General features: G+C 71.8%; 55 protein-coding genes, 1 tRNA gene and 3 pseudogenes (2 of these 59 only partly in view). 21 read left to right on the top strand and 38 right to left on the bottom strand.

The window, feature by feature from the left end:
- A protein-coding gene (locus ACZ53K_RS16340) for a glutamate decarboxylase (RefSeq protein ID WP_468836429.1) crosses the window boundary here: on the top strand, positions 1-114 show its end. The gene continues 1,299 nt to the left of window position 1, outside the view; the window shows 114 of its 1,413 coding nt (coding positions 1,300-1,413); its start codon lies off the left edge, out of view; it ends in the stop codon at positions 112-114.
- Positions 115-222: 108 nt separating this feature from the next.
- Complete coding sequence (locus ACZ53K_RS16335) at positions 223-846, top strand: Uma2 family endonuclease (RefSeq protein WP_468836426.1); 624 nt, start codon at positions 223-225, stop codon at positions 844-846.
- Here ACZ53K_RS16335 and ACZ53K_RS16330 read toward each other — a convergent pair whose 3' ends face one another.
- The gene (locus ACZ53K_RS16330; RefSeq protein WP_468836423.1) at positions 847-1,488 is read right to left on the bottom strand and encodes a PadR family transcriptional regulator; all 642 of its coding nucleotides are present in this window, start codon (positions 1,486-1,488) and stop codon (positions 847-849) included.
- A gap of 95 nt (positions 1,489-1,583) precedes the next feature.
- On the opposite strand from ACZ53K_RS16330, the gene ACZ53K_RS16325 reads away from it, so the two are divergent.
- Positions 1,584-2,351, top strand: coding sequence for a bleomycin resistance protein (locus ACZ53K_RS16325; protein WP_468836421.1), 768 nt, complete (start codon positions 1,584-1,586; stop codon positions 2,349-2,351).
- A gap of 70 nt (positions 2,352-2,421) precedes the next feature.
- Here ACZ53K_RS16325 and ACZ53K_RS16320 read toward each other — a convergent pair whose 3' ends face one another.
- The 3 genes from ACZ53K_RS16320 to ACZ53K_RS16310 all read right to left on the bottom strand — a co-directional run bounded on the left by ACZ53K_RS16320 (position 2,422) and on the right by ACZ53K_RS16310 (position 5,503).
- The gene (locus ACZ53K_RS16320; RefSeq protein ID WP_468836418.1) at positions 2,422-2,967 is read right to left on the bottom strand and encodes a DinB family protein; all 546 of its coding nucleotides are present in this window, start codon (positions 2,965-2,967) and stop codon (positions 2,422-2,424) included.
- A gap of 124 nt (positions 2,968-3,091) precedes the next feature.
- Positions 3,092-4,549 (bottom strand): aldehyde dehydrogenase family protein, encoded by a 1,458-nt coding sequence (locus ACZ53K_RS16315; protein WP_468836416.1) that lies wholly within the window; start codon positions 4,547-4,549, stop codon positions 3,092-3,094.
- Positions 4,550-4,639: 90 nt separating this feature from the next.
- Positions 4,640-5,503 (bottom strand): helix-turn-helix domain-containing protein, encoded by an 864-nt coding sequence (locus ACZ53K_RS16310; RefSeq protein ID WP_468836413.1) that lies wholly within the window; start codon positions 5,501-5,503, stop codon positions 4,640-4,642.
- A 320-nt stretch (positions 5,504-5,823) separates the two neighbouring features.
- Here ACZ53K_RS16310 and ACZ53K_RS16305 point away from each other — a divergent pair, with 320 nt between their 5' ends.
- Positions 5,824-6,324, top strand: a complete 501-nt coding sequence (locus tag ACZ53K_RS16305) for an ATP-binding protein (RefSeq protein WP_468836411.1) — start codon at positions 5,824-5,826, stop codon at positions 6,322-6,324.
- 141 nt (positions 6,325-6,465) lie between these two features.
- Here ACZ53K_RS16305 and ACZ53K_RS16300 read toward each other — a convergent pair whose 3' ends face one another.
- From ACZ53K_RS16300 to rpmG, 5 genes are all read right to left on the bottom strand, one after another.
- Positions 6,466-6,705, bottom strand: a complete 240-nt coding sequence (locus ACZ53K_RS16300; protein ID WP_468836409.1) for a DUF397 domain-containing protein — start codon at positions 6,703-6,705, stop codon at positions 6,466-6,468.
- Positions 6,706-7,037: 332 nt separating this feature from the next.
- Positions 7,038-7,274: a 30S ribosomal protein S18 gene (rpsR, locus tag ACZ53K_RS16295; RefSeq protein WP_468836407.1), complete on the bottom strand. Its 237-nt coding sequence runs from the start codon at positions 7,272-7,274 to the stop codon at positions 7,038-7,040.
- 56 nt (positions 7,275-7,330) lie between these two features.
- On the bottom strand, positions 7,331-8,524 hold the full coding sequence (locus ACZ53K_RS16290) for a CobW family GTP-binding protein (RefSeq protein WP_468836404.1): 1,194 nt from the start codon (positions 8,522-8,524) through the stop codon (positions 7,331-7,333).
- On the bottom strand, positions 8,524-8,778 hold the full coding sequence (locus ACZ53K_RS16285) for a type B 50S ribosomal protein L31 (protein WP_468836401.1): 255 nt from the start codon (positions 8,776-8,778) through the stop codon (positions 8,524-8,526). Before ACZ53K_RS16285 ends, ACZ53K_RS16290 begins: the two co-directional genes overlap by 1 nt.
- Positions 8,779-8,786: 8 nt before the next feature.
- Positions 8,787-8,951: a 50S ribosomal protein L33 gene (gene rpmG / locus ACZ53K_RS16280; RefSeq protein ID WP_030679044.1), complete on the bottom strand. Its 165-nt coding sequence runs from the start codon at positions 8,949-8,951 to the stop codon at positions 8,787-8,789.
- Positions 8,952-9,001: 50 nt separating this feature from the next.
- Here rpmG and rpmB point away from each other — a divergent pair, with 50 nt between their 5' ends.
- Both rpmB and rpsN read left to right on the top strand, forming a co-directional pair.
- Positions 9,002-9,238 carry a 50S ribosomal protein L28 gene (rpmB, locus tag ACZ53K_RS16275; protein WP_125054964.1) on the top strand — a complete coding sequence of 79 codons (237 nt, stop codon included), beginning with the start codon at positions 9,002-9,004 and terminating at the stop codon, positions 9,236-9,238.
- On the top strand, positions 9,238-9,543 hold the full coding sequence (gene rpsN, locus ACZ53K_RS16270; RefSeq protein ID WP_468836399.1) for a 30S ribosomal protein S14: 306 nt from the start codon (positions 9,238-9,240) through the stop codon (positions 9,541-9,543). The genes rpmB and rpsN overlap by 1 nt, the downstream gene beginning before the upstream one ends.
- Positions 9,544-9,664: 121 nt before the next feature.
- Here the strand turns inward: rpsN and ACZ53K_RS16265 are convergent, their stop codons facing one another.
- The 3 genes from ACZ53K_RS16265 to ACZ53K_RS16255 form a co-directional block, all read right to left on the bottom strand.
- A complete protein-coding gene (locus tag ACZ53K_RS16265; protein WP_468836396.1) occupies positions 9,665-10,261 on the bottom strand; it encodes a Uma2 family endonuclease in 597 nt (198 codons plus the stop codon).
- Between the two features lie 103 nt (positions 10,262-10,364).
- Entirely contained in the window at positions 10,365-11,210 is an 846-nt protein-coding gene (locus ACZ53K_RS16260; protein ID WP_468836393.1) for a nitrilase-related carbon-nitrogen hydrolase, read from the bottom strand.
- Positions 11,211-11,423: 213 nt separating this feature from the next.
- Positions 11,424-12,191 (bottom strand): alpha/beta fold hydrolase, encoded by a 768-nt coding sequence (locus ACZ53K_RS16255; protein WP_468836391.1) that lies wholly within the window; start codon positions 12,189-12,191, stop codon positions 11,424-11,426.
- Between the two features lie 244 nt (positions 12,192-12,435).
- On the opposite strand from ACZ53K_RS16255, the gene ACZ53K_RS16250 reads away from it, so the two are divergent.
- The 3 genes from ACZ53K_RS16250 (at position 12,436) to ACZ53K_RS16240 (ending at position 16,401) form a co-directional block, all read left to right on the top strand.
- Positions 12,436-13,542, top strand: coding sequence for a winged helix DNA-binding domain-containing protein (locus ACZ53K_RS16250; protein WP_468836389.1), 1,107 nt, complete (start codon positions 12,436-12,438; stop codon positions 13,540-13,542).
- Between the two features lie 141 nt (positions 13,543-13,683).
- The gene (locus ACZ53K_RS16245) at positions 13,684-15,351 is read left to right on the top strand and encodes a bifunctional 3'-5' exonuclease/DNA polymerase (RefSeq protein ID WP_468836387.1); all 1,668 of its coding nucleotides are present in this window, start codon (positions 13,684-13,686) and stop codon (positions 15,349-15,351) included.
- A gap of 72 nt (positions 15,352-15,423) precedes the next feature.
- Positions 15,424-16,401, top strand: a complete 978-nt coding sequence (locus tag ACZ53K_RS16240; RefSeq protein ID WP_468836384.1) for an alpha/beta hydrolase — start codon at positions 15,424-15,426, stop codon at positions 16,399-16,401.
- Between the two features lie 435 nt (positions 16,402-16,836).
- Here ACZ53K_RS16240 and ACZ53K_RS16235 read toward each other — a convergent pair.
- A pseudogene (locus ACZ53K_RS16235) lies at positions 16,837-17,301 on the bottom strand (helix-turn-helix domain-containing protein); the annotation flags it as partial.
- On the opposite strand from ACZ53K_RS16235, the gene ACZ53K_RS16230 reads away from it, so the two are divergent.
- The 3 genes from ACZ53K_RS16230 to ACZ53K_RS16220 are packed head-to-tail and all read left to right on the top strand — an operon-like array spanning position 17,300 to position 18,927.
- Positions 17,300-17,542: a hypothetical protein gene (locus ACZ53K_RS16230; protein WP_468836382.1), complete on the top strand. Its 243-nt coding sequence runs from the start codon at positions 17,300-17,302 to the stop codon at positions 17,540-17,542. The pseudogene ACZ53K_RS16235 and the gene ACZ53K_RS16230 sit on opposite strands and share 2 nt — an antisense overlap.
- A 51-nt stretch (positions 17,543-17,593) precedes the next feature.
- Positions 17,594-18,475: a DeoR/GlpR family DNA-binding transcription regulator gene (locus ACZ53K_RS16225; RefSeq protein WP_468836379.1), complete on the top strand. Its 882-nt coding sequence runs from the start codon at positions 17,594-17,596 to the stop codon at positions 18,473-18,475.
- Positions 18,472-18,927 (top strand): RidA family protein, encoded by a 456-nt coding sequence (locus ACZ53K_RS16220; RefSeq protein ID WP_468836377.1) that lies wholly within the window; start codon positions 18,472-18,474, stop codon positions 18,925-18,927. The genes ACZ53K_RS16225 and ACZ53K_RS16220 overlap by 4 nt, the downstream gene beginning before the upstream one ends.
- 34 nt (positions 18,928-18,961) lie before the next feature.
- Here ACZ53K_RS16220 and ACZ53K_RS16215 read toward each other — a convergent pair whose 3' ends face one another.
- The 3 genes from ACZ53K_RS16215 to ACZ53K_RS16205 all read right to left on the bottom strand — a co-directional run bounded on the left by ACZ53K_RS16215 (position 18,962) and on the right by ACZ53K_RS16205 (position 22,004).
- Entirely contained in the window at positions 18,962-19,801 is an 840-nt protein-coding gene (locus tag ACZ53K_RS16215) for an arylamine N-acetyltransferase family protein (RefSeq protein WP_468836374.1), read from the bottom strand.
- 169 nt (positions 19,802-19,970) lie between these two features.
- Entirely contained in the window at positions 19,971-20,867 is an 897-nt protein-coding gene (locus tag ACZ53K_RS16210) for a glycerophosphodiester phosphodiesterase (RefSeq protein ID WP_468836372.1), read from the bottom strand.
- Between the two features lie 177 nt (positions 20,868-21,044).
- Complete coding sequence (locus tag ACZ53K_RS16205) at positions 21,045-22,004, bottom strand: MBL fold metallo-hydrolase (RefSeq protein WP_468836369.1); 960 nt, start codon at positions 22,002-22,004, stop codon at positions 21,045-21,047.
- A gap of 216 nt (positions 22,005-22,220) precedes the next feature.
- On the opposite strand from ACZ53K_RS16205, the gene ACZ53K_RS16200 reads away from it, so the two are divergent.
- The gene (locus ACZ53K_RS16200) at positions 22,221-22,436 is read left to right on the top strand and encodes a hypothetical protein (protein ID WP_468836367.1); all 216 of its coding nucleotides are present in this window, start codon (positions 22,221-22,223) and stop codon (positions 22,434-22,436) included.
- A complete protein-coding gene (locus ACZ53K_RS16195) occupies positions 22,433-23,902 on the top strand; it encodes an amidase (protein ID WP_468836364.1) in 1,470 nt (489 codons plus the stop codon). The genes ACZ53K_RS16200 and ACZ53K_RS16195 overlap by 4 nt, the downstream gene beginning before the upstream one ends.
- A gap of 3 nt (positions 23,903-23,905) precedes the next feature.
- Here the strand turns inward: ACZ53K_RS16195 and ACZ53K_RS16190 are convergent, their stop codons facing one another.
- Positions 23,906-24,562 (bottom strand): TetR/AcrR family transcriptional regulator, encoded by a 657-nt coding sequence (locus ACZ53K_RS16190; RefSeq protein WP_468836361.1) that lies wholly within the window; start codon positions 24,560-24,562, stop codon positions 23,906-23,908.
- 140 nt (positions 24,563-24,702) lie between these two features.
- Here ACZ53K_RS16190 and ACZ53K_RS16185 point away from each other — a divergent pair.
- From ACZ53K_RS16185 to ACZ53K_RS16170, 4 genes and pseudogenes are all read left to right on the top strand, one after another.
- Positions 24,703-24,965: pseudogene (locus ACZ53K_RS16185) on the top strand (hypothetical protein).
- Between the two features lie 179 nt (positions 24,966-25,144).
- Positions 25,145-25,429, top strand: a pseudogene (locus tag ACZ53K_RS16180) (EsaB/YukD family protein); the annotation flags it as partial.
- A gap of 668 nt (positions 25,430-26,097) precedes the next feature.
- Positions 26,098-26,541: a hypothetical protein gene (locus ACZ53K_RS16175; RefSeq protein WP_468836358.1), complete on the top strand. Its 444-nt coding sequence runs from the start codon at positions 26,098-26,100 to the stop codon at positions 26,539-26,541.
- Positions 26,522-27,175, top strand: a complete 654-nt coding sequence (locus ACZ53K_RS16170; protein ID WP_468836356.1) for a pentapeptide repeat-containing protein — start codon at positions 26,522-26,524, stop codon at positions 27,173-27,175. Before ACZ53K_RS16175 ends, ACZ53K_RS16170 begins: the two co-directional genes overlap by 20 nt.
- A 322-nt stretch (positions 27,176-27,497) precedes the next feature.
- Here the strand turns inward: ACZ53K_RS16170 and ACZ53K_RS16165 are convergent.
- The 6 genes from ACZ53K_RS16165 to topA form a co-directional block, all read right to left on the bottom strand.
- A tRNA-Thr gene (locus ACZ53K_RS16165) sits at positions 27,498-27,571 on the bottom strand.
- A 59-nt stretch (positions 27,572-27,630) separates the two neighbouring features.
- Positions 27,631-29,232: an alpha/beta hydrolase gene (locus ACZ53K_RS16160; RefSeq protein WP_468836354.1), complete on the bottom strand. Its 1,602-nt coding sequence runs from the start codon at positions 29,230-29,232 to the stop codon at positions 27,631-27,633.
- A 118-nt stretch (positions 29,233-29,350) separates the two neighbouring features.
- Positions 29,351-30,580 (bottom strand): DNA polymerase III subunit delta', encoded by a 1,230-nt coding sequence (locus tag ACZ53K_RS16155; RefSeq protein ID WP_468836351.1) that lies wholly within the window; start codon positions 30,578-30,580, stop codon positions 29,351-29,353.
- Between the two features lie 271 nt (positions 30,581-30,851).
- On the bottom strand, positions 30,852-34,088 hold the full coding sequence (gene tmk, locus ACZ53K_RS16150) for a dTMP kinase (RefSeq protein WP_468836348.1): 3,237 nt from the start codon (positions 34,086-34,088) through the stop codon (positions 30,852-30,854).
- Between the two features lie 118 nt (positions 34,089-34,206).
- A complete protein-coding gene (locus tag ACZ53K_RS16145; protein WP_468836345.1) occupies positions 34,207-34,467 on the bottom strand; it encodes a hypothetical protein in 261 nt (86 codons plus the stop codon).
- 12 nt (positions 34,468-34,479) lie between these two features.
- Entirely contained in the window at positions 34,480-37,356 is a 2,877-nt protein-coding gene (gene topA / locus ACZ53K_RS16140; protein ID WP_468836341.1) for a type I DNA topoisomerase, read from the bottom strand.
- Positions 37,357-37,900: 544 nt separating this feature from the next.
- Here topA and ACZ53K_RS16135 point away from each other — a divergent pair.
- On the top strand, positions 37,901-38,311 hold the full coding sequence (locus ACZ53K_RS16135; RefSeq protein WP_468836338.1) for a DUF2752 domain-containing protein: 411 nt from the start codon (positions 37,901-37,903) through the stop codon (positions 38,309-38,311).
- 196 nt (positions 38,312-38,507) lie between these two features.
- Here the strand turns inward: ACZ53K_RS16135 and ACZ53K_RS16130 are convergent, their stop codons facing one another.
- The 7 genes from ACZ53K_RS16130 to bldG all read right to left on the bottom strand — a co-directional run bounded on the left by ACZ53K_RS16130 (position 38,508) and on the right by bldG (position 46,547).
- The gene (locus tag ACZ53K_RS16130) at positions 38,508-38,909 is read right to left on the bottom strand and encodes a hypothetical protein (RefSeq protein WP_468836336.1); all 402 of its coding nucleotides are present in this window, start codon (positions 38,907-38,909) and stop codon (positions 38,508-38,510) included.
- A gap of 282 nt (positions 38,910-39,191) precedes the next feature.
- Positions 39,192-39,383 carry a hypothetical protein gene (locus ACZ53K_RS16125; RefSeq protein WP_468836333.1) on the bottom strand — a complete coding sequence of 64 codons (192 nt, stop codon included), beginning with the start codon at positions 39,381-39,383 and terminating at the stop codon, positions 39,192-39,194.
- Between the two features lie 109 nt (positions 39,384-39,492).
- Positions 39,493-41,043 carry a DUF7059 domain-containing protein gene (locus tag ACZ53K_RS16120; RefSeq protein ID WP_468836331.1) on the bottom strand — a complete coding sequence of 517 codons (1,551 nt, stop codon included), beginning with the start codon at positions 41,041-41,043 and terminating at the stop codon, positions 39,493-39,495.
- Between the two features lie 251 nt (positions 41,044-41,294).
- Positions 41,295-41,876: a small secreted protein gene (locus tag ACZ53K_RS16115; protein ID WP_468836328.1), complete on the bottom strand. Its 582-nt coding sequence runs from the start codon at positions 41,874-41,876 to the stop codon at positions 41,295-41,297.
- 204 nt (positions 41,877-42,080) lie between these two features.
- Positions 42,081-44,477, bottom strand: coding sequence for a sodium-translocating pyrophosphatase (locus ACZ53K_RS16110; protein ID WP_468836325.1), 2,397 nt, complete (start codon positions 44,475-44,477; stop codon positions 42,081-42,083).
- A 1,146-nt stretch (positions 44,478-45,623) separates the two neighbouring features.
- Positions 45,624-46,097 carry an ATP-binding protein gene (locus tag ACZ53K_RS16105; protein ID WP_468836323.1) on the bottom strand — a complete coding sequence of 158 codons (474 nt, stop codon included), beginning with the start codon at positions 46,095-46,097 and terminating at the stop codon, positions 45,624-45,626.
- A gap of 108 nt (positions 46,098-46,205) precedes the next feature.
- Positions 46,206-46,547, bottom strand: coding sequence for an anti-sigma factor antagonist BldG (gene bldG, locus ACZ53K_RS16100; protein ID WP_004571875.1), 342 nt, complete (start codon positions 46,545-46,547; stop codon positions 46,206-46,208).
- A 55-nt stretch (positions 46,548-46,602) separates the two neighbouring features.
- Here bldG and ACZ53K_RS16095 point away from each other — a divergent pair, with 55 nt between their 5' ends.
- Together ACZ53K_RS16095 and ACZ53K_RS16090 are read left to right on the top strand one after the other, a co-directional pair.
- Complete coding sequence (locus ACZ53K_RS16095) at positions 46,603-49,050, top strand: DEAD/DEAH box helicase (RefSeq protein ID WP_468836320.1); 2,448 nt, start codon at positions 46,603-46,605, stop codon at positions 49,048-49,050.
- 313 nt (positions 49,051-49,363) lie between these two features.
- The gene (locus ACZ53K_RS16090; RefSeq protein WP_468836318.1) at positions 49,364-49,486 is read left to right on the top strand and encodes a hypothetical protein; all 123 of its coding nucleotides are present in this window, start codon (positions 49,364-49,366) and stop codon (positions 49,484-49,486) included.
- 25 nt (positions 49,487-49,511) lie between these two features.
- Here ACZ53K_RS16090 and ACZ53K_RS16085 read toward each other — a convergent pair whose 3' ends face one another.
- The 8 genes from ACZ53K_RS16085 to ssd form a co-directional block, all read right to left on the bottom strand.
- The gene (locus tag ACZ53K_RS16085) at positions 49,512-49,871 is read right to left on the bottom strand and encodes a cupin domain-containing protein (protein ID WP_468836316.1); all 360 of its coding nucleotides are present in this window, start codon (positions 49,869-49,871) and stop codon (positions 49,512-49,514) included.
- A gap of 73 nt (positions 49,872-49,944) precedes the next feature.
- The gene (locus ACZ53K_RS16080; protein ID WP_468836314.1) at positions 49,945-50,289 is read right to left on the bottom strand and encodes an Rv3654c family TadE-like protein; all 345 of its coding nucleotides are present in this window, start codon (positions 50,287-50,289) and stop codon (positions 49,945-49,947) included.
- Between the two features lie 22 nt (positions 50,290-50,311).
- The gene (locus tag ACZ53K_RS16075; RefSeq protein WP_468836311.1) at positions 50,312-50,671 is read right to left on the bottom strand and encodes a TadE family type IV pilus minor pilin; all 360 of its coding nucleotides are present in this window, start codon (positions 50,669-50,671) and stop codon (positions 50,312-50,314) included.
- Positions 50,658-50,864: a DUF4244 domain-containing protein gene (locus ACZ53K_RS16070; RefSeq protein ID WP_468836308.1), complete on the bottom strand. Its 207-nt coding sequence runs from the start codon at positions 50,862-50,864 to the stop codon at positions 50,658-50,660. Before ACZ53K_RS16070 ends, ACZ53K_RS16075 begins: the two co-directional genes overlap by 14 nt.
- Before the next feature lie 85 nt (positions 50,865-50,949).
- A complete protein-coding gene (locus ACZ53K_RS16065; RefSeq protein WP_468836305.1) occupies positions 50,950-51,813 on the bottom strand; it encodes a type II secretion system F family protein in 864 nt (287 codons plus the stop codon).
- Positions 51,800-52,780 (bottom strand): type II secretion system F family protein, encoded by a 981-nt coding sequence (locus ACZ53K_RS16060; RefSeq protein WP_468836302.1) that lies wholly within the window; start codon positions 52,778-52,780, stop codon positions 51,800-51,802. The genes ACZ53K_RS16065 and ACZ53K_RS16060 overlap by 14 nt, the downstream gene beginning before the upstream one ends.
- On the bottom strand, positions 52,777-54,024 hold the full coding sequence (locus ACZ53K_RS16055; protein WP_468836299.1) for a TadA family conjugal transfer-associated ATPase: 1,248 nt from the start codon (positions 54,022-54,024) through the stop codon (positions 52,777-52,779). The genes ACZ53K_RS16060 and ACZ53K_RS16055 overlap by 4 nt, the downstream gene beginning before the upstream one ends.
- Positions 54,002-55,116, bottom strand: the 3' portion of a protein-coding gene (ssd, locus tag ACZ53K_RS16050) for a septum site-determining protein Ssd (protein WP_468836297.1). 49 nt of this gene lie beyond the right edge of the window; 1,115 of the gene's 1,164 nt are visible here — the last part of the coding sequence; the start codon falls outside the window, past its right edge; the stop codon is at positions 54,002-54,004. The genes ACZ53K_RS16055 and ssd overlap by 23 nt, the downstream gene beginning before the upstream one ends.

The following is a 55,116-nucleotide window of genomic DNA, read 5'->3' as shown; positions in this document are numbered from 1 at the left end:
CATGATCTGAGCGATCTGTTCGTGGCCGATCTGGAGCGGCTGTTGCCGGAACTGCGGCAGCAGGGCGGGCCTTTGGGGGGCCGGGCGGGTAAGGACACCGCGTTCCACCACTGAAGGCCCCGAAGAGCGCGCCACCCTGCGTCACTCGTGCGGGTGGCCCTACGGTCGTTCTCGGGACGCGGGCCCACGAACACGTTCACGATTCGGTGCATGGGAGCAGCAATGGCCGCAGAAGCCGAGCAGGAGCGGGGAGAGCGGGCCACCCCGGAGAACTGGATGCACCGGCCACCGAGCGGCTGGACGTATGACCAGGTGAAGGATTTGCAGCTGCCGTTCGACTGGGAACTGCTGGATGGGAATGTCGTGGTCCGAGGAATGGCCGTGTGGCGGCACAACCGCGTACGGGACAGGTTGTACTACCAGTTGGAGAGCGCCTGTCGTGAGCCATTCGCCGTCAATGTCGAACAGTGCACCGTGATCGATGTCCACAACGCCCCCAAGCCCGACGTGGTGGTCTTCGACGAGTCGGAGCTCGATATCGACACGGTGGCCCAGATCCCCGTGGAGAAAGTCGCACTGGCTGTGGAGGTCGTGTCCGACGGATCGCGCCTCGCCGACCGCTTCAGCAAGCCGGCTCTGTACGCCGAAGCCGGCATCCGCTCCTACTGGCGTATTGAGCGCGACGAGGGCGGCCTGCCCGTAGTGCACGAGTTCTGGCTGCATCACGAGACGGGGGTCTACGCTCCGAGCCCGGAGCGGCCCACCCACATCGGCAAGTTGGTGACAAGCGTTCCGTACCCCGTGGAGATCGATCTTCAGGCGCTCGTCAGGAGGCGTCCGGCCTGATCAATCCCCGTACTCCGGGTCCGGCTCCCCCGTCGCATACGGATTCACCTGCCCCTCCGCCAGCACCCCCACGAACGGCTCCCCCTCCCCCGCGAAGACGTACGCCCCGCCCTCGATCCGCTCGATCAGCCCGCGCGTCCACTCCGCGCCGCTGTCCGCCGCGTGCACCCACATGTTCATGATCTCGCCGATGTGGCCGAGCTGTTCCGGGCCGTCTTCCGGTGTGTAGTACTCGGTGACCGAGAGCCGCCATTCCTCCAGGCCCCGTACGCGCTCCTTCAGCAGGGCCACGGCCTCCTCGCGGGGCAGGTCGACGAGGAAACCGATCGCCGCGCTCAGCTCGTCGACCTTGCGGTCGTGCTGGGAGAGGGAGGCGCGCAGCAGCTTGAAATACTCCTCCGTGCCCGCGTCGGTCAGCTCGTACTCCGTACGCGGCGGGCCGCCGGCCGGGCTGGGCGCGATGTCGTGCGCGCGCATCAGTCCCTGCTTCGCCAGTTGCTTGAGCGCGTGGTAGATCGACCCCGGTTTGGCGTTGGACCACTCGTGGGCGCCCCAGTATTCGAGGTCGTTGCGCACCTGGTAACCGTGCGCCCGCCCGTGCTGACGCACGGCCCCCAGGACCAGCAGCCGGATCGCCGACATCGTCTCCTCACATCCCTCGTACTCGCGGTGTCACCAGCCTAGCCGATCATCTATTCAAGTTTGATTACTCGCGTGGCGCGCCGTACGCTCCCGGCATGGCCGAGACTGTGATTCCGATCCTCCCGTGCCCCTCCATCGACGAACTTCTCGACTTCTACAAGGCCCTCGGATTCGAGGTGACCTCGTACCAGACCACCCCGAACCCGTTCTGCGGCGTCCGTCTGCGCGGCATAGAGCTGCAGTTCTTCGGGATGAAGGCGCTGGACCCGACCGCCTCGTACAGCACCTGCTACGTCCTGACCGACGACGTGGACGCGCTCCACGCGTCCTTCCGCGCGGGCCTGAAGGGCGCGTACGGCAAAGTGCCGACCCGCGGTCTGCCGCGGATCGGGGCGGTGAAGGACATGGCGTACGGGGTGCGACAGTTCCTGATGACCGACCCCGGCGGAAACTGCATACGGATCGGGCAGCCCATCGCGGACAGCAGCTTCGAGTACCCGCCCGTACCGAAGGAGCGCTACGCGCGCGCCCTGCACCAGGCCACGCTGCTCGGCGAGTCCAAAGGGGACCACGCCGCCGCGGCCCGTGTCATCGACCGGGCCCTGAAGGGCGTTGCTGCGGCGGAAGGCCGTACGGCAGACGAAGGTACGGCGGCCAACGGTTCGGCCGAGGCCGGGCCCTCGCCGCTTCAGCTCGTGCAGCTTCTCGTACTGCGCGCCGAGATGGCCGCGCAGTTGGACGGTACGGAAGCGGCCGCCTCCTGGCTCGACCGCGCGGACGCGGTCGAACTCGGCGACGCGGACCGGGAGTCGGCCCGCGATGAGCTGCGCCGGGCGGCGGACCTGCGTGCGGAGGCGAACTGAGGGAGGGGGCCGGCCGCGGGCACGGCCGTATGCCGTACCCGGCCGCGCCCGCCGGACCCGTGGGGCCGCCTCAGCCCTGCGCCGCGCGCTCCTCGTCGACCAGGGTGAAGGCGGTCTTGCCGTCCAGGGACTCGCGGATCACGTCCGCGTGCCCGGCGTGCCGGGCGACCTCCTCGATCAGGTGCAGCACCAGCCAGCGCATCGACTGCACCGCCTTCGGCGGGTACCAGGGCGCCTCGGGCAGCGGGAAGGTGGCGTTCAGGTCCGGCAGCGACCGGACGAACTCCTCGGTCTTACGGGCCACCTCGTCCCAGAAGGCGAGGATCGACGCGACGGTCTCCTCGCCCTCCAGCTTGAAGCTCAGGTGCCAGGTGTCCATGTCACGCTGGATGGAGTGCGGCAGCTCCTGCGCGGTCTCCACCCAGCCCTGCTCGACCTCGGCGACGTGCTTGATCAGGCCGGACAGGGACAGTTCGCTGGCAGACGGCCGCTGCGCGGCCTGTTCGTCGGTGAGGCCGAGAACGGACCGGCGCAGGCCGCCGCGCTGCGCCTCCAGGAAGGCCAGGAGCGCGCCGCGCTCGTCGCCGTGGGCTTCGGCCGGAACGTGAGTGGGCATGGGGTCCGCCTTTCGCGAGGGCCGCGGCGCTGCTGCCGCGGTCCGACAAGAAGAACGTTAGGGAGCGTTGAGGACAGGTTCTGTCCTCAACTGCCCATGGCCCGGGAAAACGTCCGGCCGGGGTTCAGAACGGGAACCGCGACCGGCCGTGCTGAATGGAGATCCACTTGGTGGTGGTGAAGGACTCCACCATCGCGTCACCGTTCAGCCGCCCCAGCCCGGAGGCCTTCTCGCCGCCGAAGGGCACGATCGGCTCGTCGTGCACCGTCCCGTCATTGATGTGGATCATGCCGGTCTCGACCTGCTTGGCGAAGCGCACGCCCCGCTCGATGTCGGCGGTGTGCACCGCGCCGCTCAGCCCGTACGGCGTGGCGTTGGTGATCCGTACGGCCTCCTCGTCACCGTCGAACGGCACCAGCGCCACGACCGGCCCGAAGATCTCCTGGCTGAGCGCGACGGAGTCCTCCGGCAGCCCGGCCAGGACGGTCGGCTCGACCAGGGTGCCCCGGGTCGTGCCGTGCACCAGCGCGGTGCCGCCCTCGGCGACGGCGCGGTCCACCACCGCGGCGACGGCCTCCGCCTGCCCCTCGTTGATCAGCGGGCCGATGTGGGTGGCCGGATCGCTCGGGTCGCCGACCTTGAGCGACATGACCTTGGCGACGAACTTCTCGGTGAACTCCCGCTCCACCGCGCGGTCGACCAGCACCCGGTTGGCGGCCATGCAGACCTGCCCCTGGTGCACGAAGCGGCTGAAGACGGCGGCGTCCACCGCGTAATCGATGTCGGCGTCGGCCAGGACGACCAGCGCGCTGTTGCCGCCCAGTTCCAGGACCGTGCGCTTGAAGTGGGAGGCGGCGACGGTCGCGACGTGGCGGCCGACCTTCTCCGAACCGGTGAAGGAGATCACCTTCGGCACCGGGTGTTCGATGAGCGCGTCGCCGATCTCCGCGATGTCGGTCACCACGACGTTCAGCAGGCCCGCCGGCAGCCCGGCCTCCTCGAAGACCTTCGCGACCAGGCCGCCGCCGCAGACCGGGGTGTTCTGGTGGGGCTTGAGCACCACGGCGTTGCCGAGCGCGAGCGCGGGCGCCACCGACTTGACCGACAGCAGGAAGGGGAAGTTGAAGGGGCTGATGACGCCCACGACGCCGACCGGGAGCCGGTAGAGCCGGTTCTCCTTGCCGTCCACCGGGGACGGCAGGATGCGGCCCTCCGCGCGCAGCGACAGCTGGATCGCCTCGCGCAGGAATTCCCGTACGAGGTGCAGTTCGAAAGCGACCTTGGCCGCGGTGCCGCCGACCTCCGCGGTGATCGCGGCGCCCAGCTCCTGCTCCCGGTCGTCGATGATCCGCAGCGCGCGTTCGAAGACCAGTCGGCGGGTGTACGGGTTGGTGGCCCCCCACTCCCCCTGTGCACGTTCCGCCGCACGGTACGCCTGGTCGATCTCGTCGACCGTGGCCACGGTTATGGACGCCAGCTTCTCCCCGTCGTAGGGATTGAAATCGACGATGTCCCACGAGCCGCTTCCGGCTCGCCATGCGCCGTCGATGTACTGGTACGCCAAGTCGTCGAAGAAGGACATGCGAAATCCCAATCTGGAGGACAGGGCGCCGGTCACAGCGCCCTAGCCGGGGGGTGCTGGCTCCTGATTGGAACTCATGCTACCTACGAGTTAAGTCAGTTGGAGTAGACCACGTATCAAGTCTCTGGTCTCGGCCGGATTGGGGCTGTCCTCCTGGAGGCGGTCCATGACCCGGCCGTACTGCGCGACCTCGTCCCGCTTGTCGAGATAGAGCGCGCTGGTCAGCTGCTCCAGGTACACGACGTCGGGCAGGCCGGGCTCCGGGAAGCCGAGCGTGGTGAAGGCGCCGCTCTCCCCCGCGTGCCCGCCGAAGCTGAACGGCATCACCTGCAGCCGCACGTTCGGCCGCTCGGAGAGTTCGATCAGGTGCCGCAACTGCCCGCGCATCACTTCGCGGTCGCCGTACGGGCGGCGCAGCGCGGCCTCGTCGAGCACGCAGTGGAACTCCGGCGGGCGCTCTGCCAGCAGCAACTTCTGCCGCTCCAGGCGCAGTGCGACCCGGCGGTCGACCTCCGCCGCACTCGCACCGGGCATACCGCGGTGGACGACGGCGTGCGCGTACTCCTGCGTTTGCAGAAGCCCGTGCACGAACTGCACCTCGTAGGCGCGGATGAGGGAAGCAGCTCCCTCCAGCCCCACATATGTCTGAAACCAGCCGGGCAGGACGTCGCCGTAACTGTGCCACCAGCCCGCGACGTTGGCCTCGCGCGCCAGCACCAGCAGGGCCTCGCGCTCCTGCGGATCGTTCACGCCGTACAGCGTGAGCAGGTCCTCCACGTCCCGCGCCTTGAAGCTGACCCGGCCCAGTTCCATCCGGCTGATCTTCGACTCGGACGCGCGGATGGAGTAGCCGGCCGCCTCGCGGGTGATCCCGCGGGACTCGCGCAGCCTGCGCAGTTGTGCCCCCAGCAGGATGCGCCGCACCACGGACCCGCTCGATTCGCTTGCGGACACCTTTGTGACCCTCCCATGGCCCACCCCGTCCAACAGTGGCCCGCAGTCTGCCACGTCCGGGCTTCGTTGAGTGCTCATCCGGTTACGGATGTGGGAGGTCCGGGGTGCCGCTCCACAAGAACACGTAGGAAGAAATACGCGTGAAGTGGGGCCCCCGCCCCCAAACAGGGCGCGTGCACGTGCATCTGCCCTTGCATCTGGCGTACGCATTGGGAACCATGGGCAGCGCACACATGCACGCTCGTGAAAGATCCGCCAGACCGTCGGATCCGGCTGCCCGGCCAGGATCATGACGTCCGCGAATGCCAGGAGTGCCTCGCATGGGGACCAAGGTTTTGACCATGCTCCAGCCGTTATGGCAGGACTTCCCTCCTGTCGACCCCCTGGCCGTCTCCGGTTCCGTCTCCTACTCGCTGGCCCCCCGCTACGAATCGGTGCGCGGCGCGCGGCAGTTCACCCGCGAGACCCTGTGCCGGTGGGAACTGGACGAGATCTTCGACGGCGTCGCCCTGGTCGTCTCCGAACTGGTCACCAACGCACTGCGGCACACCGCGCCGGCCGGCGTCACCGGCCCGTGCGAGCCGGCTCACGACCCGGGCGCCCCGCCCGTCAGGCTGCACCTGATGCGCTGGTCGTCCCGGCTGGTCTGCGCGGTACGCGACTCCAGCGACGCGTCACCGGAGGCCGAGGAGGCCGGCACCGGCGCGGAGTCGGGCCGCGGCCTGTTCCTGGTCGACTCCTTCAGCGACGGCTGGGGCTGGCACCCGCTGGCCGGCGCACCGCACGGAAAGATCGTGTGGGCGCAGTTCCGGCTGCCCTGAGCGGCGGATGCTCCGGGGCCTCGGGGGCACGGGGCCCGGGGGCCACGGAGCATCCGCCGGCCTGGCCGGACGGCCGGGACCGTCCGGGCAGGCGCGCCGGTCGCGTACCGGGCCTTTCCGTACGGCTCGGTCCCGTGCGGCTCAGTCCCGCACCAGGTGGTCGAACTCGCCGTCCTTGACGCCCAGGATCATCGCCTCGACCTCGGCCGGCGTGTAGACCAGCGCCGGCCCTTCCGGGAACCGGGAGTTGCGCACGGCGATCTCCCCGCCCGGCAGCCGCGCGAACTCCACGCAGGACCCCTGCGAGTTGCTGTGCCGGCTCTTCTGCCAGGCCACACCGTGGAGATCCGTTGCGGCCATGCCGTTGTATGCGTCGGGCACAGGTGTCTCCCGGTGGATGCGGTGGTCAGCGGTGACGGATCGTGGCGCGCTGAGCGGTAGGCGGTCGGTGATGGGCTGTCAGCAGCAGTGCGCACCACGGGAACCGGTGTCAACTGCAACTGGTGGGGATCATAGCTGCGTTCATATGCCGATGCATGGTCGGATGCACGTGCACGACGGCCCGTGGCAGCCCGGTCACAGCTCGTCGATCACCATGCTCACGGGACGTATCACCGGACGCCAGAGTTCCCCCGCACAAGAGAACCGACCTTCCGCAACACCTCACGGTGCCCCGGAAGGCCGGTCCGCTCCCTCTGAGCGACGGCCCTGCCTCACTTCGACGAGTACGGCAGCAGCGCCATCTCCCGTGCGTTCTTGATCGCGCGGGCCAGCTGCCGCTGCTGCTGCGCGCTCACCCGCGTCACCCGGCGGCTGCGGATCTTGCCGCGGTCGGAGATGAACTTCCGCAGCAGGTCGGTGTCCTTGTAATCGATGTAGGTGATCCGCGCCGCGTCCAGCGGATTGGGGCGGGGCGCGGACTTCTTGCGGGGGTCGTGGCGACGGGGCATCGGGGCTCCTGATGGGGGTCGTACGGGCCGGACGCGGCCGGTGAAAGGGGCGGGGGTTACGAAACGGGGTCGAGGAGTTCGTCGAACGCGGGGGCCAGCCGCTTCCACGCGCCCGGCCCGCCCGCGTACTCCTCGTCCGTCAGCAGGCAGGACTCCAGCAGCGAGGTCAGGCCGTCGCGGTCCAGCCCCGGCGAGGTGAAGACCAGGTGCTGGGCGCGGTCGCCGTGCTCGGGGTGCCAGTCCAGGGCGGCCGCGGCGCGGCGCACCGGCGGCACCATTTCCCAGGCGGCGTCCGGCAGCGCGGCCAGCCACGGTCCGGCGTTCTCGACGCACAGGGCGCCGCCCGCCGCGTCCCAGGACAGCAGCGTGTCCGGCCGGTCCGCCAGCCAGAAGCGGCCGCGGCTGCGGGCCGCCACACAGCACAGGTCTTCCAGCGCCGCGTACAGCCGGGCGGGGTGGAAGGGCCGGGTGTGGTGCCAGACGAGCGTGCCGACACCGTCCGCGTCGGCCTCCTGCGGGAGCAGCGCGCACGCCGGGTGCTGCCGCGCCGCGGCCGCCTCCACGTCGAACCCGGCGAGCGCCACCTCGGCCAGCTCCCCCGGAGATGCGACGTCCACGAGCCGCGCCGTCGGCTGCAGCTGGGTGAGCAGCGCCAGATCGGCCGCGTCACCCTCCTCTTCACCGGGCACGACGGCGAGCACCGGCGGGTACTCCAGCTGCCGGGCCCAGGTGTCCGCGACGGTCCGCTGGTCCGAGGCCGCCGCGGCGAGTCCCGCCTCGGCCAGGTCGTCGCCGCAGCCCAGGTACGGCAGCAGCAGCGCCGGATCGACGGCGGTGATCACGCCGGTCAGCGCGAGCGCCTCGCCGCCGCAGGCCGTGACGACCTCGGCCATGGCCTTGGGCTCCACGGAGTCCCACAGTTCGACGACGGCCAGCCGGCAGGTGCGGCCGTCGGCCAGCCGCTCCAGCTCGGGGACCAGGTCCTCGCGGAGCGCGCAGCAGGCACAGTCGTTGACCAGCGGCGCCTCGCCCGTGTCGAGCACGCCCCCGGCGTCCCGGACCGTCCGGCGAACCGTTCCTTCAGCGGCGGCGGAGGCGAGGTCGTGGTGCAGCGCGACACTGCCGGGCACGGCGCGCAGCAGCCGCTCGACGGCGGTCCGGCGGGCGTCCGAGTGCAGCCCGCCGACGATCACCACGGCCAGCCGGTCCCCGGGGCCGCCGGGTGCGCCGCCCTTCGACGGGCCGCCCATCAGCGGTCCCCGCTCTTCCCGTAACGGCGCTCGAACCGCTCCACGCGGCCCGCGGTGTCCAGCACCCGCGCCGTCCCCGTGTAGAAGGGGTGGCTCGCCGAGGAGGTCTCGACGTCGATGACCGGGTAGGTGTTGCCGTCCTCCCACTCGACCGTCTTGTCGCTGGTGGCGGTCGAGCGGGTGAGGAAGGCGAAGTCGGCGGCCCGGTCACGGAAGACGACGGGCCCGTACGCGGGGTGGATTCCTGGCTTCATGACGCTGCTCAGCGCTCCTCTCGGAAGTCGACGTGGCGGCGGGCGACCGGGTCGTACTTCTTCAGCACCAGCCGGTCGGGGTCGTTACGCCGGTTCTTGCGGGTGACGTACGTGTAGCCGGTGCCGGCGGTGGACCGGAGTTTGATCACGGGTCGTAGTTCGTTGCGGGCCATGGGCGCTACTATACAGAAATGGTTTCCATTTTCATTAGGAGGTCCTGACCTTGTCCGCCCACTGCCAGCTCACCGGCCGCGGCCCCGGCTTCGGCAAATCCGTTTCGCACTCCCACCGCCGCACGTCCCGGCGCTTCGACCCCAACATCCAGCGCAAGCGCTACTGGCTGGCGAGCGAGGGCCGGCACGTCCGGCTCACCCTGAGCGCCAAGGGGATCAAGACCGTGGACACGATCGGGATCGAGGCGGCCGTCGCCCGCATCCGCGCACGAGGGGAGAAGGTCTGATGGCCAAGAAGAGCAAGATCGCGAAGAACGAGAAGCGGCGCGCGACGGTGGCGCGCTACGCCGCCCGGCGGGCCCTGCTGAAGTCCGTCATCCGCAGCCCGCACACCCCGGAAGAGGAACGGCTGGCCGCCCGGCGCGAACTCACCCGCCAGCCGCGCGACGCGAGCGCCACCCGCGTACGCAACCGCGACAGCACCGACGGCCGCCCGCGCGGCTACTTCCGCGCCTTCGGCCTCTCCCGCGTCAGCCTGCGCGAACAGGCCCACGCGGGGTTCCTGCCGGGGGTACGGAAGTCGAGCTGGTAGGGGGCGGGGGTGCGGCTACGGGCCCGCTCCGGGACCGGGATCCCGGGGCGGGCCCGTGGGCCGCGATCTTCGGATCACCCTGGCCCGGCTGCCCCGGAGGCCACGACCCGGGCCACGCGGTTCAGAACTCGCCCGTGTCGATCTCGAAGTCGAACGGGGCGGGAAGGGCGATCGCCTTGGAGAGGGCGACCGCCGACAGACGGGTGTACTTGTCGCCCTCCGGTTCGGAGTAGAGCAGCACCTGTTCCGCCTCCCGGTCCACCAGGAGGTAGAAGGGGATGCCGGCACGGGCGTAACCGCGCAGCTTGGGACCGCGGTCCTGCTCCGCGGTGGACTTCGAGGTCACCTCGCCCACCAGCATCACCGGCGACGGATCGTGGTACTCCAGTCCGTCGCTGAAGCTCCCCTTCGGGGCGATCACCAGGTCGGGGACGACCTTTCCGGTGATCGAGACCCCCGGCACGTCCAGCCCCAGCCCGGTACGCGTGCGCAGCTTCGCGTCCTTGCGGCGGCCGGACACCTGGTCCGCGACTTCAGCCACGATCTCCTCATGCCCACCGTTCGCGGGTGGCACCACGTGGATCTCCCCTTCGATCAGTTCCACGCGCCACCCCTCGGGGACTGCCGCGTTCAACGCTTCGAAGGCTTCCTCGACCGACGCGATCATGGCTTCGTCACCGATCGCGTGCGGAGCGCGCTCTGGGGCTGCCAATGCCACGGAACCTCCTTCGTGCGGAGCGACGCTGCCAGCGTAAGTGACGGCACGCGGGCATTCGGGCGAAATCTCACCCGAACGAGCGTGCCCTCCCCCCTCGCCCGCGTCAGCTGTCCCCGCCCTCGTCGATCAGCCGCCGCACCTCGCGGTCGATGAGGCCGAGGCGGGCCTCCGCGACCAGCGGAACGGCGCGGCGCTGGCGGCGGGCCTCGGAGGGGTCGATGTCCACCGTGACCAGCGCGGGCTCCCATTTCGGGGCCTGCGCCACCACCGTGCCGCGCGGGTCCACCACCCGTGAGCCGCCCCAGAAGGCGGCACCGTGTTCGTTGCCCACGCGGTTGACGAAGACGATCCAGCACTGGAGCATCCGCGCCGTGTAGGAGAGCAGGGTGTCCCAGTACGAGCCGGTGTCCATCGCCTCCGGGTCGAGGCTCGCGGCGCTGTTGGTGGGGACGAACAGCACCTCGGCGCCGTCCTGCACGGCGATCCAGGGCAGTACCGGCTGCCAGGCGTCGTTGCAGACCAGCGTCGCGCCCCGGCCGCCGCTGGGGGATTTCGTCAGGTCGTACGCGCGTAGCGACTGGCCGGGGCTGACGTGTTTGCGCTCCTCCCAGGACAGGTAGTTGGGGAGGTACAGCTTGCGGTGCGCGTGCAGCAGCGCGCCGCCGGCGTAATAGGCGGCCGTGTTGTAGGCGCGCAGGACCGTGTGCTCGTGGAAGCCCACGAGGACGTCCGGGCCGAGCACGCTCAGGTCGCGCAGCCGCGGGTCCTGCGCTTCGATCGAGGCGTCCAGGGGCAGGGCGCCCAGGTGGTACCCGTGCAGACTCAGTTCGGGGAAGACGACGAGGTCGGCGCCCTGCTCCGCCGACTTCTCGACCTCCTCCCGCGCGACGGCGAGGTTCGCGTCGACCTCGCCCAGCCCGCAGTCCGTCTGCGCCAGTGCCACCCGCATTCCCGCACCTCGCTCCGTCGGCCGCCACGCCCGCCGTAGCGCCGCGCGGTGGGCGGTATACCCACCTTCCGCAGGGTTGGTGGCGTTACGGGCGGTACGTAGCCATGCTGACAGAGGATGCGGGAGCGGGCCTGTTCGCGCCTGCCCGGGCCCGTCCGGTCTCTTCGCACCGGTTCGGGCCTGCCCGCGGCGGGCCCGGGCCTGGCACCCGGGTCAGGCTCGGAGGAACTCCTCCATCGTGGTGACCAGCGCCACCGGCGTCTCGTGCATCGGGTAGTGCCCCGACCCTTCGAGCGTGACGATTTCGACCTGGGGGTACCAGCGCTGCCAGGTCTCCCGCATCAGCTCGGCGGTCAGCGCCAGGTCGTACGCGCCGACGGCCACCCGTACGGGGACGGAGTGCCGCTTCGCCGCGTCCGCGACCGCCTCCGAGAGGTCGAGCCGCTGCCAGCTGGCGAGATAGGCCGCGTGTGCCTCCTCGCGGGAGATGTCGAGGGAGTGGCGCACCATACGGTCCAGCCAGATGCGGCTCGCGCGGTGGCCGGTCACCAGGTCGATGATGGCGCGGCGCTTCTCCGGGTCGGTCGAGGCGCCGTAGAACAGCTCGTGTGTCGCGTCGTCCATCGGGTACTCGGCGGCGGGCACCGGCGCGGTGCCGAACATTCGGTTCACCCGATGGGGCGCGCGGACCAGCACCTGCTGCATGGCCTTGGCGCCCATCGAGTGGCCCACCAGGGAGAACCGGTCCCAGCCGAGCTGGTCGGCGAGGGCCAGCGCGTCGCCGGCCACCTCCGGCAGGTCGTAGCGGCCCGGTACGTACTTGCGGTCGCCGTAACCCCGGCAGTCGAGGAAGACGTACGTGAAGGCCTCCCGGTCGAGGAAGTCCAGGACGGACCCCCAGCCGGCCGAGGTGCCGAACCAGTCGTGGAGAACGATCACCGGGTGCGGTCCTGAACCGATGGCGCGGTGCGCGATGGCCATACGGGCGACTCCCTTGTCTGCCGTGGGCGGGGTGTGGGGCGCGGGATGAGAGGTACGGGGTGCCTGACCTGGGTCGGCGCGCGCATTCTCCCTCCAGTCGGGCGGGTCGGGTAGGGGAGGTATCCGGCCAACGTCAGGGTTGACGCACCGACTTGACGGGCCGGGCGCGGTACGGCGGCGGGGCTGTGCCGGGGCCGTTGTCAGTGGGGTGGTGTGCAATGGGGACATGAACGGGGATGTGCGGGTGAGTCACGATCAGGTGCTGGCCTGGCGGCTGCGGCGGCAGGGTCTCGTACCGCGTACGGACGCGTCGGCCGAGGAGATCGTCGGACGGCTGGCCGGGGTACAGGCCCAGGTCGCCTCGTCGGCGGAGCTGGCCGTCGCGGTGCGGCAGGAGAAACCGTCGGTGGCGGGCGTTCGGGAAGCGCTGGAAGCGCGCTCACTCATCAGGACGTGGGCCATGCGGGGGACGCTGCATCTGCTGCCGGCGGGCGAGGCCGGCGCGTATCTCTCCCTGCTCGCCGCCGCCCGGACGTGGGAGAAGCCCGCCTGGCAGCGGACCTTCGGGGTGGACCCGCGGCAGATGGAAGCGCTGGGCGAGGCGGTCGACGAGATTCTGGACGGTCAGGTGCTGACCCGGCAGGAGCTGACTGCGGCGGTGCTCGGGCGACGCGGGCTGGACGGGCTCGGTGAGCAGCTGGCGTCCGGCTGGAGCACGGTGCTGAAGCCGCTCGCGTGGACGGGCCGGCTGTGCCAGGGACCGGCGCGCGGACAGCACGTGACGTTCACGTCGCCCCGGTCCTGGGTGCCGGGCTGGCGCGGCATACCGGATCCGGAGGTGGCGGCGGCCACCGTCATCCCCGCCTATCTGCGCGCTCACGGGCCCGCGACACCGGCGGTGTTCGACGCGTGGCTGCTGCGGGGCGCTACGCGCAAGGGAGTGCTGCGGGGCTGGTTCGAGTCCCTGCGGGACCGGATGGCGGAGGTGTACGTGGACGGGGAGCGGGCGTTCGTCCTGGCCGACGACGTGGCGGAACTGGCCGGGACGGCTCCGGCCCCGGCCGGCGAACTGCGCCTGCTTCCCGGCTTCGACCAGTACGTACTGGGCCCCGGCACCTCGGACGCACGCCTGATACCGCCCGCCCACCGTGCGGAGGTGAGCCGCGCGGCGGGGTGGATATCCCCGGTGGTCGTGCTCGGGGGCCGGGTGGTCGGCGTGTGGTCCCTGACGGACTCGGCCCTGCGGACAACGACGTTCGACGGCTCCGCCCTCCCGGAGGCGGCGCTGGCGGAGGAGGCCGAAAGGCTGGGCGTCTGGTCGGGGCGGGAGTTGGACGTGGTCATGGCTTGAGGAGGGTGTGACTGCGGGACGCGGAGCCGCGATGGCCGGGCCGCGGGTGGCCTGAGGACGGCCGGGCGCGTAAGGACGGACGGACCACATGCGGCCTGAGGGCGCCGGGCCACGTGTGGCCCGAGGTGGGAAAGTGGACCTATGCGGTGGGTGGTCGGGGGAACCGGCGACGGGGGCGTGGCGGCCTGTGCCGTGGATGCGGCGGGGCGGCCCGTGGGGGTACCGGTCCGGGCGGGGAGCGTGGCGGAGGCCGTGCGTGCGTGTCCGGACGCGGAGCGGTGGGTGTGGCGGTCGACCGCGGAGACGTACCGGAAGCTGCTCGCGGCAGGCGTCCGCGTCGAGCGGTGTTACGACGTCGAGGCGGCCGAGGCGCTGCTGATCGGGCACGAGGAGGGCCAGTCCGGCCAGCCCCGGTCGCTCGCCGCGGCCTGGGCGCGGCTGCACCGGCTGCCGGTGCCCGACGATCCGCCGGTGCGCGGCGCGGAGACCCAGCCCTCGCTGTTCGAGCCGGGTCCGGTGCCGTTGCCGCCGGGGGTGGACGAGTTCACGGCGCTGCTCGCGGTGTACGCCGGGCAGTTGGAGCGTACGGAGCGGGCCGGGCATCCGGAACGTATGCGGCTGCTGCTGGCCGCGGAGTCGGCCGGGACGCTCGTCGCCGCCGAGATGCGCCGGGCCGGGCTGCCGTGGCGGGCCGATGTGCACCGGGAGTTGCTGGACGAGCTGCTCGGCGAGCGCTATCCGGGCGGCCTGGAGCCGCGCCGGATGGCGGAGCTGGCCGAGGAGGTCTCGCGGGCGTTCGGGGAGGGTGTGCGGGTGCGCCCGGATCTGCCGGGCGAGATCGTCAAGGCGTTCGCCGGTGCCGGCATCACGCTGCGTTCGACCCGTAAGTGGGAGCTGCAGGAGGTGCGGCACCCGGCGGTGGCTCCGCTGCTGGAGTACAAGCGTCTGTACCGCCTGCACACGGCGCACGGCTGGGCCTGGTTGCAGCAGTGGGTGCACGAGGGCCGGTTCCGCCCGGAGTACCTGCCCGGGGGCACGGTCTCGGGCCGCTGGACGACCAACGGCGGTGGCGCGCTCCAGATCCCCAGGGTGGTCCGCCGGGCCGTGGTGGCCGATCCGGGGATGCGCCTGGTGGTCGCGGACGCCGAGCAGATGGAGCCGCGGGTGCTGGCGGCGGTCTCCCGGGACCGGGGGCTGATGGAGGTGGCGGGCAGCGGCCGCGACCTGTACGCCGACCTGGCCGCGCGTGCTTTCGGGGGCGACCGGGCGCAGGCGAAGCTGGCGCTGCTGGGTGCCATTTACGGCCAGACGTCCGGCGACGCCCTCAAGCACATGGCAGACCTGCGGCGGCGGTACCCGGACGCGGTGGAGTACGTGGACGCGGCCGCCCGGGCGGGTGAGGAGGGACGTCTCGTACGGACCTGGCTGGGCCGCACGTGCCCGCCCGCCTCCGTCGCGGCGCCCGACGAGGCGGGGCTGCCGCAGGAGGAGGCACCGGCGTACGGCAGTACGGCGGGCGCCCGGGCCCGTGGCCGGTTCACCCGTAATTTCGTGGTGCAGGGCAGTGCCGCCGACTGGGCGCTGCTGATGCTGGCCGCGTTGCGCCGCTCACTGGCGCCGCTCGGGTCGGAGCTGGTCTTCTTCCAGCACGACGAGGTGATCGTGCACGCCCCCGAGGAGGAGGCCGCGACGGTGGCGGCGGCCGTCGCGGAGGCCGCCGAGCTGGCGGGGCGTATCGCCTTCGGTGAGACGCCGGTGCGGTTCCCGTTCAGTACGGCGGTGGTGGAGTGCTACGCCGATGCGAAGTGAGGTGACGGGGTAGACGAAGAGAAGAGAGAGGCAAGAGGGGCGGAACGGGAAGGGGAGGAGCGAGTGCCTGCTGTGCGTGTCCATTCCGAGCTTGCGCCGGTACTGGAGGAGCTGCCTCCGCTGCTCGACCCGTACGCCGACATCGAGGGCACCCGTACCGGCCTGCACGCACTGGCCCGGCACTTCCCCGCGGACCGCGACGGGGTGACGAGCGAGCGCTTCGCCGTACCGCGGCCGGACGGTTCGCTGCTGGCCGTGGAGGTCTACCGGCCGGTGGACGCGCCGGGCCCGCTGCCCGGGATGCTGCACTTCCACGGCGGCGGCTACACCTTCGGGCAGGCACCGCCCGGCGAGGACCGTACGGCGATCGAGCTGGTCCGCGAAGTGCGCGCCGCGTTCGTCTCCGTGGAGTACCGCCTGGCTCCGGAGCACCCGTGTCCGGCGGCGGCCGAGGACTGCTACCTCGCCCTGGAATGGACGGCCGCGCAGGCCGCGGCGCTCGGTGTCGACCCCGCGCGCCTCGCGGTCGGCGGGCAGTCCGCCGGGGGCGGGCTCGCCGCCGCCGTCGCGCTGATGGCGCGTGACCGGGGCGGCCCGGCCCTCGTCCACCAGACCCTGGTTGTGCCCGACCTGGACGACACGGCCGGTACGGTCCCGACGCCCGCGGACGGCGACCCGCGGCTGCCCGACGGCGCGTTCATCCAGCGGGGCTGGCGGCATTACGCGCCCGAGGGGGCCGCCGCGTACCCGTACGCGGCGGCGGCCCGCGCCACCGACCTGCGCGGTCTGCCCGCCGCCTGCGTCGTCGTCTGCGGTCTCGATCCGCTACGGGACACCGGGCTCGCGTATGCCCGCCGGCTGATGGAGGCCGAGGTGCAGGTCGCACTGCACTACGTACCGGGGGCCTGGCACGGCTTCGAGATGTTCGCGCCGGATTCGCGGCTCGCGCGGGAGATGACGGCTGCCTGGACCGGACAGCTGCGTACTGCGCTTCAGGTACGGCCCCAGGCCGCCCTCAGCCACCAGCCGTGGCGACCAGCCCGCGCGTGATCCGACCAACGCCGCGACCAGCACCTCCCGCGGCTTGTCGGGCCGGTCCAGCCACCACAGCGCCAGCCCGTAGAGGGAACTGCGGATCGCCTCGCCCAGCGGTTCCAGTTCGGCCTCGGACAGGCCCGGGACGTACTCCCGCAGCAGTGCCACGTCGGTGGCGCGCTGACGGCGTTGCAGTTCGCGGTGGAAGTCCTGCACCTCCGGGTCGCCGGTGGTGTCGCGGAACATCATGCGCCACGTGTACGGGTGCGTCTGGACGTGGCCGAACCATGCGTCGTACATCGCCGTCATGCGCGTGACCAGGTCGCCCTCGCTGTGCAGGAGCTGCTCGATCGGTGCGGCGGCCAGTTCGTCGCGATGCCGTTCCAGGAGGGCGAGGTGGAGTTCCTTCTTGGAGTCGAAGTGCCGGTAGAGCATCGGCTTGCTGAGGCCCGCCTCGGCGGCGATGTCGCCGATGGTGGTGCCGGCGTAGCCGCGTTCGGCGAAGAGGCGGGCGGCGGTGTCCTGCGGTCCCGCCCGCGCCCCGGTTCCCTGCCCGGCCTGCGGTACGCGCAGACCGCGCTCACCGGCGGCATCGCCGCCGGACTGCCCCGGCTGCACCCCGGGCGCGCCGCGCTCATCGCGTCCTGGGAGGACGACACCGCGCTGGACCGTTTCCTCGCGGAGCACCCGCCGGCCCGGCACTTCGCCTCCGGCCGGCACTTCCGCCTGGAACCGCTCGGGGTGGGCGGCTCCTGGTCCGTCATGGCGCTCGACATCGCGCCCGACGCCCGCCCGGCGGACGAGGACGAGCGGGTGGCGGTCCGCACGCTGGGCGAAACCCGGCTCCGGCGCCTCGGCCCGTTCCTGCGCGCCAACTCCCTGGCGTCCGAACTGGCCGCCCGCCGATCCCGCCATGATCATGTCGGTCGCGATGGCCCGGCCGCCGGGCTTCGTCGCCGCCTTCTCCCTATGGCGCAGCCTGCGCGAGATGACGGCGTACGCCTACGGTGCCCAGCGCACCGAACACCGGGACACCATCACCGCGCACCGGGCCCGGCCGTTCCACCACGAGGCGGCGTTCGTCCGGTTACGCCCGTACGCGGTGACCGGGACGCCCGGCGGGCACGCTTCGTCCGGGGCGGCCACCCCGGCGTGACCACGCCATAGACTCGGCGGACAGCCGAGAACGTACGGAAAGGGAGCAGCGTTGGCCGACACCGGAGGGACTCCAGACGCCTCGGCACCGGCCACGGACACGGACCGGTCCGCGAAGGCCGCCAAGGCACCGGCGACGGCGCCCGAGAGCAAGCTGGGCCCCAAGGACCGGCGCAAGCGGATCGCGGACCGGGTGCTGGCCGAGGGACAGGTGAGCATCGAGGACCTGGTGCAGGAACTGGGCGTCAGCCAGATGACCGTCCACCGCGACCTCGACTCCCTGGAACACCAGGGCTGGCTGCGCAAGGTGCGCGGCGGGGCGACCGCCGCGCCCAACGCCCTGTTCGAGTCCAACGCGCGCTGGCGGGGCAACGAACAGGTGGCGGCGAAGGAGGCGATCTGCGCGGCCGCGCTGGCCATCGCCGAACCCGGCCAGGCCGTGATCATCGACGACTCCAGCACCGCCCTGCCGCTGGCCCGCTCGCTCGCTTCGCGCGGCGCGTACACGGTCATCACCAACTCGCTCCAGGTCATCAACGAGCTGGCCGAGGAGCCCGACATCCGGGTGATCGCGCTGGGCGGCGAGTACCACGCCGCCTTCAACGCCTTCCTCGGCATGTCCACGGCCGACATCGCCCGCAGCTTCCGCGCCGATGTCGCCTTCCTGTCCACCTCCGCCGTCGACAACGGCCACTGCTACCACCAGGCGCAGGAGAACGTCCTGGTCAAGCGGGCGTTGATGGCCGCGGCACGGCGCAGGGTGCTGCTGGTGGACCACTCCAAGTTCGGGCGCCAGGCACTGTACGAGCTGGCGCCACTGGCCGATTTCGACCTCGTCATCTCCGACGAACAGCTTCCGCAGGAGGAGCGGGACGCGCTGCAATCCCTGGGGGTACGGTACGAGTTGGCTACGGAGGGGGCGCATCGGTCATGAGTGACGGTCGGGAACGCGGGCAGCGGGCCGGGCAGCCGGATCCGGCGGCGGCCGGCGGTTTCGAACGGGTGAACCCGCCGGAGCTGTCGCCGCCGACCGGCTTCAGCCACGCCGTACGGGCCGCGCCCGGCACACTGGTGTTCCTGGCCGGCCAGACCGCGCTCGACGGCACCGGCCACATCGTCGGTGATGGCGTCGTCGAGCAGTTCGAGCGGGCCCTGGCCAACCTCCTGACCGCGGCGGCGGCCGCCGGCGCGGGCCCAGGCGACCTGGCCAAGCTGACCGTTTTCGCCGTGGACGTGGCCGACTACCGCAGCAACGCGGCGGCCATCGGCCAGGTGTGGAAACGGCTGGTCGGCAGTGACTATCCGGCGATGGCGGTCATCGGCGCGACACGGCTGTGGGACGAGGCGGCGCTGGTGGAGATCGAGGGCGTTGCGGTCGTCCGGTAGCGGCCGCTCGGACGCTGCCGGCCGCCCGCGTGCGTCACGCCACCGGCTGTTCCCGGTGCAGCTCCACCAGGTCGGCAGCATCCCGCTCGTCCAGTACGAGCCCGAAGTCCGCCTCCAGTACGGCCGGGATCTCCTCGGCCGGCACCTGGCGCACCACCCGGGACCAGTCGGGGCGGGTCAGCGTCAGTTCCGTACCGATCAGGGTGCGCCGCAGGTCCGGGCCGGGCTGCTGGACCACCATCCGGCCGGTGAACGGTGAGCGCGGGTGGGTGGAGATGTAGTAGTTGAAGACGCCGTAGTCAGCCGGGTACCGGGGCTCGGGACCGAAGGCGTACAGGTCGAACCAGCCGTCCTCGTGCCGCGAACGCAGCACCCAGGTGCCGTCCGCCCCCTCCCGTACCAAGCCGAACGTCCAGCCGCCCTGCCGGGCCTCGACGCCCTCGCGCAGCGGCACCGGCTCCAGCAGCGCCTCCCCGCCGAAGCCGACATCGGTGATCCAGTCCTCGCCGTCCAGCCGCACCTTGAGCAGGGCGTGGGTGACCGGCCGGATCTTGGCCTCGCCCATGCGGATACGGGCGCCGAGCCCGGAGACCCGGAAGCCGAGCCGGTCCAGCGCGGCGGCGTACAGCAGGTTCTGCTCGTAGCAGTAGCCGCCGCGGCGGCGGCCGACCATCTTCTCCTGGAGCGACTTCAGGTCCAGCAGCACCGGCCGGCCCAGGACGATCTCCAGGTTCTCGAAGCTGAAGGCGGCCGCATGCCGGGCGTGCAGCTCGCGCAGGGCGGCCGCCGTCGGGGCGCGCTCGCCCTCGTATCCGATGCGCGCGAGATACACGTCGAGGTCCAGCTGGTCCCCGCCCCAGACGGTGTCGGTCATGATCGGCCCTCTGCTCCTTCTGCGCCCTGGTTTTGCCCTCCTGGCTTCGCGCCCCGGGGCGGCTGGTCACACCTGCGACCCTACGAGACGGCCGGGGTGTGGGGCGGTACGCGGGGGGGCAGGCCCAGGAGAACGCGGGGGGCGGGAGGGGGTCTTCTGTCCGTCTGCCTCAGACAATGACCCCGTCGAAGCCGTAAGCGGAAGCGATCCGCGCGTGGTTCTGCAGCGGTACGTCCCAGGCGAAGACCTCCATCCGGTGGCCGTGAACGCCGCGCAGCCGGTGGACGGCGGCGACGTACTGCGCGTTCACCCTGGACAGCTGGGGGTTGATCTGGTCGACGTAGCGCGCGTACGACGGCAGCGCGTTCAGCGGCGGGTTGCCCAGGAACCCCGTACGGACGGCGGGCACCAGACGGTGCACCTTCTGCACGCTGCTCGCGCTGAAACTCTGCACCACCAGCCGACGGCGCACATGCCCCCGGTCGAGCCAGCCGGCACCCGACAGCTCCTTGACGATGCGCGCCTCGATGCCGGGGTAGTGCTGCGGGTTCTTGATCTCCAGCAGCAGCCGCAGGTCGTGGTCCTCCATGCGCCGCAGGAACTCAGCGAGCGTCGGGACGCGTTCACGTACGAAGCGCTTGCCGAACCAGCTTCCGGCGTCCAGCCGGGCGATCTCGGCGGCCGTGAAGTCGCGTACCCGCCAAGGGGCACGCTGGGGGAACACCTGCCGGGCGTTGGTGGTCCGCGTCAGCGTGGGGTCGTGCATCACCACCAGCTTGCCGTCCCGGGTCTGCTGTACGTCGTTCTCGACCCACGTGAAGCCCTGGCGGTCCGCCGCGTCCACCGCGGCGAGGGTGTTCTCCGGAGCCGCCCGGGAAGCGCCCCGGTGCGCGACGACGACCGGGCCGGTGAGCCAGGGAAAGCGCACGACACCGGCCAGAGGAGCCGTCACCTGACCGGCGGTACCCGGACTGGCGTTCGCGCTGCCTGCGCATACGGGCGTCAGGGCCGCGGTCAGCAGTGCGCATCCGGTGGCCGCCGCGATACGGAACGATCTCTGGTTCATCGAGGGGCCTCCCGGGCACGCCAACCGCAGACAGCAACGACTGCGACAGCCTTGCCCCGATATGCCCATGAGCATTCAGCCATGCCGCCATGCGGGGGCGCGTACGCCGGGGAGCGCGCACCCCGGCGCGCCGCCACGACCGAAAGCCTCCGCCGCCCCTCCATCGCCCCCCTCACATCACTCCTCACCAACATTCACCAGCCGATACCGCCCCACACCCCCACTCCCACCCTCATCTCCACTCCCACCCGCGTCTCCGCTCACATCCCCACTCCCGCCTGCCTCGCGGCGCACCAGCCCGCCGGTCGGTGCCGCGAAATGACTCCCCAGCATCAGCGCGCCGCTCCGCGCCACCTCGTCGAACAGCCACCGGCGCGTCCGTACGGCTTCATCCGGATCGATGTCGACACTGCTGCACAGCTCCGGGTGCGCCAGCTGCACGGGATGATGCACGCAGTCGCCGGTGATGACGGCCGACTGCCCCTGGCTGCGCAGGACGACCGCACTCTGGCCGGGCGTGTGGCCGGGCGTCGGAACGAGAGTGAGCCCCGGAAGGATCTCGGTACCGGGCGCGGCGACATCGACCAGGTCGAGCAGGCCGTGTTCCCGTACGGGTTCGACCGAGTCACGGAACATCTGACGGCGGCTCTCCTCCATGTCGACGCCGGACCAGTAGGTGTACTCGGCGCGTGAGGTGAGGTAGCGGGCGCGGGGGAACGTCGGCTGCCAACTGCCGTCGGGTGCGAGACGGGTGTTCCAGCCGACGTGGTCCGCGTGGAGGTGCGTGAGGATCACGTAATCGATCTGCTCCGGCGGGAAGCCGGCGGCGGTGAGCCGGTCGAGGTAGGGCGTGTCGAGCCGGTCCCAGGCGGGGTTGGCGCGTGTCTTGCCGTTGCCGATCCCCGTATCGACCAGTACGCGCAAACCGTCGATCTCCAGCGCGAAGGTGTGCACGGCGGCGCGGAGCGTGCCGTCGGGGCGGGCGAACGCCGGTGCGAGCCAGGGCACTTCGGAGACGAGTTCCGGCGTCGCCTCGGGGAGCAGCCAGGCGCCGGTCTCGGGCGGCAGCACGACTTCGTCGATGCGGTGCACGACGATGTCGCCGACGCGCCAGGGGGATTCGGGATGACGGGACATGGGACCTCCATACGGTCAGGCGGGAGCGCGGGCCGGGGCCGGGACCAGGACGGGAGCACCAACCGCACCCGAACGGGACGACACAGGCAGGGAGCCCCCACCCGGCAACCAAAAGCTAAATATTTGCCTTAATCAAGACTAGCCCTCTACGCTCACCAAACGCAAAGCAATAGCTTTTAACAGCCCCGACCGCCCCTACCTCCCCACGGAGGCGCCATGCCCGCTCCCGCCCTCTCCCCCGAAGACATCGCCCGCCTGGCCCACCGGGCCGGACTGCCGCTCCCCGAGGACCGCCTGGCCGGCGTCACCGCCACCGTGAACGTGATCGACACCGTCGTCAGCTCCCTGCGCCGCCTGCCCCTGGGCGACACCCCGCCCGCCCCCGCCTTCACCGCCGTCCCGCACCCCCACCTCCCCCGGAAGTCCTCATGACACACACCCCCACCTCCACTCCCACCCCTCTCCTCCCCCACCACCTCTCCCTCACCGAAGCCGCCCGCCTCATCGCGGACCGCTCCCTCTCCCCCGTCGAACTCACCACCTCCGTCCTCGACCGGATCGCCGCCGTGGACGCCAAGTCCGGCGCCTATGTGACGGTGACCGCCGACGCGGCGCTCCGCTCCGCCGCCGAAGCCGAACGGGAGATCGCCGCCGGGCACCACCGCGGCCCGCTGCACGGCGTCCCCGTGGCACTGAAGGACCTGATCGACGTCGCCGGCGTACCGACCACGGCGAGCTCCCGGGTACGGGCCGACCACACCTCGGACGCGGACGCCGCCGTGACGGAGCGGCTCCGCGCGGCGGGCGCCGTACTGATCGGCAAGACCCACACCCACGAATTCGCGTACGGCCTGACCACCCCGCAGACCCGCAACGCCTGGTCACCCGGGCATGTCGCCGGGGGCTCCAGCGGCGGCTCCGCGGTCGCCGTCGCGGCCGGCACGGCCACCTTCGCCCTCGGCACCGACACCGGCGGCTCGATCCGCGTCCCCGCCGCGCTCAACCATGTCGTCGGCCTGAAGCCGACGTACGGCCTGGTGCCCCGGCACGGAGTGACCTCCCTGTCGTGGTCGCTGGACCACGTCGGCCCGATCACCCGTACGGTCGGTGACGCGGCCCTGGTCCTCCAGGCGCTCGCCGGCCACGACCCGCGCGACCCGGCGTCCCTCGACCACCCCCGCGAGGACTACACCCGCGCCCTCGGCACACCGGTCGCCGGCCTGCGCGTCGGCGTCCCCGTCAACTACTACTTCGACCGGGTCCAGCCCCAGGTGGCGGCAGCGGTACGGGCCGCCGTCGACGCGCTCACCGCGCTCGGCGCCACCGCCGTACCCGTACACATCCCGATGACGGAGTACGTCCACGCCGCCCAGTGGGGCCACATGGTCCCCGAGGCCACGGCGTACCACCAGGACACGCTGCGGGCCGACCCCGACCTGTACTCCGACGACGTACGGATACTCCTCGAAGCGGGCGAATTCTTCCCGGCGACCGACTACATCCGCGCCCAGCGCGCCCGCACTCTGATGCACCAGGCCTGGCTGGACCTGTTCCGCGGCACCGGCAGCGCCGACGGCTCGGGCGGCTCCGAGGGGCTGGACGGCATCGACGTACTCGCCGCCCCCACCGTCCCCGCCACCGCCGCCCTCGCCGACCAGCAGACCTTCACCTGGCCCGACGGCTCGACCGAGCCCGTCTCCGACGCCTACGTACGCCTCTCCGCCCCCGCCAACCTCACCGGCTTCCCGGCTCTCTCCGTACCCGTGGGCCTCGACGACCAGGGCCTCCCCATCGGGATGCAGCTGATCGGGCGCCCGCTCGCCGAATCCGTTCTCTTCCGGCTCGGCCACGCGTACGAGACCGCCCACCGTCCGGTTCCGGCAGTGGCCCCCGTGTAACCGTCAGCAGCCGTGCAGTAGCCGCTCCACCAGCCCCCGGGCGTAACCCGGAGCGGCACCAGCACCAGCACCAACGCCCGCCCCCACCCCTACTCCAGCCGCCCCGGCCCCAGCCATCCCCGTCTCCGGCCCCGGCCGGAACAGAATCCGGTACATCATCGGCGCCACGAGGTGATCCATGACCTCCTCCAGCTCAGGCGCCGCCTCACCTCGCCCGGCCGCCCGCTCCAGCAGGACCCGTACCTGCTCGGCCGCGTACTCGGAACACTGCCCAGCGTTGCTGCCATCCGGGTCTCCTGCCAGCGCGTCCCGGATGTACGCACGCCCGGCCGCGGACGCCATCTCGTCCAGGAACTGCTCGGCCCAGGCGCCGAGGTCGGCACGGAGCGAGCCGTGGTCCTCCGGCGCCCCCTCCGGCCGCAGCCGCTCCACCGCCACATCGGACAGCAGTTCCTGCAGGTCACCCCACCGCCGGTACACGGTCGACGGCGTCACCCCGGCCCGCGCCGCGATCAGCGGCACGGTCAGCCCGTCCCGCCCCCGCTCGGCGATCAGCTCCTGTACGGCCCGGTGCACCGACTCCTGCACCCGCGCACTACGCCCACCGGGGCGAGCGGCCTTCCTGCTGCCCTTGGCCGCGGCCCCGGAACCTTCACTCACGCTGCCATTCACGCCTTCACCTTAACGCGAAATATTTGCTTCAGTGGGGCTCGACGGTCGGCTCCGGCCAAAGGCGTTGTCCGCGTGCCCTTCTGTCACACCCATGCCTCATGTTGCAGAGCACGGCACGAGGGGGCGGAATGGCGCGGGATTACGACAGTCAACTGCTGGAGTCGGTGGCGGTACGCCGGCGCAGGATGCGTGATGCCTTGCTGTTCGGTGCCCAGCGGGGGCGGCGCTCGGTGGACGAGCGGCTCGGGAAGGTGTCCGCCGGAATCGTCGTCGCGGCCGTCCTGTGCGTGTCGCGTGGTCGTTCCTGCAGCACACGCTGGCGCAGCAGAAGGCCGAGCAGGACAAGCAGCGAGGCCAGATACGGCAGTACGAGCAGCCGGCCAAGACCTAGAATCCATTGATCAGATTCGGGCGGAGCTTTGCAAGGTTTTGCAGCATTCCGGGGAACAACGCAGCGGACTACCGTGGCGGGGGGCGATTTCTTGACGCAGGACCGAGCGAAGACCGAGAACAGCGGCACGCCCAGTGGGGCCGGAAGTGCGCCGGTGCCCCGATGACAGGTTCCCGCGCATGGTGAACCGGGCGACGACGCCCCAGGCTCAGCTGAGCCGGGTGACATTGGTCGGCGAGCGACGCCGGGCCGACATCGTGCTGCTTTCCGACACACCGGTAGGTCAGCTGATCCCGGACATCCTGAAGTTGCTGGGCGACCGGCCCGGGTCGCGGCCGACATCCCGGCAGTTGATCACGTCCGACGGGTCGGCGCTTCCGCACGACAGCACGCTGGCGTCCGCCGATATCGCCGACGGCGCCGTACTCCGGCTCGTCAGGACGCACTCCGCGCCGCCCGCCCCCGGAAGGCTTCACCAGACTCCCCAACGGCACCGTAAAAGCCCCAGACCATCTCACCCTTCTCCCCTCGGGCACGGTCCGCCTTCCCACCGACGGCCCACCGCGCTACCTGGACGTCGACGGCAACATCTACCGCCCGGACGGGTCCATCGAGCAGCATGCCGGCGCGGCGCCCAGGGACCTGACGTCCACGCCTGCGGACAGCGCGGATAGACCCCGCGTAGACACCCCACCCCGCCAAGAGCAGCGCGTGACGGCGGGTGTCGGCGGACGGGGCGATGAGGTCGTGCGTGTGGGGTCCGATGCGTCCGAGCCGGCGCGCGCGGGTGACACCAAAGCCAACGATTACACCGGGGCGGGCGCGCATGCGCCGGCCAACAGCCACTCCCCAGGCGGTGGCGGCCTGGACAACTCACGGAACAGTACTGCCCAGACCGTCGAACGCATCGATGGTTGGTGGCCACGACACCGGCGACTCGGGACATGAGACGACGTCCGGCTCAGGAACAGCAAGCAGTTCGCACGAACCGCCGCCCGGAGGTGGCGGTGGCCATGAGCCGCGTGGGAGCGAGACGCATCCACGCCCAGGCGACGGTCCTGGGCGCCCCAACGAACCGCTTCCGGAACTGACACCGCAAGAACGCGCTGAGCACTGGGGCCACCTCGGGGAGGTGGAGCAACGCAACCCCGAGGAATTTGATCACCTTCAACGCGACCCGGACAAAAACGGTGGAATCTCAGACCCCTCGAAGGACGAGGCCAGGGTGGGATTGGATATTCGAGAACAAACCAGACTTCCCCAAGATATCCAGCGCCCACTAGAGGCTGATCGGGGCGAGTTCTACTCGCCGAGCACGGGAAAATACTACGACATCAAGGGCGTTCACTCCGACTGGCCACCGTTCAACAACGTCCGGGGCAAGTCGCAGCCATTCCGAGGTGCTTACGACCCGTCGAACAACGGTAGATGGGTCAAGAAACTTTCCGAACAGATTGTCGACAAGATACGCACTGTTATCCTGGACGTCCGAAATACAAACCAATCGGCGATCGACGATATCAAGCTCATCGTCCAGAAGAACGGCTGGGAATACCATGTCATCTGGTACCCGTAAAGGCTGGGCGCCTCGCAAATTTCCTGCCGACCCCGTCGCAGCAGACCGTTTGCGGGAGTGGCTCGCCACACCTGAAGGGCAGGCGCTGGACGCGGTAGGGCTCGACTTCAGCGGCGCCGACCTGTCCTGCGGTGACTTCAGCGAGTCATGGTTCACCGACGCCGATTTGTCCAATGCGAATCTGACCAACGTAGAACTTTATCGCGCCGACGTCCAAGGCGCCGACCTTTCCGGAGCCAACCTGACCGGGGCTTCACTGGTGCGAGCCAACCTGGACGATGCGACTATGCGGGACGCGACCCTCGACAGGGTGGATTTCGTGAAGGCCTCACTGTACAGCGTGGACGCATCAAATGCGAGCTTCCGTGGCGCACGCCTGATGGGCGCTTCTTTCCTCGATGTGAACCTGCGTGGCTCGGATCTGACGGATGCAACGGCACAGGAAAATTCTTTCCAGGTCAGGATCGATGAACACACCATATTCCGTGGATTCTCAGGTTCAATTTTCGGCCCCGCAGAACTTGCCCACGATGAAGAGATTCGAGAGCTTCACGGCGATGACCTCGAAAGCTTCATCAACGCAAAAGGTGGGCACGTGACAGTGGTTCCACGGCATTCGCAGCCCGTCAACTGATATCCCCGACATCACACGCGCCGCCGAACGCGTTCGGATCCCCCTGACACTACGCACCGATCGCCGAGCCCATCGAGCGAAAGCAACCAGACGCCGCCAGTGGACGTGCACAACGTCCGGCATGAGCTTCGCCGGGCGTCGATGTCACCTGGCCCACGCAGCGACCGAGCGGCGGCTGCCCGGGAAGGCGGCCGCTCACGAAGCGTCTGCGCATTCGATCATGTACACGCTTGGCGAATCCCCCAGCGCCCCCTCGCCGACGCGAAGGGAACTGAATGAAAAACCCCAGCTCAGACGATTTCTGAGCTGGGGTTTTCAACTGAGCCGCCTAAGGGAATCGAACCCTTGACCTACGCATTACGAGTGCGTCGCTCTGGCCGACTGAGCTAAGGCGGCGTGGTGCGGGGCCCAGTCTACACATCGGATGGGGGTGGTCCGAACCGGGTTCTCGGGGGTCAGGAGCAGTGCTTGTCGGGGGGTGGGGGTGTGGCTTCGAGGAGGTAGGTGTTGATGGTGGTGTCGATGCAGTCGCTGCCGCGGCCGTAGGCGGTGTGGCCGTCGCCCTCGTAGGTGAGGAGGGTGGCGGAGGTGAGCTGGGAGGCGAGGGAGCGGGCCCAGGGGTAGGGGGTGGCCGGGTCGCGGGTGGTGCCTACGACGAGGATCGGGGCGGCGCCGTCGGCGGTGATGCGGTGGGGTTCGCCGGTGGGCTTGACCGGCCAGTAGGCGCAGTTCAGGGCGGCCCAGGCGAAGCTTTCGCCGAAGACCGGGGAGGCCTTGCGGAAGGCGGGGAGGGCGGCGCGTACCTCGTCGGGGCCGGAGAAGGAGCCGGGGAGGTCGAGGCAGTTCACGGCGGGGTTGGCGAACATCTGGTTGGCGTAGGTGCCGTCCGGGTCGCGTTCGTAGTAGGAGTCGGAGAGGGCCAGCAGGCCGCGGCCGTCGCCCTTCTGGGCCTCGGCGAGGTATTCGCGCAGGACCGGCCAGGCGCCCTCGTCGTACATGGCGGCCGTCACACCGCTGGTGGCTAGGGATTCGGTGAGGGTACGGGGGCTGCCGGTGGGGGCGGGGTGGGCGTCGAGTTTCTCGAAGAGGGCGGAAAGGCGGCGGCCCGCTTCGTCGGGGCCGCCGGTGCCGAGGGGGCAGTCGCGTTGTTTGGCGCAGTCCTTGGCGAAGGCCGTGAAGGCGGTGTTGAAGCCGGCGGTCTGGTCGCGGTTCATGGTGCGGGCCGGCAGGGCGGGGTCCATGGCGCCGTCGAGGACGAGGCGGCCGACGCGGGAGGGGAAGAGGCCGGCGTACGTGGCGCCGAGGAGGGTGCCGTAGGAAGCGCCCACGTAGGTGAGTTTGCCGTCGCCGAGGACGGCCCGCAGGACGTCCATGTCGCGCGCCGATTCGACGGTCGAGACGTGGCCGAGGCGGGCGCCGGAGCGGGTGCGGCAGCCCTGGGCGAAGGCGCGCATGGCGGAGGTCAGGCGGTCGGTCTCGGCGTCGTCGTCAGGGGTCTGGTCGACGCGGGTGAAGTCGTCCATCTGGGCGTTGGACAGGCAGGTGACCGGCTCGCTGCGGGCTACGCCGCGCGGGTCCATGGCCACCATGTCGTAGCGGGCCCGGACGGCTTCTGGCTGCGGCGCGTACTGCTGGAGGTAGTCGATCGCCGAACCGCCCGGCCCGCCCGGGTTGACCATCAGGGAGCCGAGGCGGCTGCCCGGGCCGGTGGCCTTCTTACGGGAGACGGCCAGCTTCAGGTCGGTGGAGGCGTCGGGCTTCCCGTAGTCGAGCGGGGCCTTCAGCGTCGTGCATTCGAAGCCGACGATGCCGCAGTCGCGCCAGGTCAGGCGCTGGTCGTAGTACGGGCGCAGGGTGGCGGGGACGGCGGTGGGGAGGGGCTTGAGGGTGGCCGTCGCCGTGTCGCGGTCGGCGCCGCCGGCGCCCGCACGGCCGTTCGTCGGCTGTCCGGAGGCCGCGGCGCCCGACGGGGAACTGCCCGACGAACAGCCGGAGACGAGCAGTGCGGTGGCCGTCAGGACGGTACCGGCGGTGCGGAGCAGGCGGCTGGTGGCCATGGCGGTCCGTCCCTGAGTCGGTGATGAGTCGGCGACGCGCGACAGTGGGACGGAGCGTATCCGGGCGGGGACGTTCCGTGTAGGAGCTGGCCCTCGTATGGGTGAGGGAGGGCGCCCCTCAGCCCTTGCGGAGGGCCGCTGTCATCGCCTCCACCGCCAGGAGCGGTGCCACGTTGCGGTCGAGGGCCTGGCGGCAGGCGATGACCGCTTCTATCCGGCGGAGGGTGCGCTCCGGGGACGAGGAGGAGGCGATGCGCCGGACGCTGTCGCGCGCCTCGTCGTTGGCGAGCGGGACCGTGGCGTTCAGCTGGACGGCGAGGACGTCGCGGTAGAAGCCGGTGAGGTCGGTCAGGGCGAGGTCGAGACTGTCGCGCTGGGTTCGGGTGGAGCGGCGCTTCTGCTTGTCCTGGAGTTCCTTCATGGCGCCCGCCGTACCGCGCGGCAGGCGGCCGCCCGTGCCGGCGGCGGCGCCGAGGGCGGCGCGCAGCTCCTCCGTCTCCTTGGCGTCGACGTCCTCCGCGACCTGTTTGGCGTCCTCCGTCGCGGCGTCGATCAGTTCCTGGGCGCCCCTGAGGCAGCCGCCTATGTCGTCGATGCGCAGGGGCAGTTTCAGTACGGCGTTGCGGCGGGCGCGGGCCCGTTCGTCGGTGGCCAGGCGGCGGGCGCGGCCGATGTGCCCTTGGGTGGCCCGGGCGGCGGCCGCCGCAGCGTCGGGGTCGATGCCGTCCCGGCGGATCAGGACGTCGGCGACGGCGGCGACCGGCGGCGTACGCAGGGTCACGTGGCGGCAGCGGGAGCGGATGGTGGGCAGGACGTCCTCGATGGAAGGGGCGCACAGCAGCCAGACCGTACGGGGAGCGGGTTCCTCGACGGCCTTGAGGAGGACGTTGCCCGCGCCTTCGGTGAGGCGGTCGGCGTCCTCCAGGACGATGACCTGCCAGCGGCCGCCGGACGGGGACATGGAGGAGCGGCGGACCAGGTCGCGGGTCTCCTTGACGCCGATCGAGAGCAGGTCCGTACGGACGATCTCGACGTCGGCGTGGGTGCCCACCAGGCTCGTGTGGCAGCCGTCGCAGAAGCCGCAGCCGGGTACGCCGCCGAGCGCGCGGTCCGGGCTGACGCACTGGAGAGCGGCGGCGAAGGCGCGCGCCGCGGTGGCCCGGCCGGAGCCGGGCGGGCCGGTGAACAGCCAGGCGTGCGTCATCTTCGACGCGCCGGACTGCGCTATCGGGTCGGCGCCGTTGCGGGCCGCGCCCTCGGCGGTGACCAGCGCGTCCGCGTCGCGTGCGGCAGCGGCAAGCTGCTCCGTCAGGCGCTCCTGCCCGACCACGTCGTCCCACACAGCCATCTCGCTGCCCGCCGTTCCTGTCTGTCCGTCCAGCCCGTCCTGCCGGTGCCGTCGCGCCGCCTCGCGACACCCGTTCTCCTGTGTCGTCGCGCCGCGCCCCGTGCTCGTTCCATTGTGGGGCCTGGCACTGACAGCCCGGGCCGGAGGGCCGGAGGGCGGGCGAGAGGGAGGCCGGGAAGGGGCGAGCCCCTGGCGGCGGTCGGGAGACAGCTGCCAGGGGCTCGCCCTGTGTATATGCGCGTCGTGTGTACGCGTCACCGGTTCGCCGGTGTCAGCCCCGGCGTCCCCGCCGGCCGCGGCCCCGCTGGTCGTCCTCGTCCTCGCGCGGGCCGAGGAGTTCGTCGGCCAGCGTCGGGAGGTCGTCCAGCGGGGTCTCCTCCGCCCACTCCGGGCGGCGGCGCCGTACGGGCTCGACCGGTTCGCCGGTGGCCGGGTCGATCTGCGGGAGTTCCCTCGTGCGTTCCACACCGGAGACGTGGGAGGCATCGGAGACACCGGAGGCGCCGGAGGCACCCGACCGCCGTTCCGTGCGGCCGTCCTCCTCCTTGCGGAACATCCACGCCGGAACACGGTCCGCCGGATCGCCCCCGCGCCGCTCCTGCTCGCGCTCCTGCCAGCCCCGGCCCGCCTCGGGCCGTACGGGCGGCAGCACCGCGGTCTCGTCGGAGGCGCCCGGGGCGTCCCGGTGCTGCGGCAGGACGGCGGTCTCCTCCGCGTCCGAGGACGCGGCGGCATCCGTACGGGCCGCCTTCGGCTCCGTAGGCTCCGAACGCCCCTGCCGCTCCAGCCCCGCCATCGGCGTCTCCGTCGTCGGCGCCTCCGCGGCCTCCGCCGCCCGCGCCGCCGCTTCCTCGGCCTCGCGCGCGGCCTGGGCCTCGGCCTTGGCCCGTGCTTCCGCCTCGGCCTTGGCCTTGGCTTCCGCCTCGGCCGCGGCTGCCAGGCGTGCCTGCTCGGCGCGCAGCAGGGCCTCTTCGGCCTTGCGCTGCTTCTCCAGGCGGCGTTCCTCTGCTTCCTTGCGGAGCCGTGCCTCTTCCTCGGCCTGCTTGCGCAGCCGTTCCTGCTCGGCCTGCCGCGCGCGCTCCTCGGCCTCGCGCCGCTGACGCTCCTCCTCGGCGGCCTGGCGGGCCTCCTCGGCGCGCTTGCGTGCTTCTTCGGCCTGGCGGGCGGCCTCGCGGGCCTTGGCCTCTTCGATCTCGCGGCGCTTGCGCTCTTCCTCCTCGGCCCGCAGCTTGGCGAGCTGCTCCTGCCGTTCGCGCTCCTTGCGCTCCTCCTCGGCCTTGCGGGCGGCCTCTTCCTCGGCCTTGCGCCGGGCTTCCTCCTCGGCGGCCTTACGGGCCTCTGCCTGGGCTTTGATCTCGGCCTCGGACAGCGGCAGCACCTGGTCGAGGCGGTGGCGTACGACGGTGGTGACGGCCTCCGGCTCCTGGCCGGCGTCCACGACGAGGTAGCGCGCCGGGTCGGCGGCGGCCAGGGTCAGGAAGCCGGAGCGGACGCGCTGGTGGAACTCGGCGGGCTCGGACTCCATCCGGTCCGGGGCCTCGGTGAAGCGCTCGCGGGCGGTCTCCGGGGAGACGTCGAGGAGGACGGTCAGGTGCGGTACGAGACCGTCGGTGGCCCAGCGGGAGATCCGGGCGATCTCGGTGGGGGCGAGGTTGCGGCCCGCGCCCTGGTAGGCGACGGAGGAGTCGATGTAGCGGTCGGTGATGACGACCGCGCCACGTTCGAGGGCGGGGCGGATCACGCTGTTGACGTGTTCGGCGCGGTCGGCGGCGAACATCAGCGCCTCGGCGCGGTCCGACAGGCCCGAGGTGGACACGTCGAGGATGATCGAGCGCAGCCGCTTGCCGATGGCGGTGGCGCCCGGCTCGCGGGTCACCACGACCTCGTGGCCCTTGCCGCGGATCCACTCGGCCAGCGCCTCGACCTGCGTCGACTTGCCGGCGCCGTCGCCGCCCTCCAGGGCGATGAAGAAGCCGGTGGGAGCCGGTGCCTGGTCCGGGTCGCCGCCGCGCAGGGCTTCGCGCAGGTCGCGTCCGAGGGGGACGCCCTGCCGGTCGTCGACCTTGCCGAGCACCCACGCGGCGACCGGCAGCAGCAGCGCGCCGACCAGCATCAGGGTGAAGGCCGCGCCGCCGTGCGAGAAGACGTTCTTGTCGCCTGCCAGGTGGTGCGGGCCGATGACCGCGGCGAGCAGCGGCGCGACGATGACGGCCAGTGCGACGACGAGCCGTACGACCGCGTGCAGGTGCTCGGTCGTGCGGGCCGAGCGGGTTTCTTCCGTCTCCTGGTCCAGGAGGGTGTGCCCGGTGTTGGCCGCGATGCCCGCCGCCACTCCGGCGAGCAGGGTCAGCAGGACGACCGTGGTGGTGTCCGGGACCAGTCCGGCCGCGAGCAGGGCCAGGCCCGTGACGGCGACGGCGAGGGCCAGCAGGCGGCGCCGGGACAGTGCAGGCAGTACCTTGCGCGCGCCGCGGATGCCGGCCACCGGGCCGGCGCTCAGGCCCAGCACCAGCAGCCCGAAGGCGACCGGGCCGCCGCCCAGGTCACCGGCGTGCAGGACCGCGACGGAGACGGCCGCGGCGATCGCGCCGGCCACCGCCGCGCAGGCCAGGACCAGCAGCGGTACGGCGTTCGTACGGCCGCGGTCGACGCCGGCGTCGCTCTTGGGGCGGCGCAGACCCTCCAGGGGGGAGCGCGGGCGCGGTGTCTGCGTGCCGGGGAGTTCCAGGAAGTACAGGATCGAGACGGAGGCGGCGAAGAGGCCGGAGGCCACGTACGAGGCGAGTGCGGCCTGGTGGTCGGCGAACCAGTCGATGCCGTTGGCCAGCAGCCTGCTGACCAGCGCGACGACGATCAGGCCGGCGGCGGCCACCGGCAGCGCGACGAAGGCGGTACGCAGCGACAGGCGGCGCAGCGCGTCCAGGTTGTCCGGCAGCGGGCGGACGGCCGTGCCCTCGGCGGGGGGCGCGGGCAGCAGTCCGGGCGCCGCGCTCTCCCGCGCGACGGTCCAGAAGCGCTCGGCCACGCCGGTGACGAAGACCGTCGCCAGCAGCCAGATCAGCGCGCTGCCGGGGGTCCAGTCGATCCACAGCGGGGCCACGACCAGCAGCGCCAGCCGCAAACCGTCCGCGCCGATCATGGTCCAGCGGCGGTCCAGCGGGCCCGACGGCGCGGTCAGCGCGGACAGCGGGCCCAGCAGCACCGCCCCGGAGAGCAGGGTGGCCAGCATCCGGACCGCGAAGACGGCGGCGACGGCGAGGGCCGCGCCCCGATAGCCGCCGCCGAAGGCCGCCTGGCCGCCGAAGGGTACGTACACCGCCGCTTGCAGCGTCAGCAGTACGAGCACCAAAAGGGCCAGGGCATCGCCGATCGCCCCGACGAACTGTGCGCTCCAGAGCCGCTTCAGTGGGGGGAAGCGGAGCAGGGCTCGCACGGCGCGCTCGCGGGAGTCCGCGACGAGGGCGCCGGATGTGGGGGTCACGACCGTAGGGAGCTCGGCACGCGTCATTCCGCCAGCCTATCGGCCGGATATGACAGGTCCAGCTGCCACCCGAACACACGGACGGGTGGGTTTGGGGCGGGGCCTCCCGGAACGCCCTGGTGCGGATGGTCCGGAAGACCCGGCCTCAGTCCTCCAGCAGTATGTCGTCGAAGATCTCGATCACCACGATGACGAGCAGACCGTGGGCGACGACGTACTCGATGAGGAGTCCCGGCGCCACCTGGGCCTTGCGGTCGTCCTCATGCGTGCCGATATGTGCCGTGGCCTTGTGGTACGGGTCGAGAGCGAGCTTGGCCAGCCCGCGTTCGAGCATGTCCCGCCGCTCCGGCACCATGGCGTCAGCGGTCGCCTTCGCCTCGACGGTGTAGGTGACGCGGTACGTCAACGTGCTCCCCCCTCAGCTCTCCACGCTCTCGGCCGCCGCCTTCTTCGCAGCCGTGGCCGTGGCCGTCGTCTTCTTCGCGGCGGTCGTCTTCTTGGCCGTCGTGGTCTTCTTCGCGGCCGCAGCCGTCGTCTTCTTGGCGGCCGTCTTCTTCGCCGGGGCCTTCTTGGCGGCGGTCTTCTTCGCCGTCGCCTTCTTGGCCGGGGCTTTCTTGGCGGTCTTCTTCTTCGCCGGGCCCTTGGCGCGCTTCTCGGCGAGCAGCTCGTACCCGCGCTCCGGCGTGATCGTCTCGACGTCGTCGTCCCGCCGCAGCGTCGCGTTGGTCTCGCCGTCGGTGACGTACGGGCCGAAGCGGCCGTCCTTGACGACCACCGGGCGCTCGCTGACCGGGTCGGTGCCCAGCTCCTTCAGCGGCGGCTTGGCGGCAGCGCGGCCGCGCTGCTTGGGCTGCGCGTAGATCGCGAGGGCCTGCTCCAGCGTGATGTCGAAGAGCTGGTCCTCGCTCTCCAGGGAGCGCGAGTCGGTGCCCTTCTTCAGGTACGGGCCGTAGCGGCCGTTCTGCGCGGTGATCTCGACGCCCTCGGGGTCCTTGCCGACGACGCGCGGCAGCGACATCAGTTTGAGGGCGTCGGCGAGGGTGACGGTGTCCAGGGACATCGACTTGAAGAGCGAGGCGGTGCGCGGCTTGACCGCGTTCTTGCCGGTCTTCGGGGTGCCCTCGGGCAGGATCTCGGTGACGTACGGGCCGTAGCGGCCGTCCTTGGCGACGATCTGGTTGCCGCTGTGCGGGTCCATGCCCAGTTCGAAGTCGCCGCTCGGCTTGGCGAGCAGTTCCTCCGCGTACGCGACGGTCAGCTCGTCGGGTGCCAGGTCCTCCGGGACGTCGGCGCGCTGGTGGCCCTCGGCGTCCTTCTCGCCGCGCTCCACGTACGGGCCGTAGCGGCCGACCCGGAGCATGATGCCGTCGCCGACCAGGAAGGAGGAGATCTCCCGGGCGTCGATCGCGCCGAGGTCGGTGACCAGTTCCTTCAGGCCGCCGAGGTGGTCGCCGTCGCCGTTGCCTGCCTCGGAGGCGGCGCCGGCCGCCTCGCCCTCGCCGAAGTAGAAGCGGCGCAGCCACGGCACGGACTGGGCCTCGCCGCGGGCGATGCGGTCGAGGTCGTCCTCCATCTTGGCGGTGAAGTCGTAGTCGACGAGGCGCCCGAAGTGCTTCTCCAGGAGGTTGACCACGGCGAAGCTCAGGAAGGACGGCACCAGGGCGGTGCCCTTCTTGAAGACGTAGCCGCGGTCCAGGATCGTGCCGATGATCGACGCGTACGTCGACGGGCGGCCGATCTCGCGCTCTTCCAGCTCCTTGACCAGCGTGGCCTCGGTGTAGCGGGCCGGCGGCTTGGTGGCGTGGCCGTCCGCGGTGATCTCCCGCGCGCTCAGCGGGTCGCCCTCGGTGACCTGGGGCAGCCGCCGCTCGCGGTCGTCCAGCTCGGCGTTCGGGTCGTCGGCGCCTTCCACGTACGCCTTGAGGAAGCCGTGGAAGGTGATGGTCTTGCCGGAGGCGCTGAACTCGGCGTCCCGGCCGTCCGACGCCCGGCCGCCGATCTTGACGGTGACGGAGTTGCCGGTCGCGTCCTTCATCTGGGAGGCGACGGTCCGCTTCCAGATCAGCTCGTACAGCTTGAACTGGTCGCCGGTCAGACCGGTCTCCGCCGGAGTGCGGAAACGATCACCCGACGGGCGGATCGCCTCGTGCGCCTCCTGCGCGTTCTTGACCTTGCCGGCGTACGAGCGCGGCTTGTCCGGCAGGTACGAGGCGCCGTACAGCTGCGTCACCTGGGCGCGGGCCGCGGAGATCGCGGTGTCCGAGAGCGTCGTGGAGTCCGTACGCATATAGGTGATGAAGCCGTTTTCGTACAGCTTCTGCGCCACCTGCATGGTGGACTTCGCGCCGAAGCCCAGCTTGCGGCTGGCCTCCTGCTGGAGCGTGGTCGTACGGAACGGGGCGTACGGGGAGCGGCGGTACGGCTTGGACTCGACCGAGCGGACCGCGAAGTCGGTGTCCGCCAGGGCGGCGGCCAGCGCGCGGGCGTTGGCCTCGTCCAGGTGCAGGACGTCGCTGTTCTTCAGCTGCCCGTTGGCGCCGAAGTCACGGCCCTGGGCGACGCGGCGGCCGTCGACCGCGGACAGGCGGGCGGCCAGGGTGGCCGGGTCGCTGGTGTCGCCGGCCCGGCCGGTGGAGAACGTGCCGGTCAGGTCCCAGTACTCGGCGGAGCGGAAGGCGATGCGCTCGCGCTCCCGCTCGACGACGAGGCGAGTGGCCACCGACTGCACACGGCCGGCCGACAGCCGCGGCATGACCTTCTTCCACAGGACCGGCGAGACCTCGTAGCCGTAGAGGCGGTCGAGGATGCGGCGGGTCTCCTGGGCGTCGACCAGCTTCTGGTTCAGCTCGCGGGGGCTGGCGACGGCGGCGCGGATCGCGTCCTTGGTGATCTCGTGGAAGACCATCCGGTGGACCGGCACCTTGGGCTTGAGGATCTCCTGGAGATGCCAGGCGATGGCCTCGCCCTCGCGGTCCTCATCGGTGGCGAGGAAGAGTTCGTCGGACTCGGCCAGCAGCTCCTTGAGCTTCTTGACCTGGTCCTTCTTGTCGCTGTTGACGACGTAGATCGGCTGGAAGTCGGCGTCGACGTTCACGCCGAGGCGGGCCCAGGGCTCGCCCTTGTACTTCGCCGGGACCTCCGCCGCGCCGTTCGGGAGGTCGCGGATGTGCCCGACGCTGGCCTCGACCACGTAGCCGGGGCCGAGGTAGCCCTTGATCGTCTTCGCCTTGGCAGGCGACTCGACGATGACGAGTCGGCGGCCGCCGCCCTGTGCGGTCTCGCTGGTCGGGGACAACTTCGCTCTTCTCTCCGGTCGACGCTGGGGGTAACCCCCCGGGCCGGAGCTCTGGGGGACACTGCGGTGACGCTTGACGCTGCGGAGTGTGACGGTACATCCCGCCCTCGTGTCAAACGGAAAAACCCCGCAACGCCACTCGAACGGTAACCCGACTACATGCCTTCATGCCGCCCGGACCGGACACGGGCCGGTGACCGGGCCCGGCGCGTTCCGGGTGCGCGGCGGGGCCGGGAAGGTACGGCGGGACTCCTGAAGGCCGGGTCACGCTGGCAGGATGGACGGCGGCCGTATCCGTTCCCACGCGCCGTCCGTTCTCGTCACGCACTCCCGGGGGTTTCTGCGGCGATGTCGAATCAGCACCCGGGGCGGTACCTGGCGCCGGTGCGGAAAGTGGCTGGTGAGGGCCCGGATGAAGAAGGGGCAATCGCCCGAGCGGGCCATGTTTGTCCTGAATCAGGGCAACTACGCCAGGTCGCCGGACGCGCGAACCGCCGCGCGGACATCCCCGCCCGACCCCTCACGGCCGGCCGGTGAGCGCTTCATGAGCACCCCCTCCTCCCCCGTGGCCGTACGGAATGCCACGCTGCGCCGGGCGGCGGCCGCCGTCGCCATCGGGGCCGTCGGCGCGGCCTACCTGTGGCACACCAATCCGCACGAACCGGGGCATGTGCTGCTTCCGTGCCCGTTCCGCTGGGCGACCGGGCTGTTGTGCCCGGCGTGCGGCGGGACACGTATGGCGTACGACCTGATGCACGGCGACCTCGTGGCGGCCTTCCACGACAACGCCGTCCTGCTGACCCTGGGCGTGCCGGCCGCCGCGTACATGACCGGACGGTGGCTGTACGCGGGACTGCGCGGGCGCCGCTTCAGGGCCCGCCTCGGGGCGCGCGGCAACGCCGTCGTGCTCGGCGTCGCCGGCATCTGGATGCTCGTGCGCAATCTCACGGGCTGAAACCGGCCGCCGGGCGCGCCGCGGGGGAAGCGGCGCGCCCGGCGGACCGTGCGTATCGGTATGTGCCGGACGCGTCAGGTGTGCCGGATGGGGCATGTGCGCCGGATGGTGCAGGAGCGTCTGACGCGTCAGGTGGATCGGATACGGCGGATGGGTCGGTACGTTTTGGGCGTATCGATAGGGCCTGCAGGACGGTTCAGCGCACCGTGACCGTGATCACCGGCGAGGTCACGCCGCCGCCGGCCATCCTGAGCTGGTTGGCGCCCTTGATGCCCAGCTTGACGCGGAGCGAGTAGCCGCCGGTCTTGTTGATGCCGACGCTCGCGGGCAGCGAGGCCCACTTGGCGCCCTGCTTCTGCTGGACGGTGACCTTGGTGCCGGCCTTCAGGCCGGTGGAGGTGCCGGAGATACGGAATTCCTGCCACGCCTTGACCGAGCCGGTGCTCGCCTTGGCGGTGAGCGTGGCCTTCTGCGGCGCCTTGGCGGCGACGGAGTGGGCGGCCGGGGCCGCGGGGGCGGCGGAGGCGGCGGCGGCGGTCCCGGCGACGAGTGCGGCGCTGAGAACACCTGCGGCGGCGAGGCGGTATGCACGGTTCATGACGTGTTCCTCCCTGTTGGGCCGGTTGATGGCCTTCACTCAGGAACACGGGTAGATGGCCGTTCCGGTTGCTTCCCGGGCGAGTGGTTTTTCTGGGGCGGTGGATGTGAACGGGGCGTGGGGGCAATGCAGTTGAGCGGACAACGAAAGGGGAGGGATGCGGGGCGGCGGGCGTATCTTGCGAAGACGGAGGGGAGGGTGAATGCGTTCCATCCGGAAGCTTTGCGCATACTTCCGCGGCACCGGGCGGCCTGCCTCAGCGCCGGACGGCCCGAGCCGCCCCTACAGCAGCAGCCAGCACCCCGTCCCCAGGAACACCACCCCGAAGAGCAGCGCCAGCGCCGTGCCGGACGACCGGCTCACCCCGTCGGCGACCGGCTGCCCGGTCCGTGCGCACATGCCCGTCCACACCAGCAGGCCGGCGCCGAACAGCGCGAAGGACACACCGGCGAACGCCTCGGGACCACTCTCCATGCGCGCAGGGTGGCACTCCCGGGCGGCGCGGGGGCGAACCCCGGGTGAATGCCACCCGTCCGGCCCCCGCCGCCCCTCGGGGCGCAGGCGGGGGTTCAAAGACAGGCTCTCAGCCCTGCCCGGCCGGTACCGGCTCCAGGAAGCCCTGCTCGACCAGCGTCCGGATCGCGTCCGGCGTACGGTCGCGCAACAACACCGGGTCTTCGCCGACCAGTTGCGCGATCGCGTCGAGGATGCGCCCGGCGGGCAGCGAGCCGTCGCAGACCCCGGCGAAGCCCGCGCCGACCGTGTCCACCTTCGTGGCGCGCCGCATACCGCGGTTCTGCCGCAGCACCACGTGCTCCGGGTCCTCGGCGCCGGGCAGCCCGACCTGTTCCTGTACGACCTCGTCGGCGAGCCGGAAGTGTCCGGCCAGCAGCGCCGCGTCGTCCGTGGCGCGCAGATAGTCCTGGCGTTCGAAGTGGCCGACGACCGAGGTTCCCAGCGGCTGTTCGACCGGGTGCGGCCACTCCTCGACCGTGATCGACGGGTCCTCGGCGCCGGACTTGCGCAGTGTGATCCACCCGAAGCCGACGGCCTTGGTCTTGCGGGCCTCGAACTCCTCCAGCCAGGCGTCGTAACGCGCCGCGTACTCCTCGGGGCTCGTACGGTGGTCGCCGGCGTCCCGCAGCCACAGCTCCGCGTACTGCGTGACGTCCTGGACCTCGCGCTGCACGATCCACGCGTCACAGCCGCGCGGCACCCACGAGCGCAGCCGGTCGCGCCAGTCCTCGCCGTCGACGTGCTGCCAGTTGGCGAGGAGCTGGCAGTATCCGCCGTCGTTCAGCCGGGCGGCCGCCTGCTGGACGATGGTGCGGCACAGGTCGTCGCCGCCCATGCCGCCGTCCCGGTAGGTCAGCCGGGCGCCCGGCGAGATCACGAAGGGCGGGTTGGACACGATCAGGTCGTACGTCTCCTCCCCCACCGGGTCGAACAGCGAGCCTTCCCGCAGGCCCGCGACCGGCGCGCCGGACAGTGCCAGCGTCAGTCCGGCGATCCGCAGCGCCCGCGGGTTCAGGTCCGTGGCCGTGACCTCGGTCGCGTACGCGGAGGCGTGCAGGGCCTGGATGCCGGAGCCGGTGCCGAGGTCGAGGGCCTTGGCGACGGGGGTGCGGACCGTGATGCCGGCGAGCGTCGTGGAGGCACCGCCGACGCCGAGCACCAGCTGCGAGCGGTCCACGCCCGCGGCCTCCTCGGCGGCCCGGATGCCGCCCGCTCCGCCGACCGCGCACCCGAGGTCGGAGACGATCCACCAGTCCTGGCCGTCGGGGCCGCCGTACGGGCGCACGTCGACGCTCGCCCGGACCTCGTCGCCGTCGCGCACCAGCCAGCCGTCGGTGAGGCAGTCGTCCACCGGCAGCGCGACGGCGGCCCGGTCGTACGGCACCGGGCGCTGGAGCAGGAACAGCCGCACCAGGGTGGCCAGCGGGCCGTCGCCCCGGGTCGCGCGGAGCGCCGGGACGGTCTCGCTGCGGGCCAGCGCGGCGTAGGCGGGCGCGCCGAGCAGCTCCAGCAGGCCGTCGGCGGTGAACCCGGCGGCGCGCAGCGCGTCGCGCGTCCGGGCCGTGCGGGCGGCGGAGTCGGGGTCTCGCAGGTCTGCGGTGGGGAGGTGCGTACTCACGCTCCCATTGTCAGCCCTACCACTGACAAACGGCCACGGCCCGGCCGCGCCGCGGCCACCGGGTCACGCCGGACGGCGTGTCGGACACGGCCCCCGCCGGAACTGACGGCGCGCCGGACGCGGTACCGCCGCACCTGACGGCGTGTCGGCCGCGTCCGGCGCCCGGTGGCTCAGTCGCTCAGCGTCCGGTGGCTCGGCGGCCCGGTAGGCCGGTACCCCGGGCCCCTCGTGGCCCCGGGCCCCCTCGCGGCCTACTTCTTCGGCTTGGCCGACCCGCCGCCCTCGGTCGCCTTCTGGTTCTGGCAGCCGGACTGTCCCGCCATCGCCTTGCCGACGTCGCCGGACTCCAGCTTCTTGAACGCCTGTTCGCTCTTCTTGTTGAGCTTGTTGATGCCGTCGGACAGCGACCGCAGGCCGTCCGCGAACTTGCCCTTGTCCCCGGTGTCCAGGCCGTCGACCTGCTTCTTGAGGTCGGCGTAGCCCTTGGAGAGGTCGTTCAGCTCCTTGACCGCGTTCTTCTGGGACTCCTCGCCGCCGTCGGCGGGCGGCGCCCCCGCCTGGCCGAGGGACTTCGACAGCGACGCGTAGGCGTCGGAGATCTGCTGGAACGCCTTGGAGTCGGCCTCCTGGACCTTCTTGGAGTCGGTGCCGCCGCTGTCGGCCGTCTGCATGGACGTGTTGGCGTCCTGGATCTTCTTGAACTGGGCCTGGGCGGGGTCGCAGAACTTCTTGGCCCAGTCGTCGAGCTTTTTGTTGCCGTCGTCGCTGCAGCCGGTCAGCGCGAGCATCAGTGCCGCGCCGCCGGACAGCGCGGCCACAAGCGTCTTCTTCACCGGATTGGTCCCTTCCATGGCTCTCGGCCCCGGAACATACACGTCCGAAGGCCCTCGGCCATGAGCCGGTCGGTCCGTACGACCCGCATTGAAGCCATTTGCACCAAGCCCTGTGACGCGCCCGGCCGCACAGCAGTGCGGGCGGAGCACGTGCTCAAAGCACGCCCTCCGCCCGCCCGTTGAGCGGCGCGAACGCCCCGCCCGCTAGGAGACCACCGCCGGGTCGGCGGTCTGCGCCACCTTTCCGGAGTTGTTGTCTTCGTCACCCACCGCGATGCCGCGGCGCTTGGAGACGTACACCGCGCCGACGATGACCGCGATGGCCAGCGCGGCGACCACGATCCGCACGCCGATGCTCTTGTCCGCGCCGTAGCTGAACTTCACGACGGCCGGCGCGATCAGCAGCGCCACCAGGTTCATGACCTTCAGCAGCGGGTTGATCGCGGGGCCCGCGGTGTCCTTGAACGGGTCGCCGACCGTGTCGCCGATGACGGTCGCGGCGTGCGCCTCGCTGCCCTTGCCGCCGTGGTGGCCGTCCTCGACCAGCTTCTTCGCGTTGTCCCAGGCGCCGCCGGAGTTGGCCAGGAAGACCGCCATCAGGGTGCCGGTGCCGATCGCGCCGGCGAGGAACGAGCCGAGCGCGCCGACGCCGAGCGAGAAGCCGACGGCGATCGGTGTGAGCACCGCCAGCAGGCCGGGGGTGGTCAGCTCGCGCAGCGCGTCCTTGGTGCAGATGTCCACGACACGCCCGTACTCGGGCTGCTCGGTGTAGTCCATGATCCCGGGCTTCTCGCGGAACTGCCGCCGCACCTCGTAGACGACCGCGCCGGCCGACCGGGACACCGCGTTGATCGCCAGCCCCGAGAAGAGGAAGACGACGGAGGCGCCCAGCACCAGGCCGACCAGGTTGTTCGGCTGTGAGATGTCCAGGCTCAGGCCCATGCCGCGGGCGGCGTCACCGACGTCCCGTACGGCTGTGGCGATGGCGTCCCGGTACGAGCCGAAGAGCGCCGCCGCGGCCAGCACCGCCGTGGCGATGGCGATGCCCTTGGTGATGGCCTTGGTGGTGTTGCCGACGGCGTCGAGGTCGGTGAGGACCTGCGCGCCGTCGCCGGTGACGTCACCGGACATCTCGGCGATGCCCTGCGCGTTGTCGGAGACCGGGCCGAAGGTGTCCATCGCGACGATCACGCCGACGGTGGTCAGCAGGCCGGTGCCGGCCAGCGCCACCGCGAACAGCGCCAGCATGATGGACGTACCGCCCAGCAGGAACGCGCCGTACACGGACAGGCCGATCAGCACCGCGGAGTAGACCGCGGACTCCAGACCGATGGAGATCCCGGAGAGCACCACCGTCGCCGGGCCGGTCAGGGAGGCCTTGCCGATGTCCCGTACGGGCCGCCGGGTGGTCTCCGTGAAGTAGCCGGTGAGCTGCTGGATGAGCGCGGCCAGCACGATGCCGATGGCCACCGCCACCAGCGCCAGCATCCGCGGGTCGCCGCTGCGGGCCAGGATCGCGGGGTCCGAGACGCCGGACAGGCCGGCGTAGGAGGACGGCAGGTACGTGTAGACCGCGATCGCCACCAGGACCAGCGAGACGGCCGCGGAGATGAAGAAGCCGCGGTTGATGGCGGTCATGCCGCTGCGGTCGGAGCGCCGGGGCGCCACGACGAAGATGCCGATCATGGCGGTGAGCACGCCGATGGCCGGGACCAGCAGCGGGAAGGCCAGTCCCGAGTCGCCGAAGGCGGCCATGCCCAGGATGAGCGCGGCGACCAGCGTCACGGCGTACGACTCGAAGAGGTCGGCGGCCATGCCCGCGCAGTCGCCGACGTTGTCGCCCACGTTGTCCGCGATGGTCGCGGCGTTGCGCGGGTCGTCCTCGGGGATGCCCTGCTCGACCTTGCCGACGAGGTCGGCGCCGACGTCCGCGGCCTTGGTGAAGATGCCGCCGCCGACCCGCATGAACATCGCGATCAGCGCGGCGCCGAGACCGAAGCCCTCCAGGACCTTGGGGGCGTCGACCGCGTAGACGAGCACCACACAGGACGCGCCGAGCAGACCGAGCCCCACGGTGAACATGCCGACGACGCCACCCGTACGGAAAGCGATCTTCATGGCCTTGTGCGAGACGGCGGTGAGATCCTTTTTCGCCTCGCCCTCGGCCGGCGTGGCTTCCCGGGCGGCCGCCGCGACACGCACATTGCTGCGCACCGCCAGCCACATCCCGATATAGCCGGTGGCGGCCGAGAAACCGGCGCCGATCAAGAAGAAGACGCTGCGCCCGGCGCGCTGCGTCCAGTTGTCCGCGGGAAGCAGCATGAGCAGGAAGAACACCACCACGGCGAAAACGCCGAGCGTGCGCAACTGCCTGGCGAGATAGGCATTCGCGCCTTCCTGCACGGCGGCGGCGATCTTCTTCATGCTGTCGGTGCCCTCACCGGCGGCGAGCACTTGCCGCACCAGCACCGCCGCGACGGCCAGTGCCGCGAGCGCCACGACGGCGATCACCAGCACCATGCCGCGGTTGCCCGACGTCAGCGATGGCTCGGCCAGGTAAGAGGGGTGTTCCAGCAACTGAGGGGTGTAAGGCCCCGCCATTCGTCCTCCTTGACGTTTGGCACATGGGCGCGCGGAAGCACGCTCAGGCGTCCTGAGCAAAGGTGTGGACGGATTGTAGGTAGCGGCACCGGATCAAAACAGTGCGCCTCAAAGGGAATTCGCCGGTGACGGCCGAGATCGTTCGAAGAACGGACGGAGATCGGACAGAGATCAGGCGATGAAGCAGCGAAGATCGAAAATAGCGAGGCCGTTGCCGCGCCCTCACAATTCGCCTGGACGAATGAATGTGAATAATTCGCTGACAACTGAATGATGATCTCAGAGTCCTACCTAACGCCGCTGCTCACGGGGCCGTGGACGAGTACCGGGCGGACCCGTCCGGGCAGCTGCCGGGCCGACGTTCACCGAGTGGCGCGGGGACGCCCACGGACGCGCCGGTATGCCCGGCCGCCGCGCGGGGTGCCGGTGGCGCCACGGGCGGGCCCGGGCGGCGGTACGGGGGTGGTGGGCGCCAGGCGGCGCAGGCGTCCCCGTACCGCCACGGAAGTACGCACTCCGGTAGGGGCCACGCGGCCCCGGGGCGACGGCGGACCGTACGCCCGGTACGGCCGGGTGGGGAGGCGGAGGGGGCCGGGGCACGGGGCCGGTGGGTCCGGGGAGCCCGATGGGTACGCACGTGCGGAGCGTACGGATGTGGCCTGAAGAGGGGGGTGGGGGCGGCCGGCTCCCGAGTGGCCGGATGGCGTGTCCCCGGCCGTCGGCAAGACGCACGAAAGAGTCGGGGCGCGTACGGCTGAATGGGGGCGTGCGGGTGGGAGGGAGGGCGTGACGGGGGCGCGCGAGGGAGAGAGAGGGCGCAATCGGGGACGCGCGGGCGGAGATGGTTCGTACGGATGCGCGGGGAGCCGTTGCAGATGCGCCGGGAGCCGGAGGGAGCCCGGGGTCATGGCGCGCGACGGGGCGATGGTGCGGCGCACGTCTCTACATCGGCCGACCCACCACGCGGGCAGCCTTACGAGAGCGCCGGCCCGCTATGGCACGGTCGGCCCTTACGAGAGCGCCTGCCCGCCATGGCGCGACTGGCCTCTTAAGGCAGGGCCAGCACCCACGACAGACCAGCACTACGGCAGCACCGGCGTACAGCAGGCAGGACCGCCCTACGGCAGAACCCGCGTACGACCCCCGCTACGGCAGAACCGGCGCCGGCGTCGTCGGCCAGCTCATGCGGATGATGCCGCCGGTCTCGCCGGAGGTCACCTCGACGTCGTCGACCAGCCCGCTGATGACCGCGAGGCCCATCTCGTCGTCGCTCTCCGCCGCGTCGCCGTTGTCCGAGGCGGGGCCGCCGGGCAGCGGTTCCCCGTCGAGGCCGCGGACGCCGGGCACCGACCCGGCACCGGCCGGACTGCCCGGTACCTCGTCGCCCACCTCGATGGAGAACTTCTTCTCGTCCTCGACCAGGGCGACCCGCACCGGGGCCGAGATGTTGTTGGTGCGGTGCAGCCCCACCGCACGGGTGCACGCCTCGCCGACGGCGAGCCGAACCTCGTCCAGCACGGCCTCGTCCACCCCGGCCCGCCTCGCCACGGCAGCCGCGACCAGTCGCGCGGTCCGGACGTGCTCGGGAAGGGCGCTGAAGCGGAGTTCGACGGTGGCCATGCCATCCCCCTCGGTATGCGGGCGTGCAACGCAGGGGGCCGGACCGCCAAGCCCGGTTCCCCCCACTGCTTCCAACCCCCGCGCCGCGGCGCGGGGACCGGCGAGCCGTCAGTCGGTGGCTGCGACGGCTTCGTCGACCGAGGTGTGAATCGGGAACACCTTGGTCAGTCCGGTGATACGGAAGATCTTCAAAATGCGCTCCTGGTTGCAGACCAGGCGCAGCGAGCCCTCATGGGCACGCACCCGCTTGAGCCCGCCGACCAGAACGCCGAGCCCCGTGGAGTCCAGGAAGTCGACACGCTCCATGTCCACCACGAGGTGGTAGCTTCCGTCGTTCACAAGCTCGACCAGCTGCTCCCGCAGCTTGGGCGCGGTGTATACATCAATCTCGCCACCGACCTCGACGACCGTACGGTCGCCAACGGTCCGGGTCGACAGGGACAGGTCCACGGATCCTCCAGCACCTTGCTATCGAGCGGTCGCCCCCCATGGATCGGCAGCCGCGATGGCATTCAATCACTTACCAGCAGGCGTGCACGACGCCTTGTGCGCATTGTCCGTCACACCGGTGACACACTCGGTGCCGATGGCCTCCAATCAGCTGCCTCCGGACGGGGGCACCAGCCCCTCCCCGCGCACGGTCCTGGACCGTCTCACCCAGGGGGCGTCCCGCGCTACGCGCATCACTCATACGGAGCACTTGCCCCCGCGCATCGGCAGCCATGCGGAATGGCCCGCACGGATCCGTCCGGAGGTGACGGAAGCCGTCCGCGCGGCCGGGATCGAACGTCCGTGGGCCCATCAGGCCCGCACGGCGGACCACGCGTTGCGGGGCGAATCGGTCGTCATCGCCACCGGCACGGCGTCCGGTAAGTCGCTCGCCTACCTGGTCCCGGTGCTGTCCGGGCTGCTGGACGGTTCGGAGGCCCCGAACGGCCGCGGCGCCACGGCCCTGTACCTCGCGCCCACCAAGGCGCTCGCCGCCGATCAGCGGCGCGCCGTCGGCGAACTCGCCGCGCCGCTCGGTACCGCGGTGCGGCCGGCCGTGTACGACGGCGACACGCCGGTCGAGGAACGCGAATGGGTGCGCCAGTACGGCAACTACGTCCTGACCAACCCCGACATGCTCCACCTGGGCATTCTCCCCGCCCATCCCCGCTGGTCCTCCTTCCTGCGTGCCCTGCGGTACGTCGTCATCGACGAGTGCCACACCTACCGCGGCGTCTTCGGGTCCCACGTGTCGCAGGTCATACGCCGCCTCCGGCGTGTCTGTGCCCGGTACGGCTCCGAACCGGTCTTCCTGCTGGCCTCGGCCACCGCCGCCGAACCGGCCCAGGCCGCCGAACGGCTGACCGGGCTGCCCGTGGCGGAGGTCACGGAGGACGCCTCGCCGCGCGGCGAGGTGGTCTTCGCCCTGTGGGAGCCGCCACTGACGGAGCTGCACGGCGAGCAGGGCGCCCCCGTACGCCGTACCGCGACCGCCGAAACCGCCGACCTGCTGACCGACCTCGCCCTCCAGGACGTCCGCACCGTCGCCTTCGTACGGTCCCGGCGCGGCGCCGAGCTGATCGCCCTCATCGCACAGGAGCGGCTGGGGGCGGTCGAACGGTCGCTGGCCCACCGGGTGGCCGCGTACCGGGGCGGCTACCTGCCGGAGGAACGGCGCGCCCTGGAGCGCGCCCTGCACACCGGCGACCTGCTCGGCCTGGCCGCCACCACGGCCCTGGAGCTGGGCGTGGACGTCTCCGGGCTGGACGCCGTCCTGATCGCCGGTTATCCGGGCACCCGCGCTTCCCTGTGGCAGCAGGCCGGCCGTGCCGGACGCTCCGGACAGGGCGCGCTCGCCGTGCTCGTCGCCCGCGACGACCCGCTGGACACCTACCTCGTGCACCACCCCGAGGCGCTTTTCGACCAGCCCGTGGAGTCCACCGTCCTGGACCCGGACAATCCGTACGTGCTCGCCCCGCACCTGTGCGCGGCCGCCGCAGAACTCCCGCTCACCGAGGATGACTTTTCGCTGTTCGGCCCGGCCGCCCCGGGGCTCCTCCCCTCCCTGGAGGCGCGCAAGCTGCTGCGCCGTCGAGCCAAGGCGTGGCACTGGACCCGCCGCGAACGGGCCGCCGACCTCGCCGACATTCGCGGGCAGGGCGGCTCGCCCGTACAGGTCGTGGAGGCGGGCACCGGCCGGCTGCTGGGCACGGTGGACGCGGCTGCCGCGCACACCACCGTCCACGACGGCGCCGTACACCTCCACCAGGGCCGTACGTACCTGGTCGAGCACCTGGACCTGGAGGACGGCGTGGCCCTCGTACAGGAGGCGAACCCGCCGTATTCGACGACCGCCCGCGACACCACCGCCATCGCCATCCTGGAGACCGAGACGGAGGTCCCGTGGGGCGACTCGCGGCTGTGCTTCGGCTCGGTGGAGGTCACCAACCAGGTCGTCTCCTACCTGCGCCGGCGGCTCATCACGGGCGAGGTGCTGGGCGAGAGCAAGCTGGACCTGCCGCCCCGTACGCTGCGCACCCGGGCCGTGTGGTGGACCGTCACCGAGGACCAGCTCGACGCGGCCCGCGTCAATCCCGAGCAGCTCGGCGGCGCCCTGCACGCGGCCGAGCACGCCTCGATCGGCCTGCTGCCGCTGTTCGCCACCTGCGACCGCTGGGACATCGGCGGCGTGTCCCTCCCCCTGCACCCCGACACCCTCCTTCCCACCGTCTTCGTCTACGACGGCCACCCGGGCGGCGCGGGCTTCGCCGAGCGCGCCTTCCGCACCGCCCCCGAGTGGCTCGCAGCCACCCGCAAGGCCATCGCCTCCTGCGAGTGCGAGGCCGGCTGCCCGTCCTGCATCCAGTCCCCCAAGTGCGGCAACGGCAACGACCCCCTCCACAAGCGAGGCGCCGTACGCCTCCTGACCGAACTCCTCAAGCACGTGCCGGAACCGGCGGGCTGACCTCCTGAAACCCGAAGGCCTGAGACCCGAAGACCCGAAGACGTCGCCGGTCCCTTCCACCGTGCCGCCGGGCCACTACGCGATCGCCCCCGAGCCGTGGGGCGCGCCCCCCTTCGAGCCCGCCGGCCCCCGGGCACAGGCGCACAACGGACGACCGTGCCCTGCTCATTCCTCCCGGCATGGACGGCATGGTCTCCGACGGCCCCCGGGACACGGTGATCTCCACCCTGACGATCCGCCCGGCCTCCAGCAGGTCACCGGTCCAGACGAACACCAGGGCTGCTGCGACCCATTGGGCACGGGTGGCCGCAACATGGCGTGTGCTTGCGGAACACTCGTCGCCACCCTCACCGCCGACTGCATGGGCCCGTACGAGCTGCATCTCGATCCGCTGCGCGTGTTCGCCTACGAGGAGGCGCCGTCCGGGGCGCTGTGACGCGCCCCGGTCGCCGTCGCGGCCGTCAGGTCTCCCTCCCTTCGCCGCTCCTCTCTTCGCCCTCGCCCGCCACCGCCTTCGCCACCTCCTCCACTTCGAAGATCATCAACGTGCCCCGGCTGCCCGCACGGACCGCGTGGGTCACCCCCGCCGGGACCATGTACATCTCGCCCTGCCCGACCGACACGGCCGCGCCGCCCACCGACAGCTCCAACCTGCCGTCGAGCACGAACAGCGCCTCGGCCGCCCCGTGCGCTTCCTCCTCTCCCGGCGACTCGTCCATGCGCAGCACCTTCACGCAGGCCGTGCCCACCTTCCCCAGGGAACGGGAACTCCAGGCCGCCGACAGGGCAGCCGCCGCCTTCCGTACGTCGATCACACTCACGGCACGCCTCCCGGCGGGCCCTCCGGTCACGCCCGAAGAGCCCGCACATCAAGATCAATGGATGATCCGGACGCTATCCGGGCATGGGCGGCGGGTGGTCGACCGTTCGGTCAAACCTGCTCGCCGTCGTCGGCGGGCCCGCGCGGGCGCGGATGTCCGAGGCGAACGGGCCGGTACGGGCCCGGGCCGTGACGTCCGCGGTGTCCCCCCGTACGGCGCAGCGCACCAGCCGGGCGTCCTGAGCGGCCGCCACCTCGCGAGCGGCACCGCAGGCGGCCGACGCGCCGTGCAAGGCCGAGTCCGCCGCCGCGAGAGCCGCCAAGTCCGCTGCCGCGCCCGCGCGGTGACGTGTCACGACCGCCTGGGCCATCGCGATCACCACCGCGAACACCGTGCACAGCGCCATCGCCGCGAACACCGCCCACACCGTGGCCGAGCCCTCATCTCCCCACCGTTTCCTCCGCAAGAGCCGTCGCCTCCCCTCGGAGCGTCAGCGTCAGCGGGCCGGCACCCGGCGACGCCGCCTCGACCCGAACGCGCACCAGGTCGCCCTGCCGCTCCAGCGCCACCCGCGCGCCGCGTGGAGCCGCGCCGCGGGCCACCGCGCCGACGACCGCCGATGGTTCCGACCGGGCCGCCGCGCGGGCCCCGGCACGCGCCGCGTCCACGCACTGGATCTGCGCGCAGGCGGCCATCAGCCCCCAGAGGAGCAGCCCGGTGAACAGGACCAGCGCCGGGATCACCAGCGCCGTCTCCGCCGTCACGTACCCCCTGTCGCGGCCGTCGTCAGACCTGGACACCGAGGGCCTTTCCGATCACCGCGCGCAACGCCGACTCCACCGCGCCGCCCGACATCACCTTGTAGAGCACGGCCGCGGCCGCGCATGCCGCCAGGGTCCCCAGGGCGTACTCCGCCGTGGTCATGCCCCGGTCGACGGAGGCCCTGTCCCGCACGGCCGCAACGCGCCCCTCCAGCCACCTTCGTACGAACATTCCATCCCCCTTGAGATCGCTTCCGTTGTCCGCGAGCCGGTATGGCCCGGACAGTTGTGAGCCGTCATGAGTTCGGCGGCGTGCGTCATGAGCTGTGCGTGAGTGCCGAGGCCAGGCCGTACAGGACCGGTACGACGCCGAGCGTCAGGAAGGCGGGCAGGAAGCACGCCGCCAGCGGCATCGTGACCAGCACTCCGGCCCGGCGGGCCCGTTCGGCCGAGGCGCGGGACGCCTGCGCCCGCAGTTCTGCCGCGATGCGGGAAACGCCGTCCACGGCCGGGACCCCCGATATGCCCGCCCGCTCCATGCACCGGGCCAGTTCCCGGGCGCCGGGAAGCGCGCCGAAGCGCTGCCAGGTCGTCGCGGGGTCGCCGCCCAGCCGGAGTTCCGCGGCCACGCGCCACAGTTGCTCGCCGACGGTTCCGCCGAGTGACCGTCCGACCGCCTCGGCGGACGCCCGTGGACCGGCTCCGGCTGCCAGGCAGGCGGCGAGCAGGTCGGCGGCCGGTGCCAGAGCCGCGCGCAGTTCGGCCTCGGCCGCCTGCCGCGCGGCCCGTGCTTTCGTACGGCGCTGCCACCGCCCGGTTCCGTACGCCGCGGCGAGTCCCAGTACGCCACCGGTCACCCCGCCGACGAGAATGGCTACGACGCACACCACCACGGCGGCGCCTGCCCGATCCCGGACGATCCCGGCCCACCGTTGTCCTCGGCGTTGTCCTTGGCGTTGCCCTCGGCCGCGCTTCGGCTTCGGTACCGGGCGCCGGCCCGCGCCGTCGTCGTGCCGTACGGCCTCGGGCAGGACCGACCGGGCCCGGCGCCGGGCGGCCCGTACACCGCGCGCTTCCCTGGCCGCGGCCGACGCGCACACTCCGGCGGTCAGGAGGAGAAAAACAATCCCCAGGGTGTGGACAACTTTTTGGACGGCGCTCAGTACCTCATCGGCGGCCACGGTCGCCTCCCCCGGCAGTTGCGATGATCCGCGCCGTCCAGGCGACTCCGCACCACTCCAGAAGGCCGCCGACCAGCAGGCACGCCCATCCGGCGGGAGTGTGCAGCAGCACCCGGAGCGGGTCGGCGCCGAGGGCGCTGCCCATCGCGAGCCCTCCGGCGGGAAGGAAAGCCAGCATCAGGGCCGTCGCTCTCGGTCCCGCCAACTGGGCGCGGAGGTCGTCTCTTTGGGCGCGGCTCGCGCGAAGAGCCGCCGCGATCCGCTCCAGGCCGGCGGCCAGTCCGGCCCCGCCGTCGACGGCGACCTGCCAGCACGCCGCCACTCCGGCCAGCCCCTCCGCACCCGGCATCCGCGCCGCCGCCCGCAGGGCCGCCGGTACGTCCCCGCCGAACCGGGCCGCCGCCATGACCGCCGCGCCCTCCTCACCGAACCCCGCGGCTCCGGTCGCCACCAGGGCCTGGCCGGGCTGCCGTCCGGCCCGCAGTTCGCCCGCCACCGCCTCGCACAGCTCGATCACCGCCGCGCCCCGGCGCTCCCGCTCCCGTACCCGCTCGCGGGCCCTGAGCCATCGCCGGACCAGGAAGAGCGCCACCACCGCGGCAAGCACGGGCGCCACCGAGCCGCCCAGCACACCGAGGGCGATGCCCGCCGGCAGACACCACAGCTCCTGTCGGACGCGAGCAGGTTCGCTTTTTCCACCTCCGCCCCCCGGAGAGGATTTGTACGCCGTCCACACCACCCACGTAGCCCAATGGGCCACCTGTTGCAGCACCCACCGAAGCCCGAACCCGCCTTCGGCGGGACCTATTGCCCGGCTCCGCCCCTCCGGCCCCGCCTGCTCCCCGTCCGCGAACAGCAGGCGTGCCCGTCGTACGGCGTCGCTCCGGCCACCGGACATCCACACCACCGCTCCCGCGCACAGAACGGCCGCACACACCGGCCCTGTGACCGCGCCGACATCACTCATCCCGCCCCCCTCCCCCGCTCGCACAGGCCCATCAACCGGGCCCATCCCTCGCTCTCTTGGAAGCCGCCCGGCGCCCACACCGCGGCCGGCACGGTCACCACGAACCCGTCCCGGTCCCGCTCCAGGACGTCCACCCGGGCCAACCGCCGCCCACCGCCCCTGTCCCGCACGAGATGCAGCACCACCGACAGCGCGGCGGCCAACTGGCTGTGCAGCGCCGCCCGGTCGAGTCCGGCCGTCGAGCCGAGCGCCTCCAGGCGCGCCGGGACATCGCAGGGGGCGTTCGCATGGACCGTGCCGGAACCGCCCTCGTGTCCCGTGTTCAGAGCCGCCAGCAGGTCCGTGACCTCGGCGCCGCGCACCTCGCCGACCACCAGCCGGTCCGGCCGCATCCGCAGTGCCTGCCGCACCAGGTCCCGCAGGGTGACGCGGCCGATGCCCTCCTGGTTCGCGGGGCGGGTCTCCAGCCGTACGACATGGAGGTGATCCGGCCTCAGCTCCGCGGAGTCCTCGGCCAGTACGAGCCGTTCGGCCGGTCCCGTCAGGCCGAGCAACGAGCTGAGCAGTGTGGTCTTTCCGGAGCCCGTCCCGCCACTGATCAGGAAGGAGAGCCGGGCGTCCAGCACGGCCCGCAGCAGCCGGTCGCCGTCCGGTGGCACCGTCCCCGCCGCGGTCAGTTCCGCCAGGGTGAAGGCGCGGGGGCGCAGGACGCGCAGCGACAGGCAGGTGCCGGCGACCGCCACCGGGGGCAGTACGGCGTGCAGGCGGGTGCCGTCGGGAAGGCGGGCGTCCACCCAGGGGTGGGCGTCGTCCAGCCGCCGCCCGGCCACCGAGGCCAGCCGCTGGGCGAGCCGGCGCACCGCCGCTTCGTCGGCGAAGCGCACCGGCGTGCGCTCCAGGCCGCCGCCGCGGTCGACCCAGACTTCGTCCGGCGCGGTGACCAGTACATCGGTCACCTCCGGCTCGGCGACGAGCGGTTCGAGCGGGCCGCTGCCGACCAGCTCCGACCGCAGGGCGGACACGACGCCCAGCACCTCCGCGTCACCCAGCAGGCGCCCCTCGGCCCGCAGCGCCATCGCGACCCGTGCGGGCGTCGGTTCCGCGCCCGTCCGGGCCAGCCGCCCGCGCACCGCCTCCAGCAGCCCGGCGCCGGCGCCCGTACCGGCTGCGCCGGCGACGGCCCGGCCACCGGGCGGACGTGCCCCGGTCGTTCCCGGGGCATCAGCTCCCGCATACCCCCTCATGGCTGCCACCCCCCGCCGGCCGTCCACCGGCTCCCGGCAGCACCCGCTCCCAGAAGGCCGTGCCGAAGTGGCGCAGTGGGCCACGGGGGTTCGCTCCCGGGGGCGCGCCCCGGGCCAGCTCGTCCGGTAGGCCGGGCTCCCAGGCCAGTTCTCCGGCCAGTGGGAGGCCGAGCAGCCGGGCGGCCTCGTCCGGCACCAGTTCCGTGGCGCGGCCGGTGCCCGCGTCGGGGCTGCCGCGCGTCACCACCCGCACATCCGGCAGGACCGTACGGACGAGGGAGGCCACGCGTCGGGCTGCCGCGAGCGCCCGTAGTTCGGTGGGGACCACCAGCAGTCCGACATCGATCTGCGCGAGGGCTTCCACCACCGCTTCGTCCAGCCGTCGCGGCAGGTCCACCACCACGGCGCCGCCCCGTCTGCGCGCCGCCGCCATGACCGCCCGCATCGCCTGGGGCGGGATCGCCACCGCGTCACCCCGGTCCCAGCTCAGTACGCGTAAGGAGTGCAGCCGGGGCAGCGCCTCCTCCAGTGCGCCACCGCCCACCCGTCCGCGCGACTCGGCGAAGGCGGGCCAGCGCAGCCCCTCCTCCTTCTCGCCGCCCAGCAGCACGTCGAGGCCGCCGCCCAGCGGGTCCGCGTCGACCAGGACGGTCCGGCTGCCCGCCCGGGCCGCCGTCACGGCCAGGGCACAGGCGAGGGTGCTCGCGCCGGCGCCGCCGCTGCCGCCGATCACCCCCACCGTCACGGCCGCCGGGCCGACGCCCTCCACCGCGTCGGCGATCCGGTCCACGAGCCAGCTCTCGCCGCCGGGGAGCACCAGCACCCGTTCCGCCCCGACGGCGACGGCCAGCCGCCACAGCTGCCGGTCGTCCGCGCCCCGGGCGACCAGCACCACTCCGTCCCTGCGGCCCGCTCCGCACAGCATCGGCGCGCAGTCGTCGCCGACGATCACCAGGGGAGCCGACGCCCAGCCCGGGCTGCGGCCCCGAGGGGCGCCGTGGGCCACTTCGGGCGTCGCGCCGGCTGCCGCGCACAGTCTCAGAAGGTCATCCAGGAGGTCTTCGTCCTCGGTGACGACCAGCGGTCCGCCGG

Source organism: Streptomyces sp. NPDC033221 (genome assembly GCF_055577005.1).
This window is presented reverse-complemented; position numbering and strand designations above follow the sequence as displayed.

What these genes read in the sequence shown, in the direction of transcription:
- ACZ53K_RS16335 (WP_468836426.1), top strand. Translation starts at nt 223, where the DNA reads ATGGCCGCAGAAGCCGAGCAGGAGCGGGGAGAGCGGGCCACCCCGGAG.
- ACZ53K_RS16330 (WP_468836423.1), bottom strand. Translation starts at nt 1,488, where the DNA reads ATGTCGGCGATCCGGCTGCTGGTCCTGGGGGCCGTGCGTCAGCACGGG.
- ACZ53K_RS16325 (WP_468836421.1), top strand. Translation starts at nt 1,584, where the DNA reads ATGGCCGAGACTGTGATTCCGATCCTCCCGTGCCCCTCCATCGACGAA.
- ACZ53K_RS16320 (WP_468836418.1), bottom strand. Translation starts at nt 2,967, where the DNA reads ATGCCCACTCACGTTCCGGCCGAAGCCCACGGCGACGAGCGCGGCGCG.
- ACZ53K_RS16315 (WP_468836416.1), bottom strand. Translation starts at nt 4,549, where the DNA reads ATGTCCTTCTTCGACGACTTGGCGTACCAGTACATCGACGGCGCATGG.
- ACZ53K_RS16305 (WP_468836411.1), top strand. Translation starts at nt 5,824, where the DNA reads ATGGGGACCAAGGTTTTGACCATGCTCCAGCCGTTATGGCAGGACTTC.
- rpsR (WP_468836407.1), bottom strand. Translation starts at nt 7,274, where the DNA reads ATGCCCCGTCGCCACGACCCCCGCAAGAAGTCCGCGCCCCGCCCCAAT.
- ACZ53K_RS16290 (WP_468836404.1), bottom strand. Translation starts at nt 8,524, where the DNA reads ATGGGCGGCCCGTCGAAGGGCGGCGCACCCGGCGGCCCCGGGGACCGG.
- ACZ53K_RS16285 (WP_468836401.1), bottom strand. Translation starts at nt 8,778, where the DNA reads ATGAAGCCAGGAATCCACCCCGCGTACGGGCCCGTCGTCTTCCGTGAC.
- rpmG (WP_030679044.1), bottom strand. Translation starts at nt 8,951, where the DNA reads ATGGCCCGCAACGAACTACGACCCGTGATCAAACTCCGGTCCACCGCC.
- rpsN (WP_468836399.1), top strand. Translation starts at nt 9,238, where the DNA reads ATGGCCAAGAAGAGCAAGATCGCGAAGAACGAGAAGCGGCGCGCGACG.
- ACZ53K_RS16260 (WP_468836393.1), bottom strand. Translation starts at nt 11,210, where the DNA reads ATGCGGGTGGCACTGGCGCAGACGGACTGCGGGCTGGGCGAGGTCGAC.
- ACZ53K_RS16255 (WP_468836391.1), bottom strand. Translation starts at nt 12,191, where the DNA reads ATGGCCATCGCGCACCGCGCCATCGGTTCAGGACCGCACCCGGTGATC.
- ACZ53K_RS16245 (WP_468836387.1), top strand. Translation starts at nt 13,684, where the DNA reads ATGCGGTGGGTGGTCGGGGGAACCGGCGACGGGGGCGTGGCGGCCTGT.
- ACZ53K_RS16230 (WP_468836382.1), top strand. Translation starts at nt 17,300, where the DNA reads ATGATCATGTCGGTCGCGATGGCCCGGCCGCCGGGCTTCGTCGCCGCC.
- ACZ53K_RS16220 (WP_468836377.1), top strand. Translation starts at nt 18,472, where the DNA reads ATGAGTGACGGTCGGGAACGCGGGCAGCGGGCCGGGCAGCCGGATCCG.
- ACZ53K_RS16215 (WP_468836374.1), bottom strand. Translation starts at nt 19,801, where the DNA reads ATGACCGACACCGTCTGGGGCGGGGACCAGCTGGACCTCGACGTGTAT.
- ACZ53K_RS16210 (WP_468836372.1), bottom strand. Translation starts at nt 20,867, where the DNA reads ATGAACCAGAGATCGTTCCGTATCGCGGCGGCCACCGGATGCGCACTG.
- ACZ53K_RS16205 (WP_468836369.1), bottom strand. Translation starts at nt 22,004, where the DNA reads ATGTCCCGTCATCCCGAATCCCCCTGGCGCGTCGGCGACATCGTCGTG.
- ACZ53K_RS16200 (WP_468836367.1), top strand. Translation starts at nt 22,221, where the DNA reads ATGCCCGCTCCCGCCCTCTCCCCCGAAGACATCGCCCGCCTGGCCCAC.
- ACZ53K_RS16195 (WP_468836364.1), top strand. Translation starts at nt 22,433, where the DNA reads ATGACACACACCCCCACCTCCACTCCCACCCCTCTCCTCCCCCACCAC.
- ACZ53K_RS16170 (WP_468836356.1), top strand. Translation starts at nt 26,522, where the DNA reads ATGTCATCTGGTACCCGTAAAGGCTGGGCGCCTCGCAAATTTCCTGCC.
- ACZ53K_RS16160 (WP_468836354.1), bottom strand. Translation starts at nt 29,232, where the DNA reads ATGGCCACCAGCCGCCTGCTCCGCACCGCCGGTACCGTCCTGACGGCC.
- ACZ53K_RS16155 (WP_468836351.1), bottom strand. Translation starts at nt 30,580, where the DNA reads ATGGCTGTGTGGGACGACGTGGTCGGGCAGGAGCGCCTGACGGAGCAG.
- tmk (WP_468836348.1), bottom strand. Translation starts at nt 34,088, where the DNA reads ATGACGCGTGCCGAGCTCCCTACGGTCGTGACCCCCACATCCGGCGCC.
- ACZ53K_RS16135 (WP_468836338.1), top strand. Translation starts at nt 37,901, where the DNA reads ATGAGCACCCCCTCCTCCCCCGTGGCCGTACGGAATGCCACGCTGCGC.
- ACZ53K_RS16130 (WP_468836336.1), bottom strand. Translation starts at nt 38,909, where the DNA reads ATGAACCGTGCATACCGCCTCGCCGCCGCAGGTGTTCTCAGCGCCGCA.
- ACZ53K_RS16125 (WP_468836333.1), bottom strand. Translation starts at nt 39,383, where the DNA reads ATGGAGAGTGGTCCCGAGGCGTTCGCCGGTGTGTCCTTCGCGCTGTTC.
- ACZ53K_RS16110 (WP_468836325.1), bottom strand. Translation starts at nt 44,477, where the DNA reads ATGGCGGGGCCTTACACCCCTCAGTTGCTGGAACACCCCTCTTACCTG.
- ACZ53K_RS16105 (WP_468836323.1), bottom strand. Translation starts at nt 46,097, where the DNA reads ATGGCCACCGTCGAACTCCGCTTCAGCGCCCTTCCCGAGCACGTCCGG.
- ACZ53K_RS16095 (WP_468836320.1), top strand. Translation starts at nt 46,603, where the DNA reads ATGGCATTCAATCACTTACCAGCAGGCGTGCACGACGCCTTGTGCGCA.
- ACZ53K_RS16090 (WP_468836318.1), top strand. Translation starts at nt 49,364, where the DNA reads ATGGCGTGTGCTTGCGGAACACTCGTCGCCACCCTCACCGCCGACTGC.
- ACZ53K_RS16070 (WP_468836308.1), bottom strand. Translation starts at nt 50,864, where the DNA reads ATGTTCGTACGAAGGTGGCTGGAGGGGCGCGTTGCGGCCGTGCGGGAC.
- ACZ53K_RS16060 (WP_468836302.1), bottom strand. Translation starts at nt 52,780, where the DNA reads ATGAGTGATGTCGGCGCGGTCACAGGGCCGGTGTGTGCGGCCGTTCTG.
- ACZ53K_RS16055 (WP_468836299.1), bottom strand. Translation starts at nt 54,024, where the DNA reads ATGAGGGGGTATGCGGGAGCTGATGCCCCGGGAACGACCGGGGCACGT.